The sequence below is a fragment of the Kolteria novifilia genome (assembly GCA_007748055.1).
In the GTDB taxonomy this organism is placed as follows: domain Bacteria; phylum Planctomycetota; class Planctomycetia; order Kolteriales; family Kolteriaceae; genus Kolteria; species Kolteria novifilia.
This window is the reverse complement of record CP036279.1, coordinates 2,998,920-3,056,590: the sequence shown is the minus strand read 5'-3', so window position 1 is coordinate 3,056,590 and position 57,671 is coordinate 2,998,920. Positions and strand designations below refer to the sequence as shown.

The following is a 57,671-nucleotide window of genomic DNA, read 5'->3' as shown; positions in this document are numbered from 1 at the left end:
GACCCAGGCCGTCGGCAAGATTCCGGTCGACGTCGAAGCGATGGGAATCGATCTCTTGAGCCTCTCCGGTCACAAGATGTACGGCCCCAAGGGCGTCGGCGCCCTCTACGTCCGCCGCAAGAATCCGCGGGTTCGCCTCGACGCGATCATCGACGGCGGCGGCCACGAACGCGGGATGCGCAGTGGCACCCTCGCCGTCACCAACATCGTCGGCCTCGGCATGGCGTGCGAGATCTGCGAACACGAGATGCCGGAAGAAATGCAACGACTCGGTGCCCTGCGTGACAAGCTCGAAGAAGGGATCCGCGCCCAGCTGACCGACGTCGAACTCAATGGCCACCCGACCAATCGGCTTCCCCAACTGAGCAATCTCAGCTTCGCCTACGTCGAAGGGGAAGCCCTGATGATGGGCGTGAAGGATGTCGCCGTCAGTTCCGGCTCGGCATGCACCTCGGCCAGCCTGGAACCGAGCTACATCCTCAAGGCCCTCGGCGTCGGTGACGAACTCGCCCACAGCAGTCTTCGTTTCTCCCTCGGACGGTTCAACACGGAGGAGGAGGTCGACTTCACGATCAACCAAGTCGTTGAAGCGGTCAATCATCTTCGTCAAATGAGCCCGCTCTACGAAATGGCACAGGAAGGCATCGATCTGTCAACCGTCGAATGGTCCGGGCACTAGGTTTCGTCTCAAGAGTAGGCCGTCGGCCCAAGACTCAGCGAGTCGGTGCGGGTCGAGGAGGGCGAAGCAGTCGAATCCGCTGGATTCGTCGATGCAGCCCGACAAAGTCCCGTGCCGATGTAGCGAGTCGAAGCCAGAGCCGAGTTTTGAGACGGAGCCTAGTCTCCCGGAGAACGACCACCGGAACCCTACTCGATCGTTGATGGCAAAGGAGTTAGCGAACCATGGCTTATAGCGACAAAGTTCTCGACCACTACAACGCCCCGCGCAACGTCGGCAGCTTCGACAAGGCCGATCCCCATGTCGGCACCGGCGTCGTCGGAGCCCCTGAATGCGGCGACGTCATGAAACTGCAGATCAAGGTCAACGCCGAGGGCGTGATCGAGGATGCCAAATTCAAGACGTTCGGCTGCGGCAGCGCGATCGCCTCGAGCAGCCTCGCCACCGAGTGGCTCAAGGGCAAGTCGCTCGACGAAGCCGGCGACATCAAGAACACCGAGATTGTCAAGGAGCTGAGCCTTCCTCCGGTGAAGGTCCACTGCTCGGTCTTGGCCGAGGACGCGATCAAGGCGGCGCTTAAGGACTACAAGAGCAAGAGCGAGACGGAAAGCCCCCTCGCGGCGACCCCGTCCGAAGGCTAGCGCCAACGTGAACGCGGTCAGTGCTTTTGATTTCCGCCGCGTCCGCATCTAGAACACAAGGAGCGGCGGCATCGTCTCGGGCGCTTCTCTTGCGGAGTTTGGTATTGTCCCCCAGACTCGCGGGGAGCCCACGCGGTTCATTGGATCTGCCCATTGCGTCGCGAAGCGGCGAAGGATGCTCGTCAATCGCGACATCGTCGGACTGTTGACAAAGTCGAAAGAGGATTTAACCATGCCGGTTGAGATCACCGAGAAAGCTGCCAGCGAAGTCAAGAAGATCATCTCCGAGCAGAATCTTCCCGAATCCACGATGCTGCGGGTCGGCGTCGCGGGCGGTGGATGCAGCGGCTTCTCCTACAGCCTCACGTTCGATCAGAAGTCGGACGAGAAGGCCGACGCCATTCACGACTTTTTCGGCGTCAAGGTCGTCGTCGACAAGAAGAGCGACCTCTACTTGAGCGGTACCAGCGTCGACTTCTACGACGGCCTTGAGAAGCGCGGCTTCGTCTTCAACAACCCCAACGCCACCAAGACGTGTGGTTGCGGAAGCTCGTTCTCGGCGTAAGTCGGTTCCCACCGAACTTGCCGGACGTCGGTTCCCTTACTCCGTTCGCTCGCGCCTTGCTCCCTTCAACTCTTTGGGGAGGGCCTCTGGTTGGTTGCCAGCCAGTACCAAGCGAGCCGGGCTTGGGAACGCGTCGCCTTGACAGAGGCTCACAATCGCACCCTTACCGGAACGTCGAAAGACTCGGTGACCGTGTGGTTTGGGCCTCTGATTGCTTTCGGGGACTGCCGGTCGTCAGGCGCACCGGAGTTGGGACGGCGAGATCCGGGCCACCGCCGACCGGGTGAGACTCGGCGCCCAGACTCCGTTCCGGTCTCCGGACGCACCACCAAACAACATCAATAACTCGTTTGGTCAAGCACTCGGGTCGCCTGGCCAACCTTCTCCACGGGATGCTTCCTTGAACTACTTTGAGCTTCTCGAACTGCCCACGAGCTACGACGTCGACCCGGACGCGTTGGAACGCTCCTTTCTGTCGTTGAGCCGGCGCTACCATCCCGACTTCCATCAGCTCGCCTCCTCGGAGGAACTCGCCAAGAACCAGGCGACGCAAGCATCGCTCAACGATGCCTACACGACGCTCAAGCAGCCCTTTCGGCGTGCCGAGTACTTGCTGTCACTCTTGGGAGGGCCCTCCGCGTCCGAGCAGAAGGAGATGCCCCCCGAGTTTCTCGAGGATGTCCTCGAACTCCGCTTGGAAATCGAGGAAGCGAAGGAGTCAGAGGATGCCCTGGCGATCGCCGCGATGGAAGAGCGTTTGGCTCGAGATCGCGACGAGGTCATGGGGCGAGTCGGCCGAACCTTCACTCGGCTCGACGCGGCGGAAGCCGCGAACGTGGAGACACGCCGAACGATTCGTAGCGACCTGAACATCGTACGTTATCTCAATGGCTTGATTCGCGATCTTCGCGAGTGACCCATCGCGGCCGCGTATCCGGACGCGTCAGCCCCGGGCCGCGCCTGCAACGCGTTGGCCTCCATGGTCCGCAAGACAACCAGCACCACTTTAGGCGGCGCGACGTCCCCGCCCGTCACGTGAGAGAATCATGAGCTTACCAATCGTCAACCCGAACTCGGACAACGTCGGCCACGTGGACGCCGGCCCTCCCATCCTCGGGATCGACCTGGGTACGACCTTCAGCCTGGCGGCCTACCGCGCCGACGATGAAGTCCAGATGGTCCGCGACGAGCGAGGGGACGCGCGAATCCCCAGCTTTCTCGCCTTCGATCCCAACGGCAAGGTGACCGTCGGCTTCGAGGCCCGCCGTCACTCCTTGGAGGATCCCGAGCATACCGTCTACAGCGTCAAACGCCTGATCGGCAAGTCGCTCGACGAACTCGAGGAGGAGCTCAAGGCCGTCCCCTACCAGGTGATCGAACGCGAGATGAGCGATGGCCGTCGCGTCCTGCACGTGCGGATCGACGATCGCGAGTACACTCCCGAGGAACTCTCCGCCAAGGTCCTCGGCACGGTCGTCCAACAAGCCTCTCAAGTGATCGGCAAGCGCGTCGAGAAGGCCGTCATCACCGTTCCGGCCTACTTCGACGAAAGCCAACGCCAAGCGACGCGCGACGCCGGGCGCATCGCCGGCCTCGACGTCGTTCGCATCGTGAACGAACCGACGGCCGCCGCGCTTGCCTATGGACTCCACAATCAAGAGGGGGGAAAGGTCGCGGTCTACGACCTCGGTGGAGGAACGTTCGACTGTTCGATCCTGCATCTGAGCGACGGCGTCTTCCGCGTCCTCTCCACCCACGGCGATACCCATTTGGGTGGCGACGACATCGATCGGGCGATCATGGCGGTCTGCATGGCCAGCCCCCATTGGCCCACCGATGCCGACCTGACGCTTCGCCAACAGCTTCGGGACGCCTGCGAGCGGGCGAAGATCGCCCTCTCCGATTCCGAGGAGACGATCATCGCGGTCGAGTTCCCCGATGGCGCGGGGACGTTCAGGTACTCGTTCACGCTCGACGAGTTTGTCGCTCTCGTCGATCCACTGATTGAACGCACCCTCGCGAGTTGTCGCTCGGCACTGCGTGACGCGGAACTCTCTCCCGATCAGATCGACGAGGTCGTCCTGGTCGGAGGCTCGTCGCGAATCCCGCGAGTCCGCGAGCGGGTCGAGCAACTGTTCGGCCGTCCTCCCCATTGCGAACTCAACCCCGACGAGGTCGTCGCGATGGGAGCCGCGGTCCAAGCGAGCATCCTCTCGGGCCAGCTCACCCAGATCCTGCTACTCGACATCAATCCTCTTTCGCTCGGCATCGAAACGATGGGCGGCGCGGTCAGCAAGCTCATTCCCCGCAATAGCACGATCCCCGCTCAGGCCACTGAGCGTTTCACGACCTACGTCGATGGACAAACCGGTGTCGAGATCCAGGTTCTTCAGGGTGAGCGGGAACTCGCGAAGGATTGCCGCAGCCTCGGTCGCTTCACGCTCTCGGGGATCCCTCCCCTACCCGCCGGCGTTCCGCAGATCGACGTGACCTTCCTCATTGACGCCAATGGCATCCTTCAGGTCACGGCCCGGGAAAACCGCAGCGGCCAGCAAACGTCGATCGCGGTCACCCCGAGCCAAGGCCTCAATCGCGACGAGGTCGAGCGGATCATTCGCGAGAGCATCGAGCACGCGCGCGAGGACTTCCAGGAACGCCGCTTGATCGAGCTTCGCCAAAAGGCCGAATCCAACCTGCACCACACCCAGAAGGGCCTGGATGATGTTGGCGATCGGCTCTCGAAGGAACAGCGAACCGAGCTAGAGAACATCATTGGGGAGCTTCGTTCGATCGTCGAGTCGGCCGAGGATGTCGACGCGCTCAGCAAGGCGCTCGATCGTCTCGAGGAAGCCAACCAACCCCTCGTCGCCCTGATGATGAACTCGGTTCTCTCCCACGAAGTCGTCGGCAAGAAGCTCGACGAAACGTAGGGATTTCCGCGACCCCAATGTCCCTTGCCGTCTTCACGCTCCCCCTCATCCAAGGGTCCTTCTCTACGCTCCCCCTTGTCCAAGGGGGGAGAAGGAGGGGGCCTTCTTCTCCTCTTAAGCTCGCCCCTCATCCAAGGGGCGGAACAGGTCACGGCCTCTCATCCGTCGTTCCCAAGATCTCGCGACACCGCGTCAGCGCCATCACCGCCAACGATGTGGCGACGAGCGGATCGTCTTCGCGGACATCGACAGCGACATTGGCCCACGAACCATCGGGACGTTGCCGACGCAACAGCTCCGCCGCCAACGATCGCGACCACTCCCGACCGATGTCCGGGTCGACCAACTCCCGCTTGGCCAGTTCGCTCATCGTCTTTGACACCGAATCGCCGTAGTAGAAAAAGAGCGCGGGTCGGAGATGCTCGCGCCGCTCGACGTACTCGCCGGGATGATGCTCGGCGGAGAAGTGCTTCTCGAGCCAGGTCCGCGCTGCCAACACCCGAGGATCGTCGGTGGAAGCCCCGCATCGCAAAAGCGCCCGCAGCCCATCCGCCGTCGCGCTGCCGTACGAAACGAATCGTCGCTCCTCGCCAGCGCCGCTGGGACGTTGCCCCGCCTTGTTGCGGACCACGTCGCCGGGCATGAAGAAGAACCCGCCATTGTCGACCGTATCCTCGGAATCCTGGGCGTGGTTCTGACAGTGTTCGACGAACCGCCGCGTCTTCGCCCAGAGTGGATCCTCGGACGGGAGACCAGCTTCCCGTAGCGCGTCGAGGACGAAGATCGTGGCCGAAAGATTGGGCTGATCGAGCGTCGGGACCGCGATGCCTTCCGGCGGCTTGCGGGGAGGCTCCTTCGCGTAACCCCATCCTCCGTAAGAGGAGTCTTGACGATCCCAGCCGAGGGACTCGTCGAGTTGCCGATCCCGCAAGTAGCGAATCCAGGCGTCGCGTTGGTGCTCATGTCCTGGCACGCGTGTCAGCACGCTCACCGCGAGAGCCGCGGTATAGGTTGGATAGGAGAGCTTCGCGCGAGGTGTCCCATCGTCCCTCATCAAGCCATCGAGATAGACGATCGCCTTCTCAACAGCTTTGTCGACATCCGGACGGTTCGCGGCCGACTCGAGAAGAGCCAGGCAGACGAGTGGCGTCAGGGCCGTTCCATCGCGAAAGTTGCTGTAGTGCTTCGAGCGCCATGCCCCGTCGGAGGACTGGCGCCCGAGAAGATACTCGGAGGATGAAGCGAGAGCCCGGCCGATACGCTGGGGTCGTATGACCGGGCCCCGCTTCAAGGGGGAAGGTTGTCGCCGATCGGCGCCCATCAGGGCCGCGACCAGCAAGATTCCGAGGATGAGCACGACAGCGACAGGGCCGCCGCGCTTCATTTCGACGTCTCCCGAACAGCCACCTTCTCGGCGTCAGCCTTTGGAGACTCCGGAATCGGAGCGCGATCGGCCATCAGCGTCAGCAGCGCTGCGGCCGTGCAAAAGGTTCGCCCCGTGATGCAATGATGTCCCGACCAACTCCCATCTTGATTCTGAGCTTGCTCGAGGTTCTTCGTGATCGACTGATCCCAATCGTTCCACTTCTCGCCGCCATCAACGACGAGTGTCTCGCTGATGTTCATGTAGCTGAGGAACTCCTCGCCGCCGTTGTTGCCAAAGCCGGCGATGAATCCCTTGTCGTCCAGCCGCCCGAGAATGCCGTTGACGGCCGACGCCTTCGCCTTCTCGACCTTCAGAACGTCGTTGAGGACCAGCCGGGCCTTGTCTTTCGCCTCTTTCGGAGCCGACTCATCGAGTAAGAGTCGCTTGGCCTCGCGTTTGCGTTCCTCGTTCGTGTTGGCCAGTTCTTGCAGTCGACCGACGTTCGACGAATCGCTGTAGAGATCGACGCCCGCGTCACCAGCAAGTCCCAAAACCACCCTCGCGGAAGCGACCGGCCGACCCGACAATGCCGGGACCACCCCACCGCCACGAGAGCCGACTCTCCCGGCAGCCACGCCTTTGGGCCTCATCTTCTTTGACTCGATCGCCGCGACCGCTCCGTCGAAATCGCGATCGAGAGCTTCCTGCGCCACTTGGACGCCGCTTTGGCGAGCGCGGTTGATCGCCTTACTACAGAGGCACATCGACAGCGTCGATGCCCAACCCGCGTTGCCCGCGAAGTTGCCGTTGGCCTGCTGGTTCTTTTCGATCTTCTTGATCGCCTTCTCCAGCGACGCGAGGACGAGCCCTTCGGCATCGCTGTCGGGCAACTTCCCCTTTAGCTCGCTGAGCACCAGCGCCGCCAGAAAGGTGTCGACGTAGCGCCCGATCTTCTGCTGGAGCTGCGTGTCGCGGATCGGCGTCACGTAGAGCGAGTCGTCATCGGCTTGGTCGACATGCTTCGTGATGAACTCGACCGCTCGCTCGACATTCTTCGCATACGCCCCCTGGCCCGGCGTGTGACCAGCCCGGATCAACGCCAAGGTGGCGATGCACGTGTTGCCGACGTCGGACGGATCCTGCGCGTTGCCGCCGTCGACCCGACCGCCCCCTTGCGTGTTGATGCGCCATCCCCCGCCCTGCCCCCAGCCGCCATCGGCGTGCTGTTGATTGACGAGGTAGGCCAGCCCCTTGGAGGTTGTTTCACTCAACGGTTTGGCCGCGCGGGGCGCTGATGTTTCGGCGCCCGATTCCCCCTCGGCCGTGGCCGGGATGACCGTCAAACCAACTGTCCCCACCGCGACGAGCGCGGCCATGGTCCATGCGAGTCGTCGTCGAATCGCCATATCGTTCCTCCGCTTTGTCTGGGATTCCGTTACCAACGGTTCCGCCACGCGGTCTTGGTTCACCAAGTTCGAAACGACAATGTCCGGACGATGCTCGTGGAATTGACTCGAGGAAACGACCAGAGCGCAGCACTAGCGCTCGCCCCGACAAGGCCATCGTTTGTCATGTGAGGGAAAGCCCCATCCCCCTCGAGACGTGCCCACCGTTCGTCGACTTGCCGTTCGATGCTCGGTCAGCACCAAACCACATCCCATCAACGAACGACGCAACGACCTCTTAGATTCATTCCACGGAAAATGGTTCCGGAAAAATTGCCGAGGTCCACCAACAGCACGTACGCCGTTCGACCCCGGTTTGTTCCCGAGTTCCAAGCGGAATTGCAAGTGTGCGAAAGGAAAGGGAGCGGCGACAGAAATCGACGGCGCCCCGCGACGAGTCAGCCTGTCTCCACCATCTTGCCCGACAGGACCGAATCGCGCTCCGCAAGACACAGCGCCAGGGCGTTGCGCGCCATCGCCCCATCAAGGATCGGCGACGGTGCACCCGACGTGACCGCATCGACCGCGGTTTGGATCTCGTCGCGGAAACCATCGATAGGATCGGCGGCGGGAATGTCGGGCGTCACCGCTTCCTCTTCGGTGAAGATCGTCATCGGCCCCCCCGCCTCGTACTGGAGCGTTGCTCGTTCGAGGTAGACCTCCAACCCATGGGTGAAAGGCCGCGACTTCGCGGCGATCGCTCCACTGGTCGCCACGACTTGTGGGCCGCCGTCGCCATAGAGATACTGCGTGCTGACGTAGTTGACGGAATCCTTCTCGACCAGCCCGCGCGAGTAGACCGCTTCCGGAACCCCGCACGCGAGCGCCACGAAGTGGGTGTCGTGAATGTGCAAGTCGACGATCGGCCCTCCCGAAAGGGAAGGATCGAGCAGCTCGGCCGACCAGTCTGGCGGGCTGATGTGACGGCGAAGGGTCATCGCGCGAACCTTGCCATACTCTCCGCCGACGATCGTCCGGTACGCCAAGCCGAAGTCGGGCATGAAGGGCAGGACGTGCCCGACAAAGAGCTGCTTGCCCGCCTCCTGCGCGGCCGCGAGCATTTTGTCGGCGTCCTCCAGCGACAGCGCGATCGGCTTCTCGACCAGGACGTTCTTCCCCGAGGCGAGCGCGGCGGCGGTGATGTCGGTGTGCAGATGATTGGGCAAGCAGACGTGAACCAAATCGATCTCGTCGTCGGCGATCAGCTTCTTCGCGTCGTCGTAGACCTTGATCCCGCTGAGATCCTCTTGCTCGCCACGCGGGCCGAAGTTCCCTTGGATCGAAGTCCAATCACCAGCTTGCTTCTTCGGGTCGCGGGTGGCGATCGCGACCACCTTGCCCCCCTTGATCCGTTTCGCGGCGAGGTAGTGGATCATCCCCATGAAGCCGATCCCAACGATTCCGATCCTGACCATCCGCGATGCTCCTGTGATGAGATTGGGTTTCGTGTCGCACCGAACCTCCAGCGATGGGTGACATCCGAGAGCGACGGCGCCAACGAGGTTGGACTCTGGCGGGCAACAAGTCCGACTCGCCTCGCGAACACACACGAGCAAGTCGAGCAACAAGCTTTCGGGCCATTATCCCGACTTCGGGCGAGGGTTCCATGCCGAGAAGGGAAAAGTGCCCGAAAAGAGAGGTCTCTCGGAATCGATTCGCTCGCCAATCGACTCTCGAGGCTCTCGAGAGAGAGAGCGCGATGCCGCGACGGAAGACCAACATCGGCAGCGTGCCTGAACGCCCTCGGCCTCACGAGTCGATCGCGTGAGCGTGCTCGATCTCCGTCTCATCGTCGAGGGATGATCGTCCGCGCAATATGGACTCACTGGGGAAGGGGCCAGCGTGGTGTCCAACAGAATCAGCGTCCTCCTCTACCCTGAGCGTCGCCCCCGGCGTCATCGGCCATCTCGCCTTGTCCCCGGCGACCGCGCCCACGACCACCGAAACCGCCGCCCATGCCGCCACGTCCGCGCCGTCCACCTTCTTCGGAAGCGGCACCATTCTCGCCACCGCCGCGACGGCCACCTTGGCCTCCGCCGAAGCCTCCTCGGCCTCGTCCTCCCTGGCCCTGGGCTCGCACGCCCCGACGGCCCCCGTCTCCCTCGGCGGGAGTCGCGTCGGCGCCGCCAACTTGACGTTGTTCCCCTTCGGCTCCGCCATGCTGATGACCGCCACCGGCTCCTTGCCGCTGACCGCCACCTCCGGCGCGTTGGGCGGCCGCGCCGCCTCGAGCCGCGGCGCCACCACCGCCTCCGGCGCCACGACCTCGGCGTCCGGAAGCGCTCAAGCTATCATGCATGCCCGCCACGAGGACGACGGTCAGGGCGAGACTCGCCAGCAGGAACCCGCCGCCGAGCCAGCGGGTTCGCTTGATCTGCCACCACATCAAGACGCCCGAGAGCCCCCAAAAGACCATCGACAGGAACATGCCGTCGACGAGGACCGCCCACAGCCACTTCACGTTCCAGTGAGGCGAGTAGCCGCGACTGAGATGTAGCCGCGTCATCAACGATCGGACGGTGTAGGGAGACTCGGCATCTTCGTGTTGCGCGGAGATGGCGCCGTTGCCCATGTTGTAGGTCAGCGCGACCGGCTCATCATCGACCATCGCGGAGAAGAGCAAGCTCGGCGCTCGCCGTGGTGGAGGGGCTTCTCCCGAAGGCAATCCCAGTTCGCTAAGCACTTGGGGAACCGCCGATTGAGCGGCCGCCATCGTGTTCGTTTCGAGCTCGACCCGGCGCACGTCCGCGAGAGGCGTCGGCTTCGGTTCGAGGGGCGTCTCCTGTTCCCCGACGATCGTCGTGCGGACTTGTCCATGCCCGGTCACCGGATCGACCGTCACGATGTGCGAGGACTTGTCGGCTTGGACGTTGAAGGTCAGGAAGCCGCTGTATTCCGGGGTCCGATCGCTCGTCAAGACGACTCTGGGCTTGCCGCCCTCCCCGGTCGTCTCGTTGATCGCGGCCACAACCGCCTCGGCCATGCTCTGCGCCGTCGGCATCTGAGCCAACGCGCCGCCGGCGACCGCTTCGGCCTGGAAGGTCCGCACCTCCCCGCCGGTGAACCAACGGGGATGATTGAAAAACATCCCGGTAAGCCCGTAGAGCAGCACCCAGGGGAACATGAAGAGCCCCGAATAGAGATGGACGCGTCGGATGAGCATCATCGACGACTTCCAACCCTTTGACAGGGCACTCTTTTTCTTTGGGATCGGACGTTTGGCTGCCGGTTGGGTGGCCGTCTCGGAAGGAGCTTCGAAGTCTGCTTGCGTGTCGCTATCCGTGATGGTCGCCATGACTGCCTTGGCTCCGAAAGGAAGAGTGGCAAGGGCACCGTACACCGCTTCACCAGACGCGTGAGGAGGAGAGTTGGTCGGTGTTTGTCGCCCAAAAACAGGCAGGATGGCTGGACACGCCAGAGGAGGCGTTGAGGCTGGCTAATCCCATCCCCGAGATGGTATCGACATTGACATTCAATTTCAACATCGTTCCCTGGCAGCGCAGGCAAAATCGGGCGATGGGCCGAGCACCTTCCTCCCCTAGCAGCCCCTAAAGGCGATGTCCCATCCTCAAGCGACTCGTCGGTGCCTGAGGTGAAGAACAGAAAAGGAACAGCTCAAGACGCCGTCAGGGATTGGTCGCCTCTTCCGGTTCCGGAGCGCCGAACTCGCCGGCCAGTTCGGATGCGACCTTCTTGACCGCCTCGGGGGAGCCGGCCCCATCCATCCTGCGGACGCCTGCCTTGAGCTTCTTCGCCTTCTCCGGATCGGTCTCCGCGAGTTTGTCGGCGAGCGAGGAAAGGCCCTGCAGCGCACTGCCCGCTTCGCCCGACTCGGCGATGTTCAACAGATACTTGCGAATCTCTTGATCGCTCTCGGGCACGACCGCTTGCGCGGATTTCGGCGCCGACGACGAGCCCGAACCTCCACAGCCGGGCACGAGAAGAACTCCAAGGCCCAGGCAAGCCGAGGCACCAAACGCCGTGAATCGGTTTCTCATTCGTTCCCTCGAAGACCGAAGATGGTGAGCCGAGACCCAACTCACGCTGTCCTACATGGGGGAGTCAGGCAATAGCCTGACCTACAAGACTTGCAGCCATGGTGACTTCGGCACGGACTCAGTACTGGCTGATCGCGCCCATGTTCTGCCACGTGTCCAGATCGATCGAATCGTTGACGAAGTTGATGCTGCCGTCGGCCATCAGGACGTTGACGCCGCCGGAGTGCCGACTACGGGCCGAGAAGATTCCCCGATTGTCATTCCACCAACAACCACTGCACGCGATCCCATCGGGATAGGCTGGGTTGGGCGTGTCCATCGTGTTGAAGACCGAGATTCCGGGAAGTCCATTGATCCAAACGCTGCGACTGTAGCTAAAGTCGGTCGAGGCACTGGCCCCGCTAAGCGCCGCTTGGCCGTAGGCGTCGAGTTGGGCTCGCGTCCAGAACGTCTCCGGGTTCGATCCGATCCCGACGTTGCGAATCACGTCGGCTTGGAGATCGGGATTACCCGTCTGGCCATCCCCGACAATCGACTCTGACGCGGCGATCGACTTCGAGAGCCCGTCGGTGATGTCGGCCATGCGAACGACTCGGGTTCCGGCCCCCGTCGAAAGCCACGGCACGTTGAACATGCCGATCTGACCGGCGGAACTGACATTCCAGTAGAGCGACGGGCCGGCGCTGAAGACGACGTTCGTCCCAGGGCCGTTGCCGGCGAACGGTCGATCGGAAGGACAGAGATAGGTCGCGATCTTGGTCATGCGGGCGGGCCCGTTGGTGCCGCCGGTCCCAAGAACACCCTGGCTCGCCACCGAGAGCATGCTCTGCGTGAAGTCGATCTGTTCCCAAACGTTGGTCGCGTCGACATAGGGCAAGATCAAGGCGCCGGGCCCAACGCCGACATAGCGGGCGGCGCCGACACTCGAAGCCGGGGGAGAGGACATGTTGTTGATTTGGCCGGGCGGGAAGACACCGTGAGCGTCGACGTACGCGTGCAGGGCGATGCCGACCTGCTTCATGTTGTTGGAGCACTGGCCACGGCGGGCCGCTTCGCGGGCCTGCTGGACCGCCGGCAAGAGCAACGCCACCAGGACTCCGATAATCGCGATCACCACCAGCAGTTCGACCAGCGTGAACGCTCGACGCGAGGTCTTCATTGTTCCCCCCCTTTAGAAAGACTCGACGATCATTCCCCTGATCATCGAGAATTCGACCCCCTTGCATGGCCAACGATAGGCGGATGCTCATCACGAAGAATCGTGCGAAGCACCGGTGCCAGTGAGCTCGGCTCGGATCGAATGGTCATGGACGTCGCCAGCGCGGCCCTGGGGCCAGCGAGAGTTTATATCGCGGACCAATGGACGATTCGATGTCACCCTGTGTTGATCGCCTGCGAGGCGTGGTTCCCGTGGGGCTTTATTATCAGTAGTTTGCGAAGTTGGGTCAACGCGCATTGCCCGAGGCGACGATCTTCGAGTCGCTAAGTCTCCTCGCAAGGAGTAGGATGGCCCGAGGGCCGCAGGAATATCGTCAATATCGGAGATCGCCGCGACGGATGGCTCGTGAACAAGCAACGCTAAAACAGATCGCCGAGGCGGTCGGTGTCTCGATGGCGACCGCTTCCCGGGCGCTCAACGGAAAGTGGCGCGACTACCGCATCAGCGAGGAAACCGCCCTGGCGGTGCAGGAAGCGGCCCGCAAGCTGAAGTTCAGCCCCAATCGCGTCGCCCAGAGTCTTCGTAGCCAGCGGACCAACTCGATCGGCGTCCTGGTCCCCGACATCGGCAACCCGTTCTTCGCCGCCATCGCCCGTGAGGTGACCCGGCTCGCGCGGAAGCGGGGCTATGCGGTCCTGCTGGCCGAGAGCCTGGAACAGACGCCGGCCGAGGAGGAGATTCTGCAGCATTTGCTCGCGCGGCGCATTGAGGGCCTGCTGATCTGTCCGGTCGGCGCGTCCTTGGCACACTTGGAGCCATTGGTTCACGGCGACATGCCGGCGGTTCAAGTCGATCGCTGCATCCTCGATCTCGAGCTTACCAGCGTCACCTCCGACCACCGCGAAGGGGCCCGGCACGCGATGGAGACGTTGATCGGTCAGGGCCATACGCAAATCGGCTGCCTGCAAGGGCAACCGGGCACGCTCCCCAATGAGGAGCGTCTCGCCGGTTGCCGCGAGGCGTTTAAGAAGGCCAAGCTCCCGTTCGACGAAGAGTGGATTCTGGGTGAGGACTTCGGCAAGGATTCGGGGCTAAGGGCGGCGTCGCGACTGCTCGGGGAACGCCCCGAGGTCTCGGCGCTCTTCGCGTTTAGTAACCAGATCGCCTTGGGGGCCTTGGAAGCGGCGCGAGTGCTCGGTCGCACGATTCCCGACGACTTGTCACTGATCGCATTCGACGAGAGTCCTTACGCACCCTTTTTGGCGACGCCCTTGTCAACGGTGCGGCAAGATGTCGCGGGCTTGGGGCGAATCGCCGCCGACGCCCTCTTCGATCAAATCGATAGCACCAGCCGGGCCCGTCTCAAGCGGTACCGGGTTCCGACGGAATTGATTGTCCGCGCCTCGATCGGCCCGTGGCGAAAAAGGCGCGAATCGGCGCGAAAGTGAATCATTTGCGAGTCACTTCGTTTGGTTTTCTGTTCGGAACGGGTCGAGTTCTGCGCGAAAACGAGCGAAAAGAGAGCGATGGACGATCGATGGTAAGACGTCGGCGACGTCCGCCGAAGATCGAACAATGATTAATCGGGAGTAACGCTTGACATCCCGATTGTCAGCATTCAGAATAATACGTGGACGAGCTACCCATCTTTATCAAGAGGGACTGTGCTGGTTCAGGTGACTCCCCGATCGGGGAGAGGCGACTCGCGATGAGTCGGCTTACCTGCTGGCACCGCTCTAACGGCCACCCTTAACCATACAAGGATTCGCTCACCGAGATAGCAGCGTGTACCCATCGCGATTGTGGGGTCCGTGACTATGTCGATGACGAGGAAACGTGGTCCACAGGTGACGTAGGGTTCGTCAACGTAGCGGGGATATTCTCGTTCCTACCAGCATGGGTTATCGACCACCCACCCACGACGTCCTCAACGATACCTGTCGTACCACTTAGCTGACATCAGGCTCCGATGGAGATCGGGGACAAGTGTTTCGCCAAGGGGGGGGGCTTCAGTTTCCACGGGTACTCCGATCGCCGTCGGCGTCGCCGGCCGCGCATGGGGCATCCAATGGGGATTGACTCTTCCTGGGGATGGATCAAGGCATGCTCGCCCGCAGCCTCTTCCGCGATCACTTCGTCTTCACCTCTCCAACAGCCAAGGGTTCACACCCCCCAGTGACGAGGTGCTCTGAAGATGGCGATTGTTGCTCGACTGACCTTCGGTACTTGCCTGCTCACCCTCCCCTTCCTCGCCGGATCGCTCCGCGCCGAAGAGACGACTTCCGACGCGAAGATCAGCTATTACGAACAGATCCGACCGATCTTTCAAGAACACTGCCAGGGCTGCCACCAGCCGGCCAAGGCGGGCGGCAAGTACGACATGACCAACTTCGGGCGTCTGCTCAAGGGGGGCGAGAGCGATTCGGCCGCGATCGTCGCCCATAAGCCCAAGGAGAGTTATCTCGTCGATTTGATCACCATCGTCGACGGGAAGGCCGAGATGCCCCGAGGCGAGAAACCACTCGCCCAGACCGACATCGCTCTCATCTCCAAATGGATCAAGCAAGGGGCGATCGACGACACCCCCGAGGGCGCCAAACAGCGCTACGACAAGGATCACCCGCCGATCTATACCCGTCCGCCTGTCATCACCGCGATCGACTTCTCCCCTGACGGCAAACTCTTGGCGGTCGCCGGCTATCACGAGGTCCTGCTTCTCAAAGCCGACGGCTCGGAACTGGTCGGACGGCTCGTCGGCATGGCGGAACGGATCGAGTCGGTCCGCTTCTCTCCCGACGGACAGAAGCTCGCAGTCACTGGCGGCAATCCCGGCCGCATGGGCGAGATCCAAGTCTGGTTCGTGCCCAAACAGAAGCTCGTACTCTCGACGCCGGTCACGTACGACACCGTCTATGGCGGCAGTTGGTCCCCCGACGGCAAGTACATCGCCTTCGGCGGCGCCGACAACTCCGTCCGAGCCATCGACGCGACCACCGGCGAACAAGTCCTCTTCCAAGGGGCTCACAACGACTGGGTCCGTGACACCGTCTTCTCCGCCGATGGTTCTCATCTGGCATCGGTCGGCCGCGACATGACCGCCAAGTTGACCGAAGTCGCCAGCGAACGCTTTGTCGACAACATCACCTCGATCACGCCCGGCGTCCTCAAGGGAGGCATCCTCTCGGTCGCCCGCCATCCTAGTCGCGACGAAATCGTCGTGGGTGGCTCCGACGGCGTGGTCAAGGTCTACCGCATGCACCGGCTGACCAAGCGAGTCATCGGCGACGACGCCAACTTGATCCGCTACATGCCGTCGATGAAGGGCCGTGTCTTCGACGTCGACGTCAGCAAGGACGGCAAGCGCATCGCCGCCGCCAGCAGCCTCGACGGTACCGGCGAAGTGGCGATCTACTCCTACGAGTTCGACACCGCCCTCCCGAAGGACATCAAAACGCTCCACGAAAAGCGAAACCTCAATCCGCAGGAGAAAGAAAAACTCGACAAGCACTTCACCGACGGCGTCAAGGAGATCGCCAACGTGAAGCTCCCCGAGGCGAGTGCCTACGCGGTCGCGTTCCATCCCGATGGTCGGCATCTCGCCGCCACCGGTTCCGACGGCAAGGTGCGCATCATCGAGACCGAGACGGGCAAGATCACCAGCACCTTCTCCCCCGCCCCGGTCAGCGAGTCGTCTCCCACGCCTCCGAAGAACGAGGCCCTCGCCGCGACAACCGCGAAGGCGGAGTCGAGCCAGGACCGCGAACAGCTTCCGCCGGGCACCGAGATCGTCGCCCTTCAGGTGGAGCCGGCCACGATCGAACTCGACGGGCCCTTCGCGTACGTCCAGCTCGTCGCCACCGGCCAACTTCCCTCCGGCGAGATGATCGACGTCACCCGAGTCGCCACCACCAAGCCGTCGGCCGACCTGATCGGCGTCACCTCCTCGGGCTTCGTCTCCTCGAACAAGGATGGACAAGGCTATCTCAACGTCGCGCTCGGCAAGCACTCCGTCAGCGTTCCGGTCCGGGTCAGCAACGTCGCCGCCGGCTACCAAGCCGAATTCGTCCGCGACGTCAATCCCGCCCTCTCGCGCATGGGCTGCAATCAGGGCACCTGTCACGGGGCGGCGAATGGCAAGAACGGCTTCAAGCTCTCTCTTCGCGGCTACGACCCGCTCTTTGACGTCCGCGGCTTCACCGACGACTTGGCGTCGCGCCGGACGAATCTCGCCGATCCCGACAACAGCCTCATGCTCCTCAAGGCGACCGGCAGCGTCCCCCACGTCGGCGGCAAGCTGACCGACCGAAGCCACGACCACTACGCGATCGTTCGCAACTGGATCGCCAACGGGGCCAAGCTCGATCTCGCGACGCCGAAAGTGACCGCGATCGAAGTCTTCCCGACCAAGCCGGTCGTCCAGCGTCCCGACGAGAAGCAGCAAGTGCGGATCGTCGCGACCTACGCCGACGGCACCTCACGCGACGTCACGCGAGAAGCCTTCATCGAAAGCGGCAATAGTGAAGTCGCGACCGCGGCTCCCGGCGGAATGATGACCGCGGTTCGGCGTGGCGAGGCACCGATTCTCGCTCGCTACGAAGGGGCTTACGCCGCCACGACGCTGACGGTGATGGGCGATCGCTCCGAGTTCGCGTGGCAACAGCCGCCGGCCAACAACAAGATCGACGAACTCGTCGCCGCGAAGTGGAATCGGATGAAGATCCGCCCCTCGCAACTCTGCACCGACGCCGAATTCATTCGTCGGGTCACGCTCGACTTGACGGGCATGCCGCCGACGGCCGCCCAAGTCCGCCAATTCATCGACGACAAGCGCGACACCCGCGTCAAACGTGAGGAACTCGTCGACCGGCTCATCGCCAGCGACGACTACGTCCACTTCTGGACCAACAAGTGGGCCGACCTCCTGCAGGTCAATCGCAAGTTCCTGGGCGCCGAGGGAGCGGCGGCTCTTCGAAGCTGGATTCAGGAGCATGTCGCCAACAACACTCCCTACGATCGTTTCGTGAAAGAGATCGTCACCGCCAGCGGCTCGAATCGGGAGAATCCCGCCGCCGCCTACTTCAAGGTTTTGCGCGATCCGCAGGACACGATGGAGAACACGACGCACTTGTTCCTGGCGATTCGCTTCAACTGCAACAAGTGCCACGACCATCCGTTCGAACGCTGGACGCAGGACCAGTACTACGAGACGGCCGCCTACTTCGCCCAGATCGGTCTCAAAACCGACCCGAAGAGCGGCAAACGCCGCATCGGCGGTACCGCGGTCGAAGGCTCCAAGCCCTACTATGAGATCGTCTACGACAAGACCGAAGGGGACATCAAGCACGAGCGGACCGGCACCGTCACCGCTCCCAAGTTCCCCTTCGACTGCGAGCACGGCTGCTCCGAGGGAGCGACCCGACGCGAGCAACTCGCCGCGTGGATGACCTCGCCGACCAATCCCTACTTCGCGACCAGCTACGTCAACCGGCTCTGGGGATATCTCTTCGGCGTCGGCATCATCGAACCGATCGACGACATCCGTGCCGGCAACCCGCCGACCAACCCCGAACTGCTCGACTACCTCACCAAGGAGTTTGTCGACAGCGGCTTCGACACCCGTCACGTCATCAAGAAGATCTGCACCTCGCGGGTCTATCAGCTCTCCGCGAAGACCAACAAGTGGAACGAGGACGACAAGATCAACTTCTCGCACGCGATCGCGCGTCGACTGCCCGCGGAGGTCTTGCTCGACTCGGTCTACCGCGCCACCGGCTCCGCCTCGAAGTTCCCCGGCGTCCCGGTCGGAACCCGCGCCGCCGCCCTGCCCGACTCGGGCATCACCTTGCCGAGCGGCTTCCTCAACAAGTTCGGCCGTCCGCCGCGCGAGAGTTCCTGCGAGTGCGAACGCTCCAACGAAGTTCAGATGGGACCGATCATGGCGCTGGTGAGCGGTCCCACCCTCGCCGATGCGATCGCCGATCCCAACAACGCGATCGCCAAGCTCGTCGCCAACGAGAAGGATGACGAGAAGGTCATCAACCAGCTCTTCCTCCGCATCCTCAATCGGCCCGCCTCGGAGACCGAGGTCAAGGCGTGCCTCGACGCGATGGGACAGATCGGCGGCGATCACGAGACGCTCGTCAAACTTCTCGCCAAACGGGAGAAGGAGTACGCCCCGATCCACAAGAAGAAGGAAGAGGATCGGCTCGTCGCGATCGCCGAGGCGAAAAAGGAACTCGCCGCCCACGAGAAGGCGATCGCCCCCAAGGTCGCGAAGCAGGAGAAGGCCCGCAAGGAGAAGATCGCCAAAACCGAGGAGGACCTGAAGAAGTACGTCGCCGAGTTGCCCAAGAAGCAGCCGACGTGGGAACTCCAGCAGACCGGCTCGACCCCTTGGACCCCGCTCAAGGCCACGAACCTGACCGCCAACAATGGCAACATCAAGCTCGCCCAGGCCGGCGACATGGTCATCGTCCCCAGTGGTGAGCCCAATGCCCAGAACCTGGTATACACCATCGTCGCCAAGACCGATGTCAAGGACATCAACGGCATCCGGCTTGAAGTCTTCCCCGACGAGGCCAACAAGAACAGCGGACCCGGCCGCGCCAAGGACGGGAACTTCGTCCTGACCGAGCTTCAGGTCTCCGCGGCGGCCGCCGCCAAGCCGAAGGAAGCCAAACCGGTCGGCCTCTTCCGCGCCCGCGCCGACTTCAGTCAAGCCAACTACGACGTCGCCAAGGCGATCGACGGCAAGCTGGGACGCAACGACGGTGGCTGGGCGATCAGCCCAAGCTACGGCGTCACCCACTGGGCCACCTTTGAGACGAAGGAGTCGGTCGGCAAAGATGGCGAAACGCTGCTGACGATCACCCTTCGCCACAACTACGGGTCGGGCAATCACCACTTGGGCAAGTTCCGGCTCTCTGTGACGGGAGCGCAACGACCGATTGGCCTCGGCTTGGCGGAGAACCTGCGACAGGTCCTCGCCCTTCCGCCGGAGAAGCGGTCGAAGGAACAGAAGGAGATGCTCTTCAAGTACTACCAGAGCGTCGATCCCGGCTACCGGTCGCGTCTGGTGAACGTCGCGAACGCCAAGAAGCCGGTGCCGACCGATCCGAAGTTGGTCGCGCTACGCAAGAAGCTCGAGGCCGTCAGCCTTCCGGTTCAGACCGATCCGAAGCTGGTCCGGCTTCGTCAAGACGTGAAGATGAGCGAAGCTCAGAACAAGGACAAACGGCTCACCAGCGCCCAGGACCTCGCGTGGGCCCTGATCAACAGCCCGGCGTTCCTGTTCAACCATTGATTGAGCCTCGGAGGTGAGCCAAGGGGAGACCGTTTGATCCTCCCCCTTGTCCAAGGGGGAGATCATGGGGGTCTTCTTCTTTGTGGTTGCTCCCACGCCAAGCAACCCTGGCGGGCTTATCGAGCCAGGGGCGCCAAGCAACCCTGGCGGGCTTATCGAGCCAGGGGCGCCAAGCAACCCTGGCGGGCTTATCGAGCCAGGGGCGCCAAGCAACCCTGGCGGGCTTATCGAGCCAGGGGCGCCAAGCAACCCTGGCGGGCTTGGCTTGAGATAGAGGAGGTCTTCTTCTTCCCTCTCGCCGCCAATGCGGGGAAAGGTGGAGAAAACCGACCCCTGTTTTCCCCCCTCGGACAAGGGGGGACGTAAAGAGTTTGGGGCGAAGCCCCAGCAAGAACGACTAGCAGCAAGCAAGTTCGGAGTCGATCAAGCAAGGAGTTCACTCATGCTCGTGTTGTCAGGAAGTCCGGGCAAGGATCTGTGCGATTCACAGCTTGGGGCCTCGCGTCGTGCGTTTCTCCGCGTCGGCGGCTCCGGCATGTTGGGATTGGGCCTCGGCTCGATGTTCCAACTCAAGGCTCAAGCCAAGGAGACCCGGCACGTCGGCGGACCAGGCTGGAACAAGGCCAAGAGCATCATCATGGTCTACCTTCAGGGCGGACCGAGCCATCTCGATCTCTGGGACCCCAAGCCCGACAACCCCGACAACGTCAAGAGTGTCTTCAAACCGATCGACACCAAGTTGCCCGGCGTTCACTTCACCGAGATCCTTCCCAAGCTGGCTCAAGTGAACGACAAGTTCACCATGATCCGCTCGATGAGCTACACGCCCAACGGCCTGTTTAACCACACCGCCGCGATTTATCAGATGATGACCGGCTACACGACCGACAAGGTCAGCCCCTCGGGCCAGCTCGAGCCGCCGAGCCCCAAGGACTTTCCGAACTTCGGTTCGAACATCATTCGCCTGCGGCCGCTCGATGAGCCGATGCTTCCCTTCGTCATGCTGCCGCGACCGCTGCAAGAGAGCAACGTCGTCGGCAAGGGCGGCACCGCCGGCTTCCTGGGCAAAGCGTTCGATCCCTACACGCTCTACCCGACCGGCGACGACATGGACATGGAGAAGATGAACCGCATCAAGATCGACGATCTTCGGCTCCGGCCGGAGGTCTTCGCGAAACGGCTTCAGCGGCGGGCCAAGCTCCGCGACGCGATTAACTCCGGCATGCCCGCGATCGACAAGGCGGTCGCCGAGCACAAGCTCGATACCTACTACGATCAGGCGCTGAACCTCATCATGTCGGGCCGGGCTCGCGACGCGTTCGACTTGAGCCAGGAGTCCGCCCAGACCCGCGATCGCTACGGACGCAACACCTTCGGCCAAAGCTGTCTACTCGCCCGGCGTTTGGTGGAAGCCGACACCCGCGTCGTCGAGGTGATCTGGCCCAAGGTCGCGAACTCCAACAACCACTCTTGGGATCACCACGTTGGACTGACCGAGCGGATGAAGGATCGCTCGGGACCGATGCTCGACACCGGCCTCTCCGCCCTGATCGCCGACATGGACGAACGGGGTCTCTTGGAAGACACGCTGGTCGTCGCCGTCGGCGAATTCGGCCGCAGTCCCAAGAAGGGCGTCAGCACCTCGGGCAACGGCAACAGCGCCGATGGCCGCGATCACTGGCCTTATTGCTACACCGCGGTCTTCGCCGGCGCCGGTGTCCGTCGCGGACACGTCCACGGCAAGTCCGACAAGACCGGCTCGGCCCCGCTCGAGGATCCGGTCCATCCGGGCGAGCTTCTGGCGAGCATCTACCACGGCTTCGGCATCGACCCCGAAACGATCGTCTACAACCACCTCAACCAGCCGCGCGAGCTGGTCAAAGCCCAAGCGGTCTCCGGCCTCTTCGCGTAAGAGGTTCGTGTGCTCGATCAACGACAACTTCCCACGGCGGCCCCATTCCGGGGTCGCCGTTTGTCGTTGCTTCCGGCCGATGTCTTCTCTTCTCGTTGAATCGCAAGCAGTTCGATAGGTTCCAGAAAACCGCCCCCCTGTAGTCCCCCTTGGACAAGTGGGGACGTAGGAACTACCTACGCCCCTCTGGGGCTTCGTGAATGGACCGACATCATCTTCAGGGGTTGCCACCCCTGGCTATTAAACTCCGCCGCTTCGCGGCTCAGGAAATCGAATGCAGTCGATGTGGCGGACGAGACGCGATTGGATACTCGGCCCGCTTCGCCGCTTCGCGGTTCGGGAAATCGAATGCAGAACTACCTACGCCCCTCTGGGGCTTCGTGAATGGACCGACATCATCTCCAGGGGTTGCCACCCCTGGCTATTAAACTCCGCCGCTTCGCGGCTCAGGAAATCGAATGCAGTCGATGTGGCGGACGAGACGCGAATGGATACTCGGCCCGCTTCGCGGTTTCGGAAATCGAATGCAGTCGATGATCATCTCCAGTCGATGGGAGCCTGCGAGGCGGAATGGATACCACATCCAGCGTTTCTCTCGGACGTTACCGGCGAACAAACCTTGCTCCACCAATCGCGACACGATGTTGAAAGGGTTGACTGACGAGCAATCTGGGCCCCTCTGCGACAACTTGTCATCCTCGGCTCTCACAAGTAGGAGAAGGAGGGGGTCTGGGCTCGTATCATCGTTGATTGGCTCACCCGCCGACCGATACTCGACGACCTTTCACCAGGAAGCCACCCCATGCGTCCGATGCTCGCGACTCTCTTGTTGACCACCATCCTCGCCGCTCCGCCTGCCGCCGCGACGGAGTTCTTCGTCTCCCCGAACGGAAACGACTCCCAACCGGGCACCAAGGAGAAGCCCTTCGCGACCATCGGCCGGGCGAAACAGGCCGTTCGAGATACACTCGGTACATCGACAAACGATCTGCGCGTCGTCCTCCGAGGAGGGACCTATTCCATCGCCGAGCCGCTCCGATTCGCGCCCGAGGACGGCGGCGACGCAAAGCGCTCGGTCAGTTATGAGGCCTTCCCTGGCGAAACCCCGATCATCAGCGGTGGCCGGCGCATCGCCGGCTGGACCGTCAACGAGGACGGGTCTTGGAGCGTGCAACTGCCGGAAGTGGCGTCGGGCAAGTGGACCTTTCGGGAACTCTTCGTCGACCACCAGCGAAGCGAGCGGGCCCGCTATCCCGACACGGGGTACTTGCGGGTCGAAAAGGTCGGCCCCGACAAGCGAACGAGCTTCACCTACAGCTCCGGCGACGTGAAGCCGGTCGCCGATGTCTCGAACGTGGAACTGGTCTTCTTCCACGACTGGTCGATCTCGCGAATCCCGCTAAGTGGCATCGACGAGACGACGCGCACCGTCACGACGGCCCACCCGGTTGGTCCGCTCGCCAAGCACTACCAGATGGACAACTACGAACCGAACCCGCGCTACTACCTCGAGAACGCGATCGACTATCTCGATGCGCCCGGCGAGTGGTTCCTCGATCAAGCGACGGGCGTGCTGACCTATCGCCCCCGCGAGGGCGAGTCGCCCACCGACACCGAGGTCATCGCCCCGGTCGCCGAAGAGCTTCTGCTCGTCCAAGGGACCGACGAGAAGCCGGTGACGAACCTTCACTTCCGCGGACTGAACCTTCGCCACTGCGCCTGGAATCTGCCCGAGGGTGGCTACGCGGCGGGCCAGGCGGGCTACCACGAACGGCGCGGAAAGAAGCCGGCCTCGGGACTTCGCGAGCCGATCCCCGCCGCCGTGCTCTTCGAGGTGACCGACCGTTGTTCGTTCGAGGATGGCCGTATCGAGCAGTTGGGCACGTCAGGGATTCGCTTCGGCTCGCGCTGTCGCGACAACCGCCTAGTCGGCACGGTCCTCTCGAGCGTCGCCGGCAACGGGGTCTTGATTGGCGAGGACAGCACGCGGCGCATTGATCGCAAGACCTGGTGGCGAGTCGCTCCCGAGCAAGCCGCCGCGGGCAACGAGGTAACGAACTGCGTCATCGAGCGCTGCGAGAGGACCTTCTCGGGCGCGGTCGGCATCTGGATCGGGATCGCGCGTGACACCAAGGTGACGCACAACGTCCTGCGCGAACTCCCCTACACCGGGGTGTCGGTCGGCTGGATGTGGAACCCCACGCCGACTCCCTGCGGAGCCAACCGCGTCGCCGACAATCACATCCACGACATCATGCAGGTTCTCTCCGACGGTGGCGGGATCTACACGCTCGGCCTGCAACCCGGAACGACGCTCAGCGGCAATCTCATCCACGGCGTCTCGGTCAACAAGGGGCGCGCCGAGTCCAACGGCATGTTTCTCGACGAGGGGAGCACCGACTTGGTCATTGGCGGCAACGTGATCTACGACATCGCCCGTTCGCCGCTTCGCTTTCACAAGGCGGGCGAGAACCTCGTGAAGGGCAATTTGCTCGTGGTCGGTCCGGACGTCCCGCCGGTGCGTTACAACCGGACACCCGAGGAGAACGTCAAACTCGAGGACAACACCATCGAGAAGAGCGAGGCGTTCAAGCCGGAAGAAGCTCAGCGTTTCGTGCCGAACGCGGGGTTGGAAGAGCCCTATCGGACGAAGTTGCTTGGCGAATAGATTGGCTCCCGTCGGTCAGGCTGTTGACTGACGCGAAGCGCGTTCGGCCTACCCCACGCAGCAGACTCTTGCGTCTCCCCTTGTCCAAGGGGGGATTGAGAGGGTCTCCCTCTCGAGCCAAGTCCCACCCGACGACGATGAGCTCCCCGACGACCTGAGTGCCATGACGATGACACAAGGCTAGTTCTCCGAGGGATGCGAACTCGCCGCCGATTCGCGGTGATGACCGTCCACGGGGCGGGCGTTTCCGCTGTTGCCTCGGTGGATGTCGAGCGAGTCCTCGAACGAGCGAATGTGCAGATCTTGCTGCGGGAAGGCGATCTCGATATTGGCGGCGCGGTAGGCCAAGTCGATGTCGCGATGCAGCTCGTGAATCGTCTCGAGCCGGTTGTCGAACTCCTTGAGATAACAACGCAGGACGAGGTTCAGCGTGCTATCGCCGAATCCCTCGAACGTCGCCAGCGGCTTGGGATCGTCCATGATCGACGGGTGATCGTTGGCGACCTTCAGGAGGGTGTCGCGGGCGAGCGTCATGTCCGAGCCATACGCGACGCCGACGTTGATCACGATTCGGTTGATCGTGTTGGTCAGCGTCCAGTTCATCAGCCGGCCGGTAATGAACTCCTTGTTGGGGACGATGAACTCCTTGCGGTCCCAGTCGGTGATCGTGGTGGCGCGAATGCGGATCCGGGAAACGACCCCGCTGACGTCGTCGACGGTGACGATGTCACCCACTCGAATGGGACGCTCCAGCAGGAGGATCAATCCGGAGACGAAGTTGGCGAAAATCTCCTGGAGACCAAAACCCAAGCCGACGGTGACCGCCGCCGCGAGCCATTGCACGTTCGACCACCGAATCCCGATCACCGCCAGCGCGAGGATCGCTCCCACCAGCGTGATGACGTAGCGGACGATCGTCGTGATCGCGTAGCGTCCCCCCGCGTCGACGGGCAGATGTTTCAAGATGGTAATCTCGAGCAGACCGGGAACATTCTTGCTGGCGATCACCGTCATCAACAGGATCAAGCCCCCCAGGATGAAGTGCCCAACCGTCAGTTCGACCGCGTTGTCCCCCTCGGCCGAAGTCGCCATGAGCGACCAAGGATCGAGCACGCCCAACGCGGGGAGCATGTCCATCCAGACGCCCCACATCGCGAGCGTGATCGCCAAGCCGGTCAAGCCGCGAAGCAACTGCCGCGTCTGCACGTCGACTTGCGAGAGATCGACTTCGCGTTCCTCGGTGACTTGGATGACGTTCTGTTGAAGCTGTGGTTGGACCGACGGGTCCGAGGACTCCCCCGTGGCGGCGGCCAACGCGGCTTCCTCGGCGCGGCGTTCCTCGGCGAGTTTGCGAGCCAATTTGCCGCGAGCGACAAGCAACCACCGCAGACACAGCGCGTAGACCAGCGCGATGACCAGAAACAGCGCGATCGTGATCTCGAGCTTCCGTTCGAGCTGCAGCGCGGTGTAGTGGTAGCCGATCACCGAGAGCACGGCGGGGACCAGGGGTAGGCAGACCAGACTATAGCGAACCGGCTTGTCGTAACGGGCGAGGAAGCCGTCCGGATAGCGGGAGACCCATTCGGCGAAGACTCCCACCCGGGGTCGCGTGTTGCGAATCATGAAGACCGAGATGCCGGCCAAGCCGAGGATGAAGGCGATCCGCCCAAGCGCCTGCTGTCCATCCTCGTTGCTCCAGTTTTCCACTTCCGTGGCGGAGACGATGAAGATCAGCGGCAGCTCGTAAACCATCAGCCAGTGAAGACTGCGCCGAACGCCCGCGACGCTCGAAGCGCGCCAGCGAAAGTGAACCTCCGCCAACCCGTGCGGTCGCCAGACCTGACGGACCAGCTCGAACGCGAGGAAGAAGAACGCGACCATGCAAAGGCTCTCGCCCACGGTCTTGCTGAAGATTCGCGCGTCGGGAAAATTCTGAATGGTCCAGCCGACGATCCACATCAGCCCGGGCCAAAGAACCGCCATCAACGCCGTCAAGACGAGAGCTTCTCCCGTCAACGAATAGGTGTCGACGTAGCTCTTCGAGACTCTCTTGCCGATCGTTTTAAGCCGAACCCTCAAGCGTCGCTGTACCGCCAAGAGGACGAGAAAGAGGATCATCGCCACGCCGGCCAGCACGGCGTGAACCCGGATCTCGTTGGCGAAGAGGTGGAACAGATGCAACCAGCTCTTCGGACTGACGAGCCAACTGAGGGCGTCCCAGGAATCGGGAAAGTCGCTCAATCCCAACGGGGCGGTGCTGCGAATCCAAAGGATGTGCCGCGAGATGAACTCGTCGGATGTCTGGGTCTCCTCGACGAGCGCCCGTTCGGCGGTATCGAGTTCGACGAGCGTCGTGAAGTACGTGTCGTAGTCACCGATGAGTTCATCGAGGAACTTCCGCTGGGACTCGAGAAGCCGCCGCGCCTCGCGCGAGATCTCCTCGCGCTCGGTCAGGGGCATGTTCGCGGGCAAATCGTTCAGGACGCCCTGGATGTGGGGCGAGAGCGTGGCCAACTCCGACCGTTTCTCCCGGAATTCGTCGAGTTTCAGCATCACTTCGGTGATCTGCGTCCGACGGTCCGCGAGATTGCTCAAGTGGCGACCGATGTCCGGAAGGGCGTCGCGCTGCTTTCGCAGGAGCAACCCGATCGCGTGGGTCAGACGACCGGCCCCCTCGACTTGATCGACGAGTCGACCTCGGTCCCCGCTAAGGGTTTGGATTTTCGCCCGAATCGCCTGTTCCGTTTCCGAAGCCTTCTTGATCGCGACGCCAAGGCCTTTCTCCCCGGTCCGCTGCTCGGCGAGTTCCGCGTTGTCGAGGGCCAGCTTTTGCAGTTCGGTGTTGTCGGTGACCATCGCTTTGCGAGCGGCTTCCTTCGCTTCGGCCGCCTGTTTCTTGGCTTCCTTCTGGCGACGTTTGAGCACCGCCTCCTGGAGCAGCTTGACCTCCTTGGAAAGGTGGCTGACCTTGCGAACCGCTTGGTCCCGTCGCAAGGAGGTGAGCTCGCCGGTGTGCTCGTAGGTCCCAAGTTCGCATTTGAGGGACTGATCGCGAACCTTCAGCAGCATGAGTTGTGATTCGAAGAAGGCTTGCTTGGCCTTCTTCACTTCGAGCGGCTCCGTCGAGTCCGCGTTGGCCTCGAGCTGCTTGCGAGCCTTCTCCATCGCCTCGGCGTCTGCGGCCAAGGTCTTGGGGATTTCCAGCCGCCGTACCGCCCGCCGGGAGGGTTCGCTTTCGAGCTGTTCCGCCATTTCGCGGGCCGCGTTGAGTTCCTTCTCCGTCTTGTCGAGGCGCTTTTGGAGTTCCGTGAGGGAGGTGTCCGGAGAGATCTCCTCGAGCAAGGGCATCGGCTGCCCGAGTTCCTTCTTGAGTTCCTCGGGCGACGACGCCTCGTTCATCAAACTTAGAAAGTGGGCCTCGCGCTCGCTTTCCTTCTGGCAGTTTTGCAACTGTTCGACGGTTTTCTGGTAGAGATCGATGAGCTCCTTCTTCTGCTCGTCCTTAAGCTCCTTGGACTCCTCGACCTCCTTGATTCGCTTCTCGACCATCTCGATCGTCAACCGCGGCGCGAACGGTTCCGTCGGAGTGGAGCCGGGGTCGGGCTTCTGCTCCTTCGCCTCCTTCTCCTTCTTGGCCTCCTCCTCGGGCAGCTCGTCGGCGGCCGGTTGGTCGGCCGTGGGATCGTCCGCCGCGTCGGGTTGGGGGATACCGCTGGTTGGCGTGGGTTCGCTCCGCTTGCTCTCCTGCGCGTGGAGCGACGTCGTGGTCCCCACGGCGATCCAACCCGCGATGAGGAGCAAGGCAAGCCTGCAAAGTTGGCGATTCAAGACGCTCGTGCCTCGTCTGTTGCTAGCTTGACCACGCGTCCCGTTGCGTGGCCTGGCTCGGCCGCGCGATCCGGCGCGCGGCGATCGCTGCTCGCTCCCGGCGAGTTGACGGGGGCGACCAGCCCTGGTCGCGGCTTCCGATGCGCGCCAGGATGGCCCGATCTATTCCTATCGTGAATGCCCCCCGATGCTCAAGCCTGGTTGCGAGATCGGAGCAAGTGCGGGGACCGACGGTGGGTCGAGCGTCAATCGATGGCGGGCCAAAACAGGAGTATCAGGATGCCGCCGAGGAACGCCACGCCGAATGCGGAGCCGACACGCCACAGCAGTTGACGATGCCCCAACAGCGCGACGGCTCCCGCCTTGAAGAAGAGGTTCGAGAGGGCTCCGACCAGAATCATGCGCCAACCCACGTCGATATCGAGCTGTTCCTCACCGATCAGTTGAGCCGTCGAGAGGGTGATCGCGTCCATGTCGGTCAGGCCCGAAAGGCCGGCGACGATGTACAGTCCGGTGTTGCCGAAGTGCTCCCTCACCGCCGCGACGGCGAAGAGCACCGCCGCGTAGAGGAGTCCAAAGACGACCGCCGCCTTCAACTCCGACGGATCCTCCTCGATTGGAAGGTGCTCGGATTCTCCCTCCACGCGGAAATAGAGGAACGCGGAAACGGTCGCCATCAGTCCCGCCATCGCGAACAAGGGTGGCAAAATGCGCGTCAGGATGTGAGGCGCGACGATATAGATCTCGAAGACAACGCGACCAAAGACGATGGTCGAGGCGATCATGATGACGACCGTCGCCATGCTGGCGGTCTCGGGCGTTCCGCGAGTGCGCCGCGCATAGCTCACGGTGGTGGCGGTACTCGAAATGAGTCCGCCGAGCACCCCGCCGAGAAGAGTCCCCGTTCGCGCTCCGAGAAACTTGTACGCGATGTACCCGCCTAGACTGATCCCCACGATCAGCACGACCATGAACCAGATCTGAAAGGGGTTGATGACGGCATAGGGTCCGAAGCTTCGATCGGGAACGACAGGCAATAGCACCAGCGCGATCAAGACGAGTTGGACGATCGCGCGGACATCGCGTTCGCCCAGCCGCTCGATGAAGGCGTGAAGCGGCCGCTTCCATTGCAGCAACACCGCCATCGCCCCGGCCACCACGACCGCCATGAGCATCCAGCCCAGGCCAATCGCCACGCCAACGAGATACATCGTCAGCGCGGCGGCCTGAGTGGTGAGCCCCGGCTCTCCGCTCGCGGTCTTCGCCTTGAGAATGCTGCCGACGGTCAGCATCGTCGCCACGGTGAGCAGTCCGGCGCCAATGATCCATCCGCCGGTATCTTCGGCGATCAGCGCCACGAAGGTCCCGTAGATCGTGAGGATGCCGAAGGTCCGAATACCGGCGACGTGCGGCGCCGTCCACTCACGCTGCAAACCGACCAAGAGGCCCAGCCCAAGGGACAGTCCGAGTTTCTGAGCGACAGAAGGGTCCATCGATGAACCTATCGTGTGGTGAAACACTCTCCTTCCACCGTAACTCCGACTCGTGACGCCCGCAATCCTCCCCAAGACAAAGCGCCGCAACCGGGCGTCACCCAAACGACTGCCCCTCTCGCTTCGATTGACGCGATCGAGCGTTTGGGATATGAGGCTCGCTTCTCCAAGGAGACAGGGACAGGCAGCGGCTCGGAGTGAACGTTGCGCGCGCACGCTTCTCCAGTTCCCCTCGCCTTCCCACGAAGAGTCGGCTTTCCATGCCGCCACCTTTTACAGCCGTGCGTGGTTTCGCGCCGCGGCCAAGGGTATCGATTCGCCCCGTCATCCGGTGGGCAATCGTTCTCTTCGCCCTGAGCGTCGCGGGCTGCGCGGCCATCTCCCCCAGTCCTCCGTTTCGATCGCTGAGCCAACGTGTCCTTCCCCCCGAGCCAGCGCCAACCACCACCGACGTGCTTCCCATCGACACCCTGCTTCTCAAGCCTCCCGAATCCGCCGAGCTCCCGACGCTCCCCGAGTCAACGTCGTCTCCCGACGTGGTCCCCATGCCCGGCGTGGAGAACATCACCTGGAGACGCGACGACCTGGAGAAGGTCATCGATGAGAGACAAGGACCGCTCCGCTTGGAGGAAGCGCTCGCGTTGGCCGAACGGCTCAATCCGAGGCTCCAGAAGATGCGGGCCCGCGTCGACAAGGCACGTGCGGGCAAACACGTCGCCTTCGCGGCGCTGCTCCCCGAGGCGCGGATCTCGTACCGGGATGTGGCGGGGACGCCCGCGGCGGCTCCCTTCTCCCTACCGACAATTCCAAGCTCCGTCGGGAATATCACCTTCGGGGGCGCCTCCGATCACTTTCAGATCGCCGAGCTGAACATGCAGTGGACGATCTGGGATTTCGGCAGGCTGCTCGGTCGCTTCGGGCAGGCGCAGGATCGCTGGCGCATCACCGAACTCCAGTGGCAACGGGCTCGACAGACCATTCATTTTGACGTGACGACCAGCTACCTCGAACTGCTGCGTGCCCGCGCGAACCGCCGGATCGCCGAGGAGTCGGTCAGGCGTGCCGAGTCGCACTTGACCGATGCGCGGCACCGACTGCGGCGCGGAACGGGCCTCAGGAACGACGTCCTGGAGTCGGAAGTTCTCGTCTCGCAGTCGCAGCTCGTGTTGGTCAAAGCGCGCACGAGCGAACGGGTCGCCCTGGCGGGTCTGAACCGCAAGATCGGACTGAACGTCAGCGAAGAGACCGACGTCCTCGAGCAAGCCGACGAACCCTTCTTCGATCTCTCCGTGGTCGAATGCCTTCAGTGGGCGGTCGATCACCGCGACGAGATCGGCGTTGTCCTGCGCGGCATCACCATCGCGCAGCGACAGCGGGGAATCTCCAAGGCCGAGTTTCTCCCCGAGGTCAAACTCGGTGGCGTCGGCTCGAGCATCGGCGGCCGAGGGATTCCGACCACGGAGATCCTGACCGGGGGCGTCAACGTCGAACTGGGACTCTTTGCCGGCGGGCAACGATTGGCGCGAATGAAGGTCGCCGACGCGGAACTCGCCGAGGCCTTCGCGCACGGCAAGGAGGTCTGCGATCTGATCGCGTACGAAGTGTGGACCGCGTACCTTTCCGTCGCCGACGCGAAGCAACGTCTTTCGCTCGCCGCGGTGGCGGTCGAGAGCGCCACCGAGAATTTGCGCCTCTACCGCAAACGGCTTGAGCGCGGCGACGCGATTCCGACCGATGTCGTCAACGCCGAACTGACGATGACTCGGGCCCAGCAGGGTTGGCTCGAAGCGGTGTACGATTACCAGGAGTCACTCGCGGCCGTCGCCTACGCGGTCGGAGTGCCGCTCGATCGACTCACCAGGCAGCGCGATGGTCAAGCAGCCTGCGCGGCCGAGACCGATCACTCCAGCGCCGAGAAGGGAGCTGTCGCGGACCATGACTGAACAAGTTCCGGTGACGAGCGAAATGGCCACGCCGAGACGGCGCAAGGTCTTCACGATCGGCGCGGCGCTGATCGTGCTCCTCCTACTGCTGGCGGCGGGAACCACGTTTCTCTGGAGTCGCTGGACGCATTCGATCAGCAACGATGCCTTTGTCGACGCCTACTTGATCAACGTCTCCCCTCAAGTCGCCGGCGATATCGTCGAGGTCTACGTGCGCGAGCAGCAGCGCGTCGAGGCGGGCCAGCTTCTCGCCCTGATCGACCCGACGCCCTACCAGCGGGAAGTGGCGTTGCTCGAGGCCGCGCGCGATGTGGCGACCGCCGCCCTTGAAAAGTCCAAGAGCGAACTGGCGTTCCTCGAAGAAGACGTCCCGCTGGCCATCGCCATCAGCGAGCGCCGGCTCCAGATCGCGCGCGATCGACTGGCCGAGATGGAAAGCGCCTTGCTCATGGTGACTCGCGATGTCGAGAACGGCGTGCGGGCGGCCTCGTTCCAGGTCGAGGCGGCCAAGGCGGCCGTCGTCCTCAGCGAAGAGGACTATGTCCGCTACGGCGCTCTCTACGAGGATCGCTCCGCGACCGAGCGCCGCTTCGAGGTGGCGACCAAGTCCTTCGAGCAGGCCCGCGCGCAGTTGGAGGCGAGCCGTGCCCGTCTCGGCCAGGCCGAAGCCCAACGGCAGCGCGTCCCAATCACCGAGCATCAGCGTGATGCGGCCCGCGGCGCGGTCGAGGAAGCCGAACGACAGGTCGAAGTCGCGCGGCTGCGGCGAATCGAGGTCGACGTCAAACGCCGCGCGGTCGTCGAACATCGACGGAAGGTCACCGAGGCCGAGCGGGCGATCGAACTGGCGGCCACCGAGGTCGAGTACACCCGCATCGTCGCTCCCTACGATGGCATCATCGCCAGGAAGTGGCGTCACCTCGGCGACTACGCCCAGCGGGGAGAGCCGCTCTTCAGCATGTACGATCCCGACTTCGTCTTCGTCACCTGCCATCTCGGCGAGGACAAACTCGACGGCGTCGCCCCCGGGAACCGGGTCTCGATCCAACTGGAGGCTTACGGCGAACCCTTCGAGGGCCGTGTCCTCTGGCTCGGTTCGGCGACGGGAGCGAACTTCTCGCTCTTGCCGCGTGATCTCTCCTCGGGCGAGTTCACCTACGTGATTCAGCGCGTTCCAACACGCATCCTGGTCGATCGGGATGAGCGTTGGCCCCTCTTGATTCCGGGACTCTCGGCGACGGTCCGCATCGACCATGGCCCGGGTGACCCGCAGTGGGTCGAGGAAGGGTTGCGCTGGGAAGATCGCGCCGCCCATCTTTCGGAGCGGGCCCGTGACTGACCCGTCCGAAGGAAACGGGGCGTCCAAAGACCCGTCCGAGGGAAACGGGGCGTCCAAAGACCCGTCCGAAGGAAACGGGGCGTCCAAAGACCCGTCCGAAGGAAACGGGGCGCCCAAAGACCCGTCCGAAGGAAACGGGGCGCCCAAAGACCCGTCCGAAGGAAACGGGGCGTCCAAAGACCCGTCCGAGGGAAACGGGGCGTCCAAAGACCCGTCCGAAGGAAACGGGGCGCCCATGGACTCCCTCGTGGGGTTGCTCCCCGGCCTCGCGACCATCATGCTCCACTCCGCGATGATCGATATCGCCCGCGCCGACGTCATCGACGGGCTGGGAACCGACAAGTATCGCATCGCCTGGATCAACACGACCTACCTGCTCGGCGGCGCCAGCGGCATGGCCCTCACGCGATTCTGCGCCAGCCGGTGGGGACTGCGCGGCAGCTACCTGGTCGCCCTCGTCCTCTTCGTGATCGCGAACATCACCAGCTCCCTCGCGCCGAACGTGAGGTGGCTCGCCGCCTCGCGACTCGTCGGTGGCGTGGGGATGGGGCTAGCGATCTCCTCCGCGATGGTCATGGTGTGGCGAGCTTTTCCCGGCCGGCGCGGCATGGGGATGGCGATCTACGCCTGCGCGGTCTACATCCCCGCCCTGCTCGGTCCGACCATCGGCGGCTACCTCACGTACACCCTGGGCTGGCGCTCAATCTTCCTGCTCGACGTCGTGCTCGGGTTGGGGGCCTTCGTCTGCGCCGAGCTGATGCTCCCCGAGGAGCCCGGTCCGCGCAAGCCCCTTGCGCTCGACGTGGTCGGCTTCATCCTGTTGCTCGGGTGGATCCTCTCGTTGAACGTCGTCCTCGACTGGGGACAATACCTCGGTTGGCTCAACAGTCTCTCCCTGCTCCTGTGGCTGGCGACCTTCCTCGTCGCGTTCGGTTCGTTCGTGGTCTGGGGGCTGCTGGCCGAAAACCCGCTCATCAGCCTGCGACCTTTTGGGCTACGCAACGTCGCCCTTGGGATTGCGATCAAGTCGATCGTCAGCGCCAACCTCTATGTCGTGATCGCGCTGCTTTCGAGCTACATGATCGGGGCCCGGCTCTACCAGTGGTGGCAAGGAGGGCTGATCCTCTTCCCGGCGGCACTGGCGATGTTCCTGTCGGCGAACCTGGGCGCGGTCCTCGGATCTGATCGCGATCGACGATGGCGGATGCTGCTGGGAATCGCCCTCATGGCGCTGATGACGTGGCGGCTTTCGGCGGTCGATCTCTACACCGCCAAGGGGTGGCTCGCGCTACAGCTAGGCTCTTGGGGGTTCGGCGCCGGCCTGGTCATTTCGCCGACGCTGGTGACGATCTTTCAGCCTCTGAACGACGAGCAGGCGTTGCGCTCGGCGGGCATCTTCAACATCTCCCGCTCCATCCCCGCGTTCATCGTCGGGGCGTTGGCGACCATCAGCCTGACGCAGACCACCGATTCGGTCTTCGATCGTCGCCGGCTCGAGATCACCCGCGATCGCCCCATCGTCGCCGAGACGACCGGTGCCCTCGACCGGCAGTTTCGCGACCGGGGTCAATCGCCGGAGCAACGCAAGAAGCAGGCTCGGGCGAGTCTCGGGGGATGGACCCATCGCAAGAGCCGCGCCGATGCCTACCAAGCGGTCTTCGTCTACTTGGCCCTTTTCACCGCGGCGGGGGCGGGACTGGCGCTTTTCGTTCGGCCGATGGAGTTGTCTCGAGAAGAGAATCGACGCCCTCATGGTGAGTCGGCGTCTTCCGCGTAGGTCAAGCCATTGCCTGAAGCGCCCATCGATGGACCTTCGTGATGAACGACTGGCCCGTTTCACCGGGGAGTGGTGGGTCGAGACCCACCCTACGAAGAGACGCATCGCGGAGTACTAGGCTTCGTTTCAAAATTAGGTCGTCGGCCCGAGGCTCAGCCAATCGATGCAGCCCGACAAAGTCCCGTGCCGATGCAGCGAGTCGAAGCCAAAGCCGAGCTTTGAGACGGAGCCTAGAACTCGCTCAGTTCGCGGACATCGTCGCGGTGAATCCAGCCCCAATCCTTCTTGTCGCTGTCGGTGTAGACCGAGTACCAGGCGCCGCGCTTTTCCTTGACGACGAGCTTCGTTTCGCGGACGGGACGAGAGACCACCCGGTTCTGAAACTCGACCTCGGCGGTGGGACTTGAGACCACCACGTGGGTCACCATCTCCCCCTTGTCGTCGGCGACCTTTCCGGGACGACGGGTCTGGTTGCGAATCACCGCCAACGCGGGAATGCCGATCATGTCCGGACTGATCTGACGCCAGGGCGTCTGACGCAGGTTCAGTTCGCGCTGCGCGGTGGTGCGCACCTTCTGGTAGGTGTAGCGGTAGAGTTCATCGGCATCGACGATGCGATCGCCGTCGCGGTCGGCCGACCCCCGAAGCCCCTCGGCCAGGAAGTACGTGAAGAGCCCATGCTTGAGCGTGCTCCACTCCTGCGACTTCTCGTTGGAGGTACAACTCGCGATCGTCATGAGCCCCTTGGCATCCTCGAAGACCTTGCTCAGCGTCGGATTGGAAACCGCTTCGGTCCCTTCGTCGCCCTTCGCCGCTCCCGCGTGGCAGCAGTCGAGGATGAGGATCTTCTGCTTCGCTTTGCACTCGTTGAGCATGTCGCGAAGCTCCTGCGTCCGCAGCGCCGTCTTGATCAGCGCGTCGCGGTCGCAATCTTGCGGTGCCAAGTAGCCCTGGGCCGCGCGATCGATGAAGCCGTGGCCCGAGAAGTAGACGAGCACCGTGTCTTCCTCGCCCGGATACGACAGCCAGTCACGCACCTGGGTCGTCAGGTTTCGCTTCATCGGCCGAAGGTGGGCCTTCTGCTGGCGATCGGTGATCAGCAGGACGTTGTCGGCGTCGTAGCCGCAGTACTGAACCAGCGTGTCATTGAGCAGGTGGGCGTCGGACACACAGTAGCGAAGATTGCGGACGCGGGTGTCGAGGTACTCGTTGACCCCGATAATCACCGCCCAACGCTGGCTGAAGTCCCGATTGCCGCGGCGGACGACCGAGCGCTCGACATCGACTTGGGCGTGAGCATGGCCTGCAAAGACCATCCCGACGAGAAGAACGAACCAACCGTGTCTTGTCATGGTCGAATCCAATACTCCGAATGAATAGTCGCTGGCGCGAACCGCTATTGGACCTCGACGAGGGCGACCTTTTCCCCCTTGTCGTCGACGCCGATCTTGTAGTGAGAGTGGGTCAGGTAGTGCGGCGCGGGCTGGACCTCGCCGCCGCTGGCGAAGTCGATCCGAATCGGCTCGCTGTTCTTGAGGATCGCCATCCGACCCTTGCGAATCCGTTGCGGACCGTCGGCGAGCATGAAGTAGAAGTCTTCGCTGTTGTTGCTGTTGTCGATGACGACCTCGAACTCACGGGTGTAGAGGTCCCAACCCTCCTCGCCCTGGACGAAGTCGTAGTAGGTCTCGGGCTCGAGCTCGTAAGTGAGCGTTTCGCCTCCTTCGGTTTTCTCGAAAGTGACCTTCACCGGTTCGGAGCCGAGTTCCTGGATGTACGAAGGTGGCAACGTATACTCCTCGCCGCCGATCGTGTACTTGATCGTCCCCTTGTTCTCGGCGGGGTTGCGAACCAAGACGATGCCCAGCGGCGGCTCCTCACCCAGATCCTTCATCGCCACGGCGGTGCTGCTGACGAGTTCGATCACCTTGCGACGATCGATCGAGATGTCGGTATCGCCCGCCTTGGGGCCGACCGCGACGACGTCGGTGCCGATGTAGAGGATGTCGCCAGGCGCGATACCGGGTACATGGATCACCGTTGCCTGGCTATCTAGCTCCGGATGCCAGACGCCGTTGGCGGGATGGAGGTCGACGACGTCCTTGTAGCGAGTGAACTCCTCGACCTCGTCGAGATACGCCGTCAGATGGCGCGGACGCGGAGCCCCGGTCACCCGCCCGGCATCCTTCATCACAACGCGAAGCTGTTGTGTCGCCCGGCGGACGCCACGAAAGTCTCCCGAGAGGGACTTGTCGCGAAGCTCGTCGAGGGCCACCTTGAGCTCGAAACGCTTGGTGTAGACGCGGCGATCGGGGATCTCCGCCCGACGAAGGGCGTTGTTCAGATCTCTCGGATCGTCGCTGTACTCGATGGCATCCTCGACGTCGAAGATGTCCTCACGAGTCGCGCCGCGAAGGTTGAGGGCGTTGACCAAGCTATCCCGATCTTGCTCCATGATCAGGCCGGGGTGCAGTTCGTCCTCGATCAGCTTGAGTTGGGCGAGAAGCCGTTTGTCGAAGGCGGCGCTGAGATCATCGAGAAGCTGTTGGTTCGCGGGCGGCACGTAGAGCGCGAACTCGTTGCTCGGAATCGCTTCGGGCTGAGCCAGCTCCTTCTCTTCTTCGGGCTCTTCCTCCGTCGCCTCCGGCTCCTTGGCCGGTTCGAGATTCGGCTCGGCGACGTGACGGGCGCCGTAGTAATTCGACCGACGGCTCTGGTAGTCGTGCTCGTAGACCGGCGAGACCCGCTGGGGCCCCCCGTGGCCCCATCCGGAGTCGCGACCTCCGAAGAGTTTCTTCTTCGCGTCGGAGATCGCCTGATCGGCGCGGCCGTTATTGATCCACTGCTTGAGTTCGCCGTTGCGATTGATGAACTGCTTTAGCTTGCGTTCGGCTTTGTTGGTGTTCCCGAATCGGTCGGAGAGATCGTCGCGTTTCTCGTCGAGCCTGCCCTGCAACCGGCGGTTCTTGTTCTCTTGGATGCGTTGGAAGATGTTGCCGACGCCTCCACCTTGGCGTTGGCCGCTCGACCCGGAGTTCCGGTTCCCGCTCGAGCCGGAATTGCGATTGGAGTTGCGGTTGCCCCCGAAGATCTTGAATTGAGCCTGTGCGGGAGCGGTGAACGCAAGGGCAAGGCAAGTCACGAGAAGAGACTTTGACAGATGGCGCATCGGCTGACCTCTCGTTGCGGCGTCGACAGGGTCCACGGGATGTTCCCTAGGGGCTCTAACCCATGATAAGGATCAGCCCGCGAAACCGGCGGTTTTTTCCGGTCGTAGCGAAAATCTCGTCAGCGAGAACGTCCCGAAACGTTCGAACGACCGTCTTCTCGACCGTCCGAGGGCGAGGCGTATCGACGAGCTACCGGAACGCCCGCGACCAATCAGGAGCCAGCGAAGCCACAAATGCACCATAAAGCCCATCACCATTTCCCTGTTTGGGTCCTTCGAGTGATTGCGAGAAGGTAGGGTTGAACTTGACAATAGAATGGCCGAAGCCGGAACCCATAGCGCTGAGTTGGCAACCGCGAGAGAGGTACCTATGACTCCGAATCGAAAGCTGTTGGTCGTCGATGACGATATGGCCGTCGCTCAAACCATCGCTCGATATCTCCGCTACGCCGATGTCGACGTCACCGTGCTCACCGATCCGCTCAAGGCGATGGACTTGGTTCAGAGTGAAGGCTTTCCGCTGGCGCTGCTCGACATCCAGATGCCGGGGATGACCGGAATCGAACTGCTCCGGGAAATCAAGGCCTACGACGGCTCCATCAAGGTCATCATGATGACCGGCTACGCCACGCTCGGGAATCTGACCGATGCGCGGCAAGCGGGGGCCGACGACATCCTGACCAAACCGATCCTCGACATGGACTTCCTCAGCACGCTCGTCGACCAGGCCTACGATCGCATCGCCCGATGGGAGAGCGTCATAGGCAAAGCTCGCTCCTTTGAACCGTCGGTCTAGGCACGTCGAACAACTTGCCGAAGCGTCTCTTGCGATGCCAGGTCCCGGCATTTCTGGCGATTCCCGCATCTCCATGCGAGCGTGTACCCACTCGGCGCTCATGAAGCCCTTTGCCGACGAACTTGCCATATCGTTCGCCAGCGGAATGGCCCATTTGACTCTCCGGGTGCCACTGCCACTAGCGGTCAGTGCCGGAATCGTCGGACTCCGCCAACACGACGCTCACGTTTAGATAGACACTAAGGCGAGGTCTTCTTGGTGGATGTCCCCTGACGGGTGGGCGTCGCGCCGGACTCCTTGGGCGCTGGGGCAGTCGACTCGGGCTCTCCAAGCAAGGAGGCCTCTGGAAACGCGGACGGCTTCACGGCTTCTTTCGATGCTCCCTCCTCTCCCCGCAGTCGGCTTGCGCGCGACGGAGAGGGAAGATGCGGCACCCAGCCATCCTCGTTGAGCTGCCTCACCATTTCATCGAGCGGCGTCTCGCTCACATCGATCGCCTTGATCACCCCCCGCTCGTCGATGAAGAAAGTCGTCGGGATCGCGAAGACCAAGTCGTACGGCAACGGCAATACCTCGACCGACGCCACCGGGTAGGAGAACTCGTGCTCCTGGACAAACTCCTCGACTTCGTCGGCCGGCTCTTGGCTAATGCCGATCACCGTCACCTGCTCCGCGGGAATTTGCGTGGCCAACTCATTGAGTTGAGCGATTTGATCGCGACAGTGGGGGCACCACGTCGCCCAGAAGTCGAGGACGACTTGCCGGCCGCGCAGCGACGCGAGCGACATCCGCTTGCCAGCAACAGTGGTGAAACTGAGATCGGGAGCCGCCTTGCCAATCCACGAACGCAGGTTGCGGGCATCCTCTTGAAAACGGACCCCTCCGACCGTCCCACCGCCGACGAAGACCGTGCTCAAGAGGGCGACATTCAAGAGCGCCATGCCGATGCACTCGAGCGTCCAGAGAAGTAGGGTTAGGCGAAACTCGACGTTCAGCAGCCAACTGAGGACGACGCCGGAAACGAGAAACGCGATCAAGAATGCCGCGCCGTACATCCAGCCGTCAATGACTTTCGACTCGTGGGGGAAGGTACCGAACAGGTCGATCATCAGCACGCCGAGGGTCATCCCCGCCGCCAATGCCAGGAAACTCGCGAACGCGACCGCGACATAGCGGGGCGGCCTTCTGAGCAACAGTCGGCTGGCCCAGGTGAAGAGGAGCGCCCCCAGTCCGAGCGTGAGGAGCGTGATCAGCGGCCAGTACCCGCCGTACATGAACGCGACCCAGCGCAGTCCCGACCCGATGTCCATCGACCCATCTCCTCGACCGACCGTGGCGACACCGCCATTTCACTCAGGCGGCGTCCGCGTCGGCGCTTGTCTTACGACCGTCGCCTCGAAACGTCCGTCGCGAGCGAGGGAAACCGACGTGGCAACCCGATGACAGCGGTCCCTAACAGCCCGCTGATTGAAGCGGGCCAAGGCGAGAACGAGCGATGCTGGCCAAGACCAAGGAGAAGAAACGCAGGCGAATCCATAGATTCGTCGAGTTTCGACAACGCCGAGATTGGCCAAGAGGGCCGTTCCTAGCCGGTAGCGAATAGATCAACGGGCTGCTAGGCAGACTCGCTCTCGCGGAACGAGAAGCCGAACGAATCGGGCGCCGATCTCTCCGCCTTGCCTCGTAGGTGTCCCTCTTTCAGGTTGGGGGGATTGGCCGCCGAAAATCAACGCTCCAGAGTCGACTTTTGCCCGTGCCGTTCCCCGAGAAGCCACTATGATCGGACGTTGTGCCCCCATCAGGTGGCACCGAAACGGCATCGACGATCCGAATTCTCACCACGGAGTGCCCCCATGAGCAGCGCCGAGAATCAAGAGACTCCCCAAGAGCAATCGCCCCAAGAGACCGCCGAGCAGGTCTTGCAAGAGGTGCGCGAGACGTGGCGCAAGCATTGGCTCTTCTTCCTCCTCTTGGGCATCGGCTTCGTCTTCCTGGGCATGGTGGCGATCTCGGTTCCCTTCTTGGCCACGCTGTGGGTGGAGATCGCGATCGGCGTCGTCCTGATCATCGGCGGGCTCTCCCAGACGATCCATTCCTTCTGGGTTCGCGACTGGGGCGGCTTCATCATGTCGCTGCTCTGCGGCGTCGCGGCGACCTTCCTCGGGTTGCTGGCCCTTTGGTTTCCCGCGGCGGGCATCCTCACGCTCACCAGCCTGCTAGCCGCATTCCTCGTGGTCAACGGCGTCTTCAAGATCATCATGTCGGTCCAGATCGGCTCGTCGGGTCCCTGGGGCTGGCTCCTGCTCAGCGGGATCGTCGGCGTGGTCCTGGGCGCGTTCATCTACTTCGAGTTCCCTCTCAGCGCCGCGTGGGTACTCGGCGTCTTCCTTGGGGTCGATCTCATCTTCGGCGGTTGGGCGATGATCATGGTCGCCCTCTCGGCCAAGTCCTCGGTGGGAACCAATTCTCAGTAAGGCGACCCGTCGATCTCGCGTCGTCAGGGCCTTCGCGCTATCGATTGTCACGGCTGGCTTGGGGCCAGCCCTTGATGTCGCGCATTGATTGATTGCTACTGGTCCGATGACGTCGATGCGTCAGGCTCTTAGGTTCCCCTCTCCCCGTGGGAGAGCGAGCCTCTTGTTCCCCTCCTTCGTTCCCCTCTCCCCGTGGGAGAGCGAGCCTCTTGTTCCCCTCTCCCCGTGGGAGAGCGAGCCTCTTGTTCCCCTCTCCCCGTGGGAGAGCGAGCCTCTTGTTCCCCTCTCCCCGTGGGAGAGCGAGCCTCTTGTTCCCCTCTCCCCGTGGGAGAGCGAGCCTCTTGTTCCCCTCTCCCCGTGGGAGAGCGAGCCTCTTGTTCCCCTCTCCCCGTGGGAGAGCGAGCCAGTTGTTCCCCTCTCCCCGTGGGAGAGCGAACCAGTTGTTCCCCTCTCCCCGTGGGAGAGGGGTTAGGGGTGAGGGGGCTGCGTTTTGCCAAATCGCTTTGTTTTCCATGGCGTTGTTTCCCCTCACCCGTCTCGCTTCGCTCGCCGACCTCTCCCAGAGGGAGAGTCGAAGAATACCTGACCAACAGACGTAGTCGCACCACTACCTTCGTGTCAGCAAGATGAGGGCGGCGCGTCGAGAAGACTTGCCACCGCAAGCCCCAACCCGACGAGTAGGAAGCCCTCCCCGAATCCTTCACTCCTCCCCGCTTCGTGAGTTGCTTCACGGAACCTTCTCCCGACCGCGATACAAATACCCGAGCGGCCGATTGTCTTTCCTCGCGATGCGGCGACCTCGGCGATGCATCGGGGGCGAGGTAAGGTAGGATTGAGCGGCGACGTGCCTCGATCGCGACCGCGTACCTTGGGACACGAGGGTGAGTTCACGATGAGCGAGACCGCCAAAGACCTGCTGTTCGCGTTCCTGGCGCTGCGGCAGAACGCCGTCGACTCCGAGGCCCTCATGGAGATCCTCACCGATTGGGCCGAGAGTCAGGATCTCACCCTCCCCGACCTGCTGGTTCGAGAACAGGCCCTGCACGAGCAAGCCCGTCAGACGCTCGGCGAGCGGCTGGACGACACCCTCAACCACGATGGCGGCGATGCCGACGAGTCGCTCTGCTTTCTACTCCGGCAGGCCTTTCGCGAGGAGAACCGCACCGCGATCCAGGCGTTTCTCAACCGAACCTTCGTCGTCCCTCAAGCGGACGTCGATGAAGCTCACTCGAAGGGCGGAGCTCCCGGTGCGCGGTTCGAGTCGGTCGAGATGTTCGCCCAAGGGGGCTTGGGACGCATCTGGCGCGCCGAGGATCCCACCCTCCGTCGAACGATCGCGATGAAGGATCTCAAGCCGGAACTAGCCGGGAACGAAACCGCCCGCAAGCGGTTCCTCCGCGAGGCCCGCGTCACCGGGCAATTGCAGCATCCGAACATCGTTCCGATCTACGAGTTGATCCCGTCGACCAACGGCTCGAGCCCCTCGTACACCATGCGGTTGATTCAGGGGCTCACCCTCGATGAGGCGATCGCCCGCTCGCACGGCGACAAGGATCAAGATCCCGAACACCCCATCACGCTTCGCACGCTGCTGGAAGCCTTCATCGACGTCTGCCAGGCGGTCGGCTACGCCCACTCGCGCGGCGTCATCCATCGCGACCTCAAGCCGGCCAACATCATCCTCGGTACCTACGGCGAGGTCATGCTCCTCGATTGGGGGCTCGCCAAACTCGTCGATGCCGAGGAGGACGACGTCGAGGTCGACGCGGAACCCATCGCCGATGGAGACGACGACGTCGAAACCAAGGTCGGCCAAGTCGTCGGGACGCCTGCCTACATGGCTCCGGAGCAAGCCGCCGGCAATGTCCCCGAGATCGACTCGCGCACCGACATCTACGGACTGGGGGCGATCCTCTTTCACATCGTCACCGGCCACGAGCCACATCAGCGACGCCCCGGAGAGACGATCGCGGAATCGATCACCCGGATCGCCAAGGAACCCGCCCCACGTCCGCGCTCGATCAAGGCGGGCGTCTCTTCCGAGTTGGACGCGATCACCTCGACCGCGATGGCGTTCGACGGCAACAAACGCTACTCCAGCGCGATGGCCCTCTCCTGCGATGTGCGCCACGCGCTCGCGGGTGACCCCGTCTCGGTCTATCGCGAGCCACTCTCGCGCCGGTTCGCGCGGTGGGCCCTACGGCATCGGCTCCTGACCCAGATTTTCGCGGTCCTGACGCTGCTGGTCATCTGCATCGCCTCGACGATCGCGACCCAGAGCTGGGAGAACCGGTCGACGCTGCTTAAATTGCAGATGATGACCTTGCAGAACCAGGCCCACGAGTTGGCCGCCGCGATGCGGTCGAAGGTGCGGCAAGAGATCAACAACGTCCGCATGGGGGCCGAACTCGCGTCGGTTCAGAAGGCCTTGCAAGACCACAAGACCAGCGGGAGTGTCAACGCAACGACGCGAGCGATCGTGATCAAGCAGCTTCGCCAAATCCTCGCGGCCGAGCCGGGCCTGTTGGAGACCGAGGTGATCGACCCCGAGGGCAACGAAATCCTCCGCGCCAACTTCACCATGACCACCGACTCGCGCGTCGCGACCGCCCCGCCCCAGTCGCTGCGACAGCTCGGCTTTCGCGAGGATGTCGCCACCGCGCTCAAGCTTCAGCCCGGCGAGGTTCACGTCCAGCAAACCCGCTTCGCCGACCCCGAGGATCCGACCGCTCGTCGTCCCGGGGTCGTGGTCGCCACTCCGATCTATCTCGGCGACAGCGAGACGCCCAGCGGTGTCTTCGTCACCTTTCTCGACTACTTCCTCATCTTCAAGGAACTTTGCAATCGCGACCCGAAGCAGACCGCCTACTTGACGACGCTCGAGGGCGACTACTTCTTCGCCTTCATCCCCGAGCGGGACGCCGAGCTACCCAAGGGGAACATCGCGACGCACTACACCTCCGTGGGAGAGCTACTCGACAAGCCCGAGGCGAACAAGACGCTCGAAGTCTTTCGGTCGAACGACGGCAACGAGATGATCTTCGGGCGCTTCGTCTACTTGCCGAAGGTCTCCGAGAAGGACGCGATCGGCCTCTTCCTGACCTACCCGCGCAGCGCGGTCGTCTCTCAATCGCAGGTGCTCAGCTTGGAGTTGGTGATCGGTCTTTCCGCGATCGTCCTCATCGCGATCGCCCTGGCGCTCTTCTTCTCCCGGTCGATGACGCGGCTCGCCCAATCGTCGGTGTGAGCGAAGCAACGTCCGACCGCTCTCCCGTAGGTCAGGCCATTGCCTGCCGCGAGCGCCGGTCGACCTCGATGGTGGATCACCCGCCTTGTGTCATGCAGGCGTCAGCCGTGATCGAACCAACTCTCGAACCCTTCGAAGGTTCGCCAATCGGACTTGGGTTCCGATGGTGGGTTCGTGGCTTCGTCACTGGCGGGTTCACTCGAACCGAGCCACTTGTTGAGACGATCCTTCGCCTCCCCACCGGCGGCCGGTTCGGCATTCGTCGAGGGGGGGCCGGTTTCGTCGAGCGTGGAGGCGTACGTGTCAATCCACGAACCCTGATTGGCCCAATCGGTGAAGGCTTCCGGGTCGCTAACCGCGGAGTCGCGTCGCTGCCGGGCCTTCTCGGAGAGCTGCCCGAACGACTTCCAATCGTGCCGGTTCCACCAAGCCTCGTGGTCGCGCGCCCATTCGACCTCCGGGATGAGAAGTTCCTTTTCGCCAAGTTGCTCGAGGAGCTTCCAGTTGGGATCGTCGGCCTTGTCGTATTTGGCGAGCAATTCGCCGGCGCGGGCGACGTGCTCCTCGACCTCTCCGCGCAGGGCCGCGAACTGCTCCTGAATTTTCTGGGCATCCTCCGGCTTCAGGTCCGAGAGGATGTGAGCTTCCATCTTCGCCAGATTGCTCTTCATCATTTCGAGGGACATCGTGATCTCATTTCCTCCCTGGTCTCGATCGAGTCGCCGGACGTCCTCGGGCTTCGGGTTTGCCCGCGCGGGGATGCTCGAATCACTTGACGACGGACTCGCCCGTCACGCGTCAGCCGTCTCGGGCCACAAGTGCTCCCCGCGGGAAACTTCCAGTCCCAGCTCCAGAAAGCGACGAATCGTCCCCTTGTAGTCCCGCCCCCGGTAGGTGCTCAGCGACAGCAAGCCGGCCGTGATCAGACCGCGACCATGGGCCTCATCGGTCCCGGCCATCGGTCCAAAGGCATCGGCCAGTCGGGCGAACGGGCTGCGATCCCCCACGGACTCGCGCGCCTCGCGGACGTGCTGACCACAGGTCGGACAGGGCTTCATCACCCAGTCGACCATCCGCTTGGTCACCGCCTCTTCGCTCTGATCGAGCGAATGGTCCTTCGTCGCCGAGCCGACACAGAGAGTCGCCCACCAGACCATCATTCGCTTGGGAAGGGCGTAGGCCACGAACCAGAGCGCCTCGGCCAGTCGTTCCTCGCGGACCAAACGCTCGAGGGCTTCGCCGGGGCTGGCAGCCTCTTGGCAGATCGCGCGGGCCTCGTCCTTGAACCGTGGAATCGATGCCGCGATTTCGGCCGACGAACGAGCGATCGGCGGGTCATCAAGTGGAGTCACTGCTCATCTCCTCCTCGGGTTAGCCCATGGTCATGACTGGCTTGCCGTTGACCGTCAGGGCTCCCACGACATTGACGGGCCCGGTGAAAACCGAGGCGCCGGTGACGTTGACGGCGCCGGTGATGGACGTGGCCCCCGTGATCGTCGTCGGCGCGGTCAACGCGATCGCGGAGCTTTGAAGCGTGATCGCGGCTCCGTCGAGCGTGAGCACCCCGGCGGTGATGTCGACTGTCGCCATGCCGTCAATGAGGACCACCGGCGCGGACGCCTTCACCAGTGCCGCCGAGGTCAGCATGAGGTCCGTTCCCGCCGTCACCGCGTAGGAGGTCATCACCGTCGTCTCGCGTTTGATGTCGCTGCGGCGCGAGCTTTCGGTGTTCTGATAGCTCACTTCGTACAAGCCGACGTTCACGCTCGTGCGCAGGAGATCCGCGTTCAGGTTGCAGTCGAGCCCACGGGCGGTCATCGAGATGTTGCGTTCCTGGGCCGTGATCGAGAGCCCGACCCCAATCGAGAGCGACGTGATCAGCCCGACGTTGTTCAACTGAAAGCCGCCGAGATTGACGACCGTGTTGTTGCCGATGGTGACCGCCTGCCGGGCGCCCATCGCGACCGAGAGATCGCTCTCCCCTTCCATCATCACTTCGCGGCGGCCGGTGACTCGCGAGACATAGTCGCCGTCGATCGTCTCGAGATGGTTGCCGTTGATCGTTTCGACCACGGGCCCGTGGTTGACGATCTCCCGGGACGTGATCGCATCGGGGAGTCCGTATTGTTGGCGGGTGTAGCCCTGGGTCACCTCCGAACGTGAGCCGACGACATACTCCTCGTAGTAGCCGTTGGCGCTGTAGTGGCCGATCGTCGGTCCGGGGTCGAGATCCGAACTCGTGACGACTTCGTCCTCGTCCGACTCGTACCGGGTCGGCGCCTCGGGGCGCGGATGGGAGTTAAACGCGACGCGCGGGTCGTCCAGACCGGTCGTCGCCGGCGCGGCGGGAGTGGTGGTTGGTGGCGTCGACGGTGCCAAGGGCGACGCGGGCGCCGACGTCTGGCTATTGTCGTTTGGCTCGGACAGGAAGCCACCATTGGAAGATCCGGAGGGGAACGGAAAGCCGACCCCGATCCAGTAGCGCTCGCCAACGAGTTCCTCCCGACGCCGTTCGGTATCGATAAAGAGATCGCGCTCCGAGTGGAGCTTCACGTGCTCGCGTCCCGAGGCGTCCTCGATCCGTAGTTCGCTGAAGTTCGACGCGTCCCCCCCCCGAGAATCGCTTCGGATCCCCATTCGCGTTCGTTCTTCGGGAAGAGTAAACGGAGGCCGTTGGGTCGCGTTGTAGACGCTGCCGACAATCAGAGGCCGTTCCGGATCCCCCTCTTCGAAGGCGACGACCACCTCCTGACCGACTCTCGGAATGACGTTGGCTCCCCATCCCTGACCGGCCCAGAGTTGAGCAACGCGAATCGAAACCGACTCCTCCGCGCCGCCACTCTCCTCCCTGACCCACGGGAAACGGACGCGGACCCGGCCAAGCGTATCGGTGGAGATCTCCTCTCCCTGGGGACCGACAACGATCGCCGTCTGAACGCCCGCGATGGTCGGGCGCGGCGTCCGGCGCCGCTGACGAAATGGCAAGCTGACCGGAATACAACGAAAGCTGTTCGCGTAGCTGCTCGGTTCCTCGCCGCCAGCCCGGGGAGGCGGTTGTGTCGCCACGTGCGCGACCGAGCGGAGGAAATACTCCCCATCGTGAGGAGCGTCGCCAGTCAGCGCGAACCGGAACCCGGGACTCAGCAGCACGGCGTTGCTTCTCCCGTCGACCCAGAAGCTACCCATCAAGTCGGCTTCGAGCAGGTGATCGACCAGGCGCGTCGACTCGGCGAAGATCCCATCGAGCGAAACACCCCCGTTCCCCTCTTGTTCGTACCACTGGGCGAAGTGTCCCGGGTACTGGGTCGCTTCGATGTCGTCGTTCCAGGTGAGGACGGGTCGGTCTTCGGTGCCGACGCGAATCTGCCGTTCGGGGACCCGGCTGGCGAGGACATCGCGTTGGGTCAATCCGTAGGCGGTATCGGCGATGGAAACGCGCCCGGTGGCGACATCCTGGACAATCTCCCATTCGGACACGCTCGGATCGATGGAGGATTCGCCCTGCGTCGCGCGAAACGGGAGTGGATTCAGTCCGGGAAGAGTCGCCGACTGCGTCGAGGTGTCGGCGATCACGAGTTGGTGGGCGGACTCGGTGTGCCTGAAGTAGAAGTAGAGCCCCTCCTCTTCCAACACCCGATTGACGAAATCGATGTCCGACTCTTGATACTGCACGCGGTACTCGCGTGGCTCGTAGTCGGCTCTCAGCTCGAAGGCGACGTCGTAGCCGCGCAGGACGACTTCCAACACTTGCCGGACCGTCTTGCGCTGGAAGATCCGCGAACGCCTGGTCCGCGCCAATGGCCAGCAAGCGGGAACGAGTTCCGCTTGGTAGTGGGTGAAGGTCGCGTCACGCCGACGGCGTCGTAGCGAGCGAATGATGCCGTGAAAGAACCGCTCGCCCGCGCCGATGTCCCGCAAACGCAGGCTCGCGGGACGACCGACCACATCGCGGACATCGATGGTGGTCGCGTTGTCGACGAGCAAGTCGAGCTTGAACACGAAGAGTCGCGAGATCTCCTCCCGGCCCTCGAACCGCGTCACGTGGAAGGTGTCCGTTCCGAGGGGAGTTGTCAACGCGATCCACTGGGCGGTCTCGACTGAACTCATCTTCGCTAGCTCCATTGGGTCTTCCAGCCTCATCGGCCGAGCCTTGTTGTACCCTGCTCAATCCGAAACTGATACGGGAAAATCAATGGGTAGACAGTCGCTCGCGAACGCGTTTTAGAGTTTGTCGGGAAGTGTGTGAACCAGCTCACTGTCAAGCCGTCGACGGTGTCCTGTCGCACACATCCGTGAGGAGAAAATCGCACCTTGCTGGATCCCCCGGGAATCCCTCGTCGAGTTGGCCGGGCATAGCGGGACGATCCCCGGAGGTCAATCGGAACGGGTGGGCGGCGCGGCGGCGACGGACCGCTCGCATCGTCGGGATGGCCGGAAAACTCGACCACCGATCGCGTCATGGAAGAGGAAGAATGACGCGGGAACCTTGATCTCGAGCGTCCGAGCGGTACCGTATATAGTTTGGAGAGGACGGGCATCACTCACGGATCCTCAGCCCATCCGGCTTGCCCCTCCCTGGTCCGGGCTGACGCCCTCACCTGCCCTACGGCGATGAAACATTCGACAAGCTCCCCACGCTACCTTCATCAGTCTGACTGGACCGAAAGTCATCTTCTACGCTGATCGGCATCGTGCTGCTTCCCATCGCCAAAGAGTTCTCGGCCGTGGAGTTGGCCAATGTATTTTGAGTTCGTCTGCACCAAATGTGACAAGAAGCTAAAAGTTCGCGAGGAGAATATCGGCCGTCGGGTTCGCTGCCCGTACTGCCATCACTCCCAAGTCGTCAGTCGGGACGAGTCTCCCGAGGACGACAAGATGCCTTGGGATGCCGGCGCGGACAGCCCGTCCAAACCGTCGAGTCCCGATCAAAGCCCCGCGGTCGGCGGCGAGAAGCGGCCCGCCCCCAGCGGGAAGAGTTCCACGACCCAGCATTCCGGTGGTAGCGAAAGCGGCGAAAGCTGTACCGAGGTCAGTCTCGGCTTCAGCGCCGCGGTCGGCTTCGCTATCTTCGTCGTCTTCTACGGCGCCCTGTTCCCCTTCCGCCATCTCTTCATCGGGGAACTCTTCTACGAGCGCGGCTGGGTGCCGATCGCCCTCGTCTTCCTGATGGGCTGGTCCGCCGCGATCCTCGTGCTCAAGCAACGCAAACTGAGCCGTCAGAAGGAGTCGATGCTCTTCGACCTCCTACCCAACGACATCGGCGAACTGATCACGGTCAAGAATGCCGGCGAGTTCACCAAGCACGTTCGCTCGCTACCCGTCCAGCCGACCGAGAGCTTTCTGGTCAATCGTGTCCTCCGCGGTCTCGAACACTTCCGTGTCCTTAAGAGCAATCCGGAAGTCGCCGATCGCCTTTCGTCGCAGTCGGACATCGACGCCAACGCGGTCGGCTCCAGCTACACGATGCTGAAGGTCTTCATTTGGGCGATTCCGATCCTCGGCTTCATCGGCACCGTCATGGGGATCAGCGACGCGGTGGGCGGCTTTTCCGGGTCGCTTTCGGGAGCTCAGGACATCTCCGTCCTGAAGGATTCGCTCAATAGCGTCACCGGCGGTCTGGCCACGGCGTTCGACACGACCCTCATCGCGTTGGTGATGAGTATCTGCGTCATGATTCCGACCAGTACGATGCAGAAGTCCGAAGAGGATTTGCTCAACTGGGTCGATGAATACTGCAACGAGAACCTGCTCAAGCGTCTCAAGGACGTCAATCGCGATCGTCCAACGACCGCGTCGATCGACGAAGGGGCGATGCAGCAAGCGATCGACGGCGCGATGGCCAACCACCACGCCGAACTGCGGACCTGGACCAAGAAGCTCGAAGCGATTGGCGCGACCCTCGGCGACGAGAACCGCAAGAGCTGGAAAGAGATCGACGACCAACTTCAGGTCCGGCAAACCAAGTACCTCAAGCAAGTCGACACACTCGCGGCCAAGCTCGGCGAGAAGCAGGCTTCGATCGTCGGTTCGCTCGAGAGTGTCGGACGTTCCCTCGCGGACACCCAGCGACTTCTGGCCGAGAACTTCAGTCAAGTCTCCAAGGCCGCCGAAGCCCGCGCCGAAGCGACCCTGGTCGAGGCCGAACAGGAACGCCAGAAGGTCGAGGGCGGCCTGGCCGATCTGGTCCGTGAACTCCGCGACTCAATCGAGGGATTGACCCAATCGACCCGAAAGAGTTCGGAGACCACGATGGAGTTGATTGGCCAAGTCGCCGAACGCTCCATCGACGCTCAAAGCGAGATGATCGACTCGGTCCGCAAGTCGTCGCACGAGTTGACCGAGTGCCTCGGCAATGTCGAGACCGGCGTCTCGTCGCTCAACGGCGTGCTCGAACGGCTCGGCGAACGCCAAGTCGTCGTCGAGAACCGGATCGAGCCCCGTCGCGGCGGTTGGAGTTTCTTCTCCCGCAGCAACGGCAGTTGAACATGTAGGGTGGGAGATTTGACCTCTCCCACGGGGAGAGGTCGGCGAGCGAAGCGAGACGGGTGAGGGGACGAAACGCTCTGAAGTAAACGGCGGTTCGGCGAAAGTAAGCCCCCTCACCCCTTCCCCCTCTCCCACGGGGAGAGGGGAACAAGAGGCTTCCTCTCCCACCGGGAGAGGGGAACAAGAGGCCAACCGGCGTGCGCGTCAGGCAACCGCCTGACCGACGGTGGAAAACGCGATCCCAAAGGAGATGCGATACGATGGGCAAGCGGAGAAAGGATGACAGCGAAGCGGTCTCCCTCTTCCCCTTCCTGAGTATTCTCGCCTGCGTGATCGGCACCTTGACGCTGATGATCACCGGGCTCGCGCTGAGCCAAATCGAAACCGAACAGTCGCCCGAGGTCGTCGAGCGTTCCGAGGAATTCAACGAACTCAAGAAGAAGCTCGAGGCCGACCGCGAGGAACTGGAACGACTCAAGCAACTCCTCGCCAACGCCGCCAAACTGCGTGAGGAACTCCTCGCCGCGAAGGAGGAGTTGGCTCGACTCGAGTCGCAAAAGGACCGCAAGTCAAAGGACAACAAGCAGCTCGAATCGTCGATGAGCAAGCTGCTCGCCGAGCTCAATCGCCTCCGGAAACGGGTCAAGGAAATTGAGACGGAGCCCGGAGAACTCGACAAGCAGATCGCCAAGCTCGAAGCCGAAATCAAGAAGCGAAAGGCTCCCCCCAAGGAAGCCGAAGTGCAAGTCCGCCCTGGCGGCAGCGGCCACAACCTCGACGCGACCTTCGTCGAGTGCGCCGCCAACAGCATCGCGATCCTCGGCGACAAGAAGGAGATCCGAATCCGTCGCGGCGACATCACGAAGAAGGACGGCGACTTCCGCAAGTTGCTCGATACCGTCGCGGGACGCAAGAAGGGAACGATCATTTTTCTCATTCGTCCCGACGGCGTGGGAAGCTATCGCACCGCGTACTACTTCGCGCGGTCCCACTACGGACCCAACGGCTATTGCCCCAACGGCAAGTTGCCGTTGACGACCCATGGACGCATCGATTTGAGCATGTTCAAACGCGGCAGCTAGCGATTAGGTCCGCCGCGAGCGATTCCCAACTCCGAGGAGGAGTGACCGATGGCAAGACGTAACAACGCCGGTGGGGGTGGCGCAAGCCTCGACTCGCTGCTCGACACGATGACCAATGTCGTCGGCATCCTCGTCATCATGCTCGTCGTGACCCAGCTCGGCGTCAGCGACGCGGTCAAGCGCATCAAGGGCTTCGTCGACGAGATCACTCCCGATCAGCTCGCCTCGGCCCAGTCGGAGTCGGAGCGTCTGAAGGAGATGCTCGCCGAATTGAAAATCGACCTCGAGGAGGCCGAAACCGACACCGCCGACGAGCGCGTCGATCTCAAGGACAGCCAGAAGCTGATCGAGGAACTCAAGAAGGATCTCGCGGCGCTCAAGAACATCTCGGTCGATCCCAACGCCATCCAGAAGGATGTCGACAAGCACCAAGATCAGGTGGCGAAGCTCGAAAAGCAGATCAACGAGCGTCAGAGCAAGCTCGCGTCGCTGAAGGCACGACTGGCCAAGACGCCCGCGCGCGGACCCGACCCGGAAGGCAAGATCGTCAATCTACCCGATCCGCGTCCCGCTCCCAAGGGAGCCAGCAGCGTCACGTTCGTCTGCCAGGGCAACCGGCTGATGCCCCTGGACAGTTCCAAGTTGCGGGAGGACACGATCGAGTTGATCGGCAAGGCGCAACGCTCGCTCATGAAGAACAACAAGATCGACTGCGACAAGCTGGTGGAGCTCTTCGATCGTCGCGCCGTCACCGACACCTTCTTTCGGGTGAAGATGAAGATCGTAGGCGGACTTCCCTACATGGTCTTCGAACACCGCGAGAACCGCGGCGATCCGCTCGACAACATCTCCAAGTCGACCTCGGTCTTCCAGCGCCGGCTCCGCAAAATCGATCCCCGCAAGCAGTATCTACGGTTTCTCGTTTGGAGCGACAGCTACGAAGCCTACCTCGCCGCCCGTGAAGTCGCCGCCGAAAAGGGATTCGCGGCCGGCTGGGTGCCCTACGAGGAAGGGGCCGAGTACCGCGAGGGGCTCGGTAGCAAGGTCAAACTCACCTGTCCCGGCTACAAACCGCCCAAGCCACAACCCAAGTCCGACAAGCCAGCGCCTCCGACTGACACGATCGACTAGTGCTTTGTCAGATCCCAAGTTCGGGTGGCACTGGCTGCTGATCATCCAGTGAGAAGTGATCGTGGGTTCACAACTCGAAATCGAGCGTTTGACGCAGTAGTAGGCTTCGTCTCAAAAGTTGATCGTCGGCCCGAGGCACAGCGAGTTGATGGGGCACGAGAAGGTCGAAACAGGCGAATCCGTTGGATTCGCCGATGCAGACCGACAAAGTCCCGCGGCAACTTAGCGAGCCGAAGCCAGGGCCGACTTTTGAGACGGAGCCTAGTGTCCTGATTGGTTGGTTCATTGCTCAGAAAACTCTCGGCTACCTTGCTCACACGCGCCGGGGGGGCATGCGGCGACGCGGCCTTGTTGGGACGACATCAGCGGTGGATCAAACGCACCCGAGTAGGTGGCGCAATGTCGCCTCGAGTGTGGGCGTACGGTAGTTGAAACCCGCCTGGGTGAGTCGGCTTGGCGCGAGGCGCGCGCTCGTCGCGAGCTGTCGGCCGCCTGGGCACGTCCGCCATCGATTGACGAACGAGAGCGGTGTCAGCCCCGCCGACCATTGGAGCCCGCACAGTGTCTCGACGAACTCCCGGCCCTTGGTCGGTTCCGGCGCCACGACGTTGACGGCTCCCGAGAGTTCCTCGTTGGTCGCCGCGTAGAGGATGGCGTCGAGTGCATCGTCGAGCCCGATCCAGCTCCACCAACGCTCCCGCCAGTCCCGCGCCCCTTTCGCCCCTCCGCGAAATCCGCGACCAAGCTGCTTGAGGACACCATCGGTCGGCGTCAGCACCATCCCCATCCGCAAGTTGACGACTCGCGTTCCCTTCTCCTGGAGCGAGCGAGCGCCGTTGCCGTCATGCGTTGGTTTCCCCGACGAATCGGAGTCATCGAGGAGTTCGTCCCCGTGCTCGCCCAAGTCGGTTCCCGTCGAGGCGGTGATGATGACCGGAGGACGTCGTTTCCAGCCATGGACCGAACAGAGAAAGACCGTCGCGCCATCATCCGGTCCCGCGTAGGTCAGGTCGATCAACACATCAACGTCGGCCAGCGAACGCTCGTCACACCGAACGCGCGGCACATCGAGTTGATCCGACGGATCCTCCTCGAGCCGATGTTCCGGAACAACGCGAAGCACCCGATGCCCGCCCGTCGAGAGGTAAGGGACCAGCGCCGAACCGACGATTCCGTCCGGATCGACGACGGCGAAGGTCAACGGTGTTGGCGGTGCCAACGCCGCGTGCCGTTCGAGGTCACCCTTGGTGATCCGGTGGCGGTAGGCGAACATGCGATCGAGCTTCTTCTCGAAGAGTTCCCACCCGATCCAGTCACTGACTGGGCTGAGCGGCAGAGTAAGGTCGATGTCGTCCTTCAGAAGAGTCGAAGTGTCGTCGATCGACTCGAAGCGGTGGGTGTGAACCCATTGGTGGAACGGGCCGGAGATCTGTGTGTCGCGGAACTGCTCGCCGTCGATGGTATCGGAATGGCGGGCGAGCCAGCGTTTGGTGAATGGCCCGGCGGGGATGCCGATCACCAACTCGTCGCCATCATGAATCGAGCCCGTCCGCGACAGAACACGAACGGGCTCCCAGGGTGGATTGAGTCGTTCAAAGGCCCCCGGCCGGGCGTGCCAGCGGAAGACCTCCTCGGAAGAAACTTCGATCCGGCACTCGCGAACGAAGTGATGGTTGCCCATGCCGTCGGTCGATCACCTTCATGAGTCTTGTGCGGGAGGCCCCTCGCTTCCCTCGACTTGCTCTTCCTCGGCCATCTTACGAAGCTTTCGGAGGGCTCGCACTTGAATCTGGCGAACTCGCTCCCGGCTGACACCGAGCCGGTTGCCGATCTCCTCGAGCGTTTGGGCTTGTCCGGGAGCCTCCAGTCCAAAGCGTGCGACGATCACCTCGCGGATCGACGGATCCAGGCAGTCGAGCAGTCGAACGATCGTGCCATGGGCGTCGCGCAATCGTTGGTCGTCGTCCGAGTCCCAATCGTCCGCGGCTTGCGTGACCTCGAAGATCTGATCGCCTCCGGTGACGTACCGGCGATTGCGCTGCGTCTGCTGGATCGAGGAAAGATTCACGCCGTTACGAATCGCCCGGGTTGCGTAGGTGCTGAACTTGAAACCGAGGCTGTAGTCGAACTTCTCAACCGCCCGCATCAGCGCGATGTTCCCCTCACTAATGAGCTCCTCCAGCGTGTTGGTCGGGTCGATGAACTTCTTGGCGACCGAGACGACCAGGCGGAGGTTCGCGTTGATCAGCTTCCCCCTCACCTCCCTCGACTCGGCGAGCAACTCGTCGATCGCGTCGAGCGCGGACTCCTTCGGCCGATCGACATTGATCTTTCGTCTGAGGCACTCGGCCCTGTACTTGAGGTAGTTGAGCTTGCGGAAGAGGTAAACCTCCTGCTCCTTCGTGAGCAGATCCTCGTCACTGAGTCTGACCAGATAGCTGCCCAGCCCCGTGTCGGTCGGCGGCGTCCATGGCTTGCGGCGCCGTGGCGGCTTGGTGGCGACGGGATAGGCCCCGAGAATCTCGGCCTCGGCGCCGCGCTTGCGGAAGTCTTGGTTGTCGACGAACTCGATTTCCGTCTCCGTCATCTGGCGAGCTCGTTCGAGCAAGGCGACGGAGGGCCGCGGTTTCGACGCGCGGGCGTTGCTTTGATTCACCACGGTGCCCACCCGGTTGGTCTTCTTGCGGCTGCTCGGCGTTGAACGACACGCGGTGGTCATGGGGTGGCCCTTTCGTGGACGATCACGGTTAACGATCAAAACGTTCACTTTATTGATACTCCAGGATTTCGGTCGGTCAAGCGATACCTGCCGGTCGTGACGTCTTCCTTTGCCTTTCTCCAAAGTATTTTCCTGTCATTTCTCAAGATTCCTGCTGGTTTTGCCACGAAACCCCACGGTGGGACGAAACGACATTTTCGGTCAAATCGTTCATTTTTTTCGGATCAAGATCTTGGCGGAAAGGAAGCGATGTGTCTTGGCGCCATGAAGAGCGGGCCAGACGTAGCGGCTCGCAAGGCGCAGACGGGATCTCAAGGAAGAACGCGGATGTTCCTCACGAGCTGACACAATGAGTGCGGCTTGCCCCGAGTGCCGGCTCTTGGGTACCGGCTCTTCGGTGCCATGCCCAGAGGATCACGCATGTATGGGCATGCTCCCCGGCAGACTCTCGAATCCGGCAGACGTTGGTGCCTAGCCCGGAATCAATGGTGGAAGGAGACTCTAACGCTCGGAAGCGGAGCCACTGCTGTCCAGAGGAGGACGTCCCCGACGGGGACGTCGTTTGCGCGGATTGATCCAACGGGCGAAACTGACCAGTTGGGTGAGCGTCAATCCGGAAGAGGTGTGGGGCAACCGACGAAGCAACTGCTCATCGGCGCGTTGTCCGCCGATCACGACCGCGACGCCCTGCTTTTCCGCCTCGGCGTAGAACTCGGCGTAGCGTTCCTCAAAGTCGCGCGGCATGACTTGGTAGCTGACCGACATCCAGACGAGTGTCGGCTTTAGCTCGCAGGTCGCCTGCAGGAAGGATTCGATCGGCGTCTCCGGGCCGAGATTGATCGCTTTCCATCCTTCGTCGAGCAGAACCATCTCGCACAGGAGGCTCGGCAGCAGCGATTGATCTCCCTCGATCGCCCCGCCAAGGGCCGTCGGTCGATCCTTGGCCGCGTGCGCCTCGAGCGAGCTTCGGAGGGAGAAGAGACTCGACGCACACAGTTGGGTCGCACGATGCTCCTCGTAGACATCCAGAGCGCCGCGTTCCCAGTCGCTTCCCACCCGGTGCATCGACGGGGCGACGATCTCGTCGCCAAGCTTCGCGATCGGCATCCCTTGCTGATAGGAGCCCTGAATGACCGCGTTGACTTGCTCGATATTCCCCTTCAGTAGGGCGTTGTAGAGCCGATCGGCAAGGTCCGACGCGTCGGACCGAGCGGGCCGCACCTCGAGACAGCCAAGGTCGAGATGAGGAAATTCGCCGTCGCGCACGAGTCGCAAGACATCGGCGACCAAGACCTTGCGGTGCCCCCCCGCGGTCTTGTGGGCGGGCAAAATCCCATCATCGACCCAGCGTTTCACCGTACTGACGCTGACTCCCAGCGCCTTGGAAACGCGTGTGGTGCTGACGTAGTTCGGCTCGGTCATCCTCTTCCGCCGACGTTGGCTGATCACTTCAAGAATCCACGAAACGCCTAACTTAGGGCATCCCAACAATTTATGCTAGAGCCATTGTCAACGCGCCGA

General features: G+C 62.7%; 35 protein-coding genes (1 of these 35 only partly in view). 18 read left to right on the top strand and 17 right to left on the bottom strand.

Annotated elements, in window-relative coordinates:
* The 5 genes from Pan216_RS11245 to dnaK all read left to right on the top strand — a co-directional run.
* On the top strand, positions 1 to 679 hold the 3' portion of the coding sequence (locus tag Pan216_RS11245; protein ID WP_145258086.1) for an IscS subfamily cysteine desulfurase. 539 nt of this gene lie to the left of the window's left edge; the window shows 679 of its 1,218 coding nt (coding positions 540–1,218); its start codon lies beyond the left edge, outside the window; the stop codon is at positions 677 to 679.
* A gap of 224 nt (positions 680 to 903) precedes the next feature.
* Entirely contained in the window at positions 904 to 1,320 is a 417-nt protein-coding gene (gene iscU, locus Pan216_RS11240; RefSeq protein ID WP_145258085.1) for a Fe-S cluster assembly scaffold IscU, read from the top strand.
* A 232-nt stretch (positions 1,321 to 1,552) separates the two neighbouring features.
* A complete protein-coding gene (locus Pan216_RS11235) occupies positions 1,553 to 1,885 on the top strand; it encodes a HesB/IscA family protein (RefSeq protein WP_145258084.1) in 333 nt (110 codons plus the stop codon).
* A gap of 400 nt (positions 1,886 to 2,285) precedes the next feature.
* Entirely contained in the window at positions 2,286 to 2,801 is a 516-nt protein-coding gene (gene hscB / locus Pan216_RS11230) for a Fe-S protein assembly co-chaperone HscB (RefSeq protein WP_419193527.1), read from the top strand.
* A gap of 130 nt (positions 2,802 to 2,931) precedes the next feature.
* Positions 2,932 to 4,815 (top strand): molecular chaperone DnaK, encoded by a 1,884-nt coding sequence (gene dnaK, locus Pan216_RS11225; RefSeq protein ID WP_419193526.1) that lies wholly within the window; start codon positions 2,932 to 2,934, stop codon positions 4,813 to 4,815.
* 148 nt (positions 4,816 to 4,963) lie between these two features.
* On the opposite strand, the gene Pan216_RS11220 is transcribed toward dnaK, so the two are convergent.
* The 6 genes from Pan216_RS11220 to Pan216_RS11195 form a co-directional block, all read right to left on the bottom strand.
* Entirely contained in the window at positions 4,964 to 6,199 is a 1,236-nt protein-coding gene (locus Pan216_RS11220; protein WP_145258082.1) for a prenyltransferase/squalene oxidase repeat-containing protein, read from the bottom strand.
* Positions 6,196 to 7,587, bottom strand: coding sequence for a prenyltransferase/squalene oxidase repeat-containing protein (locus tag Pan216_RS11215; protein WP_145258081.1), 1,392 nt, complete (start codon positions 7,585 to 7,587; stop codon positions 6,196 to 6,198). The genes Pan216_RS11220 and Pan216_RS11215 overlap by 4 nt, the downstream gene beginning before the upstream one ends.
* A gap of 437 nt (positions 7,588 to 8,024) precedes the next feature.
* Positions 8,025 to 9,041: a Gfo/Idh/MocA family protein gene (locus tag Pan216_RS11210; RefSeq protein WP_145258080.1), complete on the bottom strand. Its 1,017-nt coding sequence runs from the start codon at positions 9,039 to 9,041 to the stop codon at positions 8,025 to 8,027.
* A gap of 443 nt (positions 9,042 to 9,484) precedes the next feature.
* Positions 9,485 to 10,792 (bottom strand): hypothetical protein, encoded by a 1,308-nt coding sequence (locus Pan216_RS11205; protein ID WP_419193525.1) that lies wholly within the window; start codon positions 10,790 to 10,792, stop codon positions 9,485 to 9,487.
* Positions 10,793 to 11,252: 460 nt separating this feature from the next.
* On the bottom strand, positions 11,253 to 11,624 hold the full coding sequence (locus tag Pan216_RS11200; RefSeq protein ID WP_145258078.1) for a hypothetical protein: 372 nt from the start codon (positions 11,622 to 11,624) through the stop codon (positions 11,253 to 11,255).
* Between the two features lie 118 nt (positions 11,625 to 11,742).
* Positions 11,743 to 12,783: a DUF1559 family PulG-like putative transporter gene (locus Pan216_RS11195; protein WP_145263861.1), complete on the bottom strand. Its 1,041-nt coding sequence runs from the start codon at positions 12,781 to 12,783 to the stop codon at positions 11,743 to 11,745.
* A 398-nt stretch (positions 12,784 to 13,181) separates the two neighbouring features.
* On the opposite strand from Pan216_RS11195, the gene Pan216_RS11190 reads away from it, so the two are divergent.
* The 4 genes from Pan216_RS11190 to Pan216_RS11175 all read left to right on the top strand — a co-directional run bounded on the left by Pan216_RS11190 (position 13,182) and on the right by Pan216_RS11175 (position 24,666).
* Complete coding sequence (locus Pan216_RS11190; RefSeq protein WP_145258077.1) at positions 13,182 to 14,231, top strand: LacI family DNA-binding transcriptional regulator; 1,050 nt, start codon at positions 13,182 to 13,184, stop codon at positions 14,229 to 14,231.
* Positions 14,232 to 14,977: 746 nt separating this feature from the next.
* Positions 14,978 to 20,086, top strand: a complete 5,109-nt coding sequence (locus tag Pan216_RS11185) for a DUF1549 domain-containing protein (protein WP_145258076.1) — start codon at positions 14,978 to 14,980, stop codon at positions 20,084 to 20,086.
* A gap of 442 nt (positions 20,087 to 20,528) precedes the next feature.
* Positions 20,529 to 21,998, top strand: coding sequence for a DUF1501 domain-containing protein (locus tag Pan216_RS11180; protein ID WP_145258075.1), 1,470 nt, complete (start codon positions 20,529 to 20,531; stop codon positions 21,996 to 21,998).
* Between the two features lie 802 nt (positions 21,999 to 22,800).
* Positions 22,801 to 24,666: a right-handed parallel beta-helix repeat-containing protein gene (locus Pan216_RS11175; RefSeq protein WP_145258074.1), complete on the top strand. Its 1,866-nt coding sequence runs from the start codon at positions 22,801 to 22,803 to the stop codon at positions 24,664 to 24,666.
* Between the two features lie 180 nt (positions 24,667 to 24,846).
* Here the strand turns inward: Pan216_RS11175 and Pan216_RS11170 are convergent, their stop codons facing one another.
* Complete coding sequence (locus Pan216_RS11170; protein WP_145258073.1) at positions 24,847 to 28,494, bottom strand: mechanosensitive ion channel domain-containing protein; 3,648 nt, start codon at positions 28,492 to 28,494, stop codon at positions 24,847 to 24,849.
* 245 nt (positions 28,495 to 28,739) lie between these two features.
* On the bottom strand, positions 28,740 to 29,987 hold the full coding sequence (locus Pan216_RS11165; RefSeq protein ID WP_145258072.1) for an MgtC/SapB family protein: 1,248 nt from the start codon (positions 29,985 to 29,987) through the stop codon (positions 28,740 to 28,742).
* 260 nt (positions 29,988 to 30,247) lie between these two features.
* Between Pan216_RS11165 and Pan216_RS11160 the strand changes: the two genes are divergently transcribed.
* The 3 genes from Pan216_RS11160 to Pan216_RS11150 all read left to right on the top strand — a co-directional run bounded on the left by Pan216_RS11160 (position 30,248) and on the right by Pan216_RS11150 (position 35,046).
* Complete coding sequence (locus tag Pan216_RS11160) at positions 30,248 to 31,930, top strand: TolC family protein (protein ID WP_145258071.1); 1,683 nt, start codon at positions 30,248 to 30,250, stop codon at positions 31,928 to 31,930.
* Entirely contained in the window at positions 31,923 to 33,269 is a 1,347-nt protein-coding gene (locus Pan216_RS11155) for an HlyD family secretion protein (RefSeq protein ID WP_419193524.1), read from the top strand. The genes Pan216_RS11160 and Pan216_RS11155 overlap by 8 nt, the downstream gene beginning before the upstream one ends.
* Before the next feature lie 235 nt (positions 33,270 to 33,504).
* The gene (locus Pan216_RS11150) at positions 33,505 to 35,046 is read left to right on the top strand and encodes an MFS transporter (protein ID WP_145258069.1); all 1,542 of its coding nucleotides are present in this window, start codon (positions 33,505 to 33,507) and stop codon (positions 35,044 to 35,046) included.
* 230 nt (positions 35,047 to 35,276) lie between these two features.
* Here Pan216_RS11150 and Pan216_RS11145 read toward each other — a convergent pair whose 3' ends face one another.
* Positions 35,277 to 36,398: a caspase family protein gene (locus Pan216_RS11145; RefSeq protein WP_145258068.1), complete on the bottom strand. Its 1,122-nt coding sequence runs from the start codon at positions 36,396 to 36,398 to the stop codon at positions 35,277 to 35,279.
* Between the two features lie 44 nt (positions 36,399 to 36,442).
* Positions 36,443 to 38,215 (bottom strand): hypothetical protein, encoded by a 1,773-nt coding sequence (locus Pan216_RS11140; RefSeq protein WP_145258067.1) that lies wholly within the window; start codon positions 38,213 to 38,215, stop codon positions 36,443 to 36,445.
* Positions 38,216 to 38,585: 370 nt separating this feature from the next.
* Between Pan216_RS11140 and Pan216_RS11135 the strand changes: the two genes are divergently transcribed.
* Positions 38,586 to 39,011, top strand: coding sequence for a response regulator (locus tag Pan216_RS11135; protein WP_419193523.1), 426 nt, complete (start codon positions 38,586 to 38,588; stop codon positions 39,009 to 39,011).
* 239 nt (positions 39,012 to 39,250) lie between these two features.
* On the opposite strand, the gene Pan216_RS11130 is transcribed toward Pan216_RS11135, so the two are convergent.
* Positions 39,251 to 40,321, bottom strand: coding sequence for a peroxiredoxin family protein (locus tag Pan216_RS11130; protein WP_145258065.1), 1,071 nt, complete (start codon positions 40,319 to 40,321; stop codon positions 39,251 to 39,253).
* A gap of 543 nt (positions 40,322 to 40,864) precedes the next feature.
* Between Pan216_RS11130 and Pan216_RS11125 the strand changes: the two genes are divergently transcribed.
* Both Pan216_RS11125 and Pan216_RS11120 read left to right on the top strand, forming a co-directional pair.
* The gene (locus tag Pan216_RS11125; RefSeq protein WP_145258064.1) at positions 40,865 to 41,485 is read left to right on the top strand and encodes an HdeD family acid-resistance protein; all 621 of its coding nucleotides are present in this window, start codon (positions 40,865 to 40,867) and stop codon (positions 41,483 to 41,485) included.
* Positions 41,486 to 42,377: 892 nt separating this feature from the next.
* Complete coding sequence (locus Pan216_RS11120; protein ID WP_419193522.1) at positions 42,378 to 44,732, top strand: serine/threonine-protein kinase; 2,355 nt, start codon at positions 42,378 to 42,380, stop codon at positions 44,730 to 44,732.
* A gap of 101 nt (positions 44,733 to 44,833) precedes the next feature.
* Here Pan216_RS11120 and Pan216_RS11115 read toward each other — a convergent pair whose 3' ends face one another.
* The 3 genes from Pan216_RS11115 to tssI all read right to left on the bottom strand — a co-directional run bounded on the left by Pan216_RS11115 (position 44,834) and on the right by tssI (position 48,839).
* Positions 44,834 to 45,418 (bottom strand): hypothetical protein, encoded by a 585-nt coding sequence (locus Pan216_RS11115; protein ID WP_145258062.1) that lies wholly within the window; start codon positions 45,416 to 45,418, stop codon positions 44,834 to 44,836.
* Positions 45,419 to 45,523: 105 nt separating this feature from the next.
* Entirely contained in the window at positions 45,524 to 46,084 is a 561-nt protein-coding gene (locus Pan216_RS11110; protein WP_145258061.1) for a DUF6931 family protein, read from the bottom strand.
* A 19-nt stretch (positions 46,085 to 46,103) separates the two neighbouring features.
* On the bottom strand, positions 46,104 to 48,839 hold the full coding sequence (gene tssI / locus Pan216_RS11105; RefSeq protein ID WP_419193521.1) for a type VI secretion system tip protein TssI/VgrG: 2,736 nt from the start codon (positions 48,837 to 48,839) through the stop codon (positions 46,104 to 46,106).
* Positions 48,840 to 49,469: 630 nt separating this feature from the next.
* Here tssI and Pan216_RS11100 point away from each other — a divergent pair.
* The 3 genes from Pan216_RS11100 to Pan216_RS11090 all read left to right on the top strand — a co-directional run bounded on the left by Pan216_RS11100 (position 49,470) and on the right by Pan216_RS11090 (position 53,431).
* On the top strand, positions 49,470 to 51,215 hold the full coding sequence (locus Pan216_RS11100) for a MotA/TolQ/ExbB proton channel family protein (RefSeq protein ID WP_145258059.1): 1,746 nt from the start codon (positions 49,470 to 49,472) through the stop codon (positions 51,213 to 51,215).
* 263 nt (positions 51,216 to 51,478) lie between these two features.
* Positions 51,479 to 52,300 (top strand): coiled-coil domain-containing protein, encoded by an 822-nt coding sequence (locus Pan216_RS11095; RefSeq protein ID WP_145258058.1) that lies wholly within the window; start codon positions 51,479 to 51,481, stop codon positions 52,298 to 52,300.
* A gap of 48 nt (positions 52,301 to 52,348) precedes the next feature.
* Positions 52,349 to 53,431 (top strand): hypothetical protein, encoded by a 1,083-nt coding sequence (locus tag Pan216_RS11090; protein ID WP_145258057.1) that lies wholly within the window; start codon positions 52,349 to 52,351, stop codon positions 53,429 to 53,431.
* A 373-nt stretch (positions 53,432 to 53,804) separates the two neighbouring features.
* Here the strand turns inward: Pan216_RS11090 and Pan216_RS11085 are convergent, their stop codons facing one another.
* From Pan216_RS11085 to Pan216_RS11075, 3 genes are all read right to left on the bottom strand, one after another.
* A complete protein-coding gene (locus Pan216_RS11085) occupies positions 53,805 to 55,112 on the bottom strand; it encodes an SRPBCC family protein (RefSeq protein WP_145258056.1) in 1,308 nt (435 codons plus the stop codon).
* A gap of 18 nt (positions 55,113 to 55,130) precedes the next feature.
* Complete coding sequence (locus tag Pan216_RS11080; protein ID WP_419193520.1) at positions 55,131 to 56,018, bottom strand: sigma-70 family RNA polymerase sigma factor; 888 nt, start codon at positions 56,016 to 56,018, stop codon at positions 55,131 to 55,133.
* Positions 56,019 to 56,651: 633 nt separating this feature from the next.
* Positions 56,652 to 57,572, bottom strand: a complete 921-nt coding sequence (locus tag Pan216_RS11075) for a B12-binding domain-containing protein (protein ID WP_145258054.1) — start codon at positions 57,570 to 57,572, stop codon at positions 56,652 to 56,654.
* Positions 57,573 to 57,671 lie beyond the last annotated feature (99 nt).

Excerpts from the sequence above, each read along its gene's own strand:
- iscU (WP_145258085.1), top strand. The coding sequence starts at position 904 with ATGGCTTATAGCGACAAAGTTCTCGACCACTACAACGCCCCGCGCAAC.
- Pan216_RS11235 (WP_145258084.1), top strand. The coding sequence starts at position 1,553 with ATGCCGGTTGAGATCACCGAGAAAGCTGCCAGCGAAGTCAAGAAGATC.
- dnaK (WP_419193526.1), top strand. The coding sequence starts at position 2,932 with ATGAGCTTACCAATCGTCAACCCGAACTCGGACAACGTCGGCCACGTG.
- Pan216_RS11220 (WP_145258082.1), bottom strand. The coding sequence starts at position 6,199 with ATGAAGCGCGGCGGCCCTGTCGCTGTCGTGCTCATCCTCGGAATCTTG.
- Pan216_RS11215 (WP_145258081.1), bottom strand. The coding sequence starts at position 7,587 with ATGGCGATTCGACGACGACTCGCATGGACCATGGCCGCGCTCGTCGCG.
- Pan216_RS11210 (WP_145258080.1), bottom strand. The coding sequence starts at position 9,041 with ATGGTCAGGATCGGAATCGTTGGGATCGGCTTCATGGGGATGATCCAC.
- Pan216_RS11205 (WP_419193525.1), bottom strand. The coding sequence starts at position 10,792 with ATGATGCTCATCCGACGCGTCCATCTCTATTCGGGGCTCTTCATGTTC.
- Pan216_RS11200 (WP_145258078.1), bottom strand. The coding sequence starts at position 11,624 with ATGAGAAACCGATTCACGGCGTTTGGTGCCTCGGCTTGCCTGGGCCTT.
- Pan216_RS11195 (WP_145263861.1), bottom strand. The coding sequence starts at position 12,783 with ATGAAGACCTCGCGTCGAGCGTTCACGCTGGTCGAACTGCTGGTGGTG.
- Pan216_RS11190 (WP_145258077.1), top strand. The coding sequence starts at position 13,182 with ATGGCTCGTGAACAAGCAACGCTAAAACAGATCGCCGAGGCGGTCGGT.
- Pan216_RS11185 (WP_145258076.1), top strand. The coding sequence starts at position 14,978 with ATGGCGATTGTTGCTCGACTGACCTTCGGTACTTGCCTGCTCACCCTC.
- Pan216_RS11180 (WP_145258075.1), top strand. The coding sequence starts at position 20,529 with ATGCTCGTGTTGTCAGGAAGTCCGGGCAAGGATCTGTGCGATTCACAG.
- Pan216_RS11175 (WP_145258074.1), top strand. The coding sequence starts at position 22,801 with ATGCGTCCGATGCTCGCGACTCTCTTGTTGACCACCATCCTCGCCGCT.
- Pan216_RS11165 (WP_145258072.1), bottom strand. The coding sequence starts at position 29,987 with ATGGACCCTTCTGTCGCTCAGAAACTCGGACTGTCCCTTGGGCTGGGC.
- Pan216_RS11160 (WP_145258071.1), top strand. The coding sequence starts at position 30,248 with ATGCCGCCACCTTTTACAGCCGTGCGTGGTTTCGCGCCGCGGCCAAGG.
- Pan216_RS11155 (WP_419193524.1), top strand. The coding sequence starts at position 31,923 with ATGACTGAACAAGTTCCGGTGACGAGCGAAATGGCCACGCCGAGACGG.
- Pan216_RS11150 (WP_145258069.1), top strand. The coding sequence starts at position 33,505 with ATGGACTCCCTCGTGGGGTTGCTCCCCGGCCTCGCGACCATCATGCTC.
- Pan216_RS11145 (WP_145258068.1), bottom strand. The coding sequence starts at position 36,398 with ATGACAAGACACGGTTGGTTCGTTCTTCTCGTCGGGATGGTCTTTGCA.
- Pan216_RS11140 (WP_145258067.1), bottom strand. The coding sequence starts at position 38,215 with ATGCGCCATCTGTCAAAGTCTCTTCTCGTGACTTGCCTTGCCCTTGCG.
- Pan216_RS11135 (WP_419193523.1), top strand. The coding sequence starts at position 38,586 with ATGACTCCGAATCGAAAGCTGTTGGTCGTCGATGACGATATGGCCGTC.
- Pan216_RS11130 (WP_145258065.1), bottom strand. The coding sequence starts at position 40,321 with ATGGACATCGGGTCGGGACTGCGCTGGGTCGCGTTCATGTACGGCGGG.
- Pan216_RS11125 (WP_145258064.1), top strand. The coding sequence starts at position 40,865 with ATGAGCAGCGCCGAGAATCAAGAGACTCCCCAAGAGCAATCGCCCCAA.
- Pan216_RS11120 (WP_419193522.1), top strand. The coding sequence starts at position 42,378 with ATGAGCGAGACCGCCAAAGACCTGCTGTTCGCGTTCCTGGCGCTGCGG.
- Pan216_RS11115 (WP_145258062.1), bottom strand. The coding sequence starts at position 45,418 with ATGTCCCTCGAAATGATGAAGAGCAATCTGGCGAAGATGGAAGCTCAC.
- tssI (WP_419193521.1), bottom strand. The coding sequence starts at position 48,839 with ATGAGTTCAGTCGAGACCGCCCAGTGGATCGCGTTGACAACTCCCCTC.
- Pan216_RS11100 (WP_145258059.1), top strand. The coding sequence starts at position 49,470 with ATGTATTTTGAGTTCGTCTGCACCAAATGTGACAAGAAGCTAAAAGTT.
- Pan216_RS11095 (WP_145258058.1), top strand. The coding sequence starts at position 51,479 with ATGGGCAAGCGGAGAAAGGATGACAGCGAAGCGGTCTCCCTCTTCCCC.
- Pan216_RS11090 (WP_145258057.1), top strand. The coding sequence starts at position 52,349 with ATGGCAAGACGTAACAACGCCGGTGGGGGTGGCGCAAGCCTCGACTCG.
- Pan216_RS11085 (WP_145258056.1), bottom strand. The coding sequence starts at position 55,112 with ATGGGCAACCATCACTTCGTTCGCGAGTGCCGGATCGAAGTTTCTTCC.
- Pan216_RS11080 (WP_419193520.1), bottom strand. The coding sequence starts at position 56,018 with ATGACGGAGACGGAAATCGAGTTCGTCGACAACCAAGACTTCCGCAAG.
- Pan216_RS11075 (WP_145258054.1), bottom strand. The coding sequence starts at position 57,572 with ATGACCGAGCCGAACTACGTCAGCACCACACGCGTTTCCAAGGCGCTG.